The organism is Candidatus Zymogenus saltonus (genome assembly GCA_016929395.1).
In the GTDB taxonomy this organism is placed as follows: Bacteria; Desulfobacterota; Zymogenia; order Zymogenales; family Zymogenaceae; genus Zymogenus; species Zymogenus saltonus.
In genome coordinates this window covers 1-49,034 of record JAFGIX010000014.1, presented here as the reverse complement: position 1 = coordinate 49,034, position 49,034 = coordinate 1, and the positions used below count along the sequence as shown (strand labels likewise).

Below are 49,034 nucleotides of genomic sequence, written 5' to 3'. Positions count from 1 at the left end.
ATAACAGGCCAAGAAAGTGTCTTGATTTTAAGACGCCTATAGAAGTATTCTTTAATCAACCTGTTGCACTAAAGAGTTGAACCCGCACATCCATAATCTTGTTTTTGGATAAATATCACCTTGGTTTTTGTCTTAATCGTAACAATATTAAAATAGGAGAAGCGTTATGAGCAATGAAGTAGTCGCCGAAATATTTAAAAAAATAGCCGCGGAGCTCATAGACGAGCTCAAGGAAGAAATCGGGAACATATCGGCCGAGGACAAAAAGGCCATTATGGAATTCCTGAGAACCGAGGCGAAGAAGAGGTTCGGATTCGATATCCCGAAATTGAGCGACGACGACGATGAGAAGTCGTTTTTAGGCTCCCTCATGTCTTCGGACCTCGTAAAGGGCGTCGCCGGTGACCTGATAGATATCCCCGATGAGGAGAAGGACGACCTCAAGGACATCATCAGGAAGCAGATTCTGAAGAGGGCGCTGAAATAGTAAGGTTGTAAGACTGTCCCCCGAAAAATCGTTAGTAACCGGATATTCTGATGGGAGAAGAAAATAGTCGCGGCGATCGTATGGGCATACCCGAAAGACGCTACGATATCGACTGGATAAGGGTCCTCGCGGTTTACCTCCTCATACCGTTCCACACGGCCGTTGCATTTTCTCACCATGGGATATCGTATATCAAAAACGATCAAACAGCCCTATTTTTAAGTACCTTCGTCGGTTTTGTGCACCAGTGGCACATGCCGCTTCTCTTTCTTGTGTCGGGGGCGGCTTCCTGGTATTCGCTGAAATCGAGGGGCGGGGGGCGGTACCTGGTCGACCGGGTCAAACGCCTCCTTGTTCCCCTCGTCTTCGGAACCCTCGTAATTGTCCCGCCGATGATCTACTTTCAGAGGCTTCAGGAGGGGAGGTTTTCGGGGTCGCTCCTCGGATTCTACCCGACTTTCTTCAACGGCGTCTACCCTGAGGGCAATTTCAGCTGGGGACACCTCTGGTTTCTGGCCTATCTCTTCACATTCTCCCTCATTGCCCTGTCCCTTTTTCTGTATCTCAGGGGGGATCGGGGGAAAAACTACCTCGACAGGGTGGCCGGTTTTTGCGAGAGGCGATGGGGGATATTCATCTTTGCGGTTCCCTTTATTCTTGTCGAGGTATTTTTGCGCGCCTGGTGGCCCGGCTTCCAGAACCTCGTAAACGATTGGGCCAATTTCATGTTATACATAACGGCCTTTATCTACGGCTACATATTGGCCTCGGACGAGCGCTTTGCCAAGTCGATAGACCGTTATAAGGTCGCAGCCCTCTTCATGGGAGTAGTGACCCAGATAATAGTTTTGACCATCTATTCCATGAATATCCCATGGACTATGGACGACGCGGGTCTGTGGGTTTTCTTCATGGCCGTAAAGGGTTTGAACTGCTGGCTCTGGCTGATGGCCATCCTTGGTCTCGGGCACAGGTTCTTGAGCTTCACAAATAAATACTTGAGTTATTTCAACGAGTCGGCGCTGCCGGTCTATATCATCCACATGCTGGTGGTCGTCGCCTTCGGCTACTTCGTGGTGAAGACGGGTTTGGGTGTGACAACAAAATATTTAATCATCACAGGAGTGTCTCTAATTCTGACGACGCTCCTTTACGACATATGCGTAAAGAGGACAAGGATGACCCGCTTCCTATTCGGGATGAGGCCGATAAAGGGGGCCGAGTCTTAAACGATATTTACGACAAGGGGTCATGCTGCCGCCCCGCCCAGCCATAGTGTTCAATGGCTTCCTAACGGCTCGCTAATAACTTAACGGCGTTTTAAAACGTCAATTCAATGTCCGTCTGCGGGAGATCATTAGGAAGTCTTTATCCGAAACTCCGATGGGCGGTGTAAATATCAACGGCCCCTTAGATGAACCGGAGGCCCCCCAATCGCCACGAGATGACAACGTACCGTTCTTAATCAGGCCCCGAAAAGTCACGGAGGCTCACGTTGATGTTCCCGGCTCGGCCTAGTTCTTCTCCTTTACGCCGAGCTCCTCCATGAACTCCTTTGCCGTGCCCTTTGTCTCCACCGCCGCCATCGCCCAGTCCTGGATGTTGTTGTAGACGGTTGGGGAGGGCTCCCTCCTTACCATCGCCAGGGCCTCCACCGGGCATTCGGAGACGCAGAGCCCGCAGCCGATGCATTTATCCGGGTCTATTTCAGCAGAATCATTTATAGATATAGCCTTCATGGGGCATCTATCCTCGCAGGCGCCGCAGGCGGTGCATTTGTCCGAATCCACGCTCGCGACGAAGGCCCCCACAGGGCGAAGGTCGTAGCGGCCGTGCTTGGTAGCCACGGTGAGCTGCCCGCAGCAGCAGGGGCAGCAGTTGCAGAGCATCGAGACGTTCTCGTTGTTGTTGTCCACGCAGGAGATGAGGCCGGCCTCATGGGCCCTTTTCAGGATCGCCTTTGCCTCCTCCTTTTCGATGAGCCGGGCCATCCCCCTCTCCGCAAGAAACTTCGCCCCGTAGCCGAGTCCCATGCAGACGTCCTTCGGGGAGTCGCAGTTGTTCACGACCGTCCTGCAGGCGCACTCCCCCACGCAGATATATTTAGCCTCGTCTATGTACTTGTAGACGAGTTCAGTGGGGAGGACATCCTTTTTCGAGGTTATCTCCTCCTCTACCGCGAGTATCCTCCCCATCGGGATGGGGAAGGTTGTTTTGGCGTCTTCGTAGTCCCACCCCTCGTCGTGGTACTTCTTCCAGAGGGATTTCAGCCTGTGGTAGTCGATGTCGAGGCTCCCCTTCATGATGGGGAACTCGAAGATGCCCGGAACCACGCCGAAGAGCATGAACATCGGCGTCCCCTTGTATTCGAAGGCGTAGACTATACCCTTGTCCGCCATCCCGTTCAGGCGCTCTTTTGCCTGCTCGATGTCCATTGACGATCCCTTCGCTATATCCTCCAGCGTGGCGGGCATGAATGGGATAGATAGGGCGAGATCGGCCTCATCCGGCGTGAATATGATGGAAAGTATCTCCAGAAAGTCTTCGCCCTTCGGCGCACCCACCGGAGTGACCGAGAGCTTGTCCCTCAGCTTCTCGTAAACGCTTATATTATCCATCTTGCTCCTTTTTATTCATCGATTGAATCTTATTTATAGAAAAACACTAATATTTATCCACAATATCGGTTGACGTGTCAAGGCAAAAACGGATTTTCGTATCCGTTTTTCAATTTATCTCGCATTCGGGATAAAGATACTTGAACCTCGGCCAAATCTCTGATAAAAGTACGGGCTGTAAACTTTATCTTTAAATCAACGGGGAGCGGTATGGTAAAAGGAGATGATAAAAAGAGGGCGGGCGTCGTCCTGATTGTAGGATTTTTAGGGGCGGGGAAGACCACGCTCTTAAGACATCTGCTGTCATGCGAAAGGGATATGTCCGACACGGTCGTCATCGTCAACGAGTTCGGCGAAGTGGGGATAGACGGCTCCCTCCTCGAGGGAGTGGGGGAGGTCGTGGAGCTTACCAGCGGTTGCATCTGCTGCACTCTGGCCCTTGGGATAAGAAAAACCTTGAGGGATGTCATCGACAATTTTTCTCCTAAGTGGATATTCATCGAGGCCTCCGGCGTCGCTGATCCGAAAAACATTATCCCGATAGTGGGGGAGTTCATCGACGGTGGGGATGTGGATTCCCTTAAGATTGTCACGGTGGTGGAGGCTGACCTTTGGAGTGCCAGGGACATTTTGGGGGCGCTCTTTTTCAACCAGCTCAAGAGCGCCGACCTCGTGGTCTTAAACAAGGTCGACCTGATCGATGAGGACCGGCTTGAAAAGGCGGTGAAGGAGATAAGGGAGGCGTCCGGTGGTTCGCCGGTGGTTCCGGCGGTTCGGGCCAGGGTCGACCTTGAAGTCATCAAGGAGGGGGTAAAGGGGGGGAAGGGCTTAACGCAGCACAAGGGGTATGAAGAAGGGACGAAGGCCCAGGACTTTATCTCCTTCTCCTTTGTGGAGTCAAGGCCGCTGAACGAGTCCCGCCTCGAGAAGCTCCTTAATTCCCTACCATTCGGGATGTTTCGGATAAAGGGGGCCGTTAGCTTCTCCGACAGGACGGCCTTTTTAAGTTACGTCGGCTGGAAGATGGAGCTGACCGAGATAGAGTTGACAGATATAACCAGTTCGACACACGGCGACGAGAAGATCACCCGGCTCGCATTTGTGGGCTGGGGAGTTGATAAGGATGAAATAATCGGGCGGTTTAAGGCCTGTCTTGATTGAGGCCCAATTGCTTTTAGCCGTCACGTTTTTCCAAAGGTGGATTTGCAAAATCCCTTGCCTTGTCAAACAGCCCGCGTACCGGGAACAACGAAAGCTTGAATTGAGGAGGTGAAGGGGCAGAATCGTCACGTTGTCGACCTTGATCTTCCAGAATCCGGCCAATTAAGTGCGGCGTATTTCAGCCGTTGACTTTTTTTAAAAGCCACGCCATATTTTCCCCAAGGTCTTTCATGTATTGTATCCCGTCGATGTCGTTTTCCACCTCCCCCTCGGTAAATCCGAAGCCGACGTTCCAGGCGCTCGATCCGACGACTATCATATTGCTTATCAGAAAAAAGAGGTTTATCGTTGCCAGAGCGTGGATTGCGCCGGTGCGTCTCGTGGCGACGATTCCCGCTCCCACCTTTCTCTTGAACATGGCGTCATTTGCCATCGCCACCATTCCCGATCTGTCTATCAACGCCTTCATCTCTGCGGTAACGTCCGAAAAATAGGTGGGGGAGCCGAGGATAATCCCATCGGCCTCGGCCATCTTGGCGACGCACTCGTTCAGGAAATCGTTTTTTACGGCGCACTTCCCGTCTTTGTTGGCAAAGCACTTCAGACACGCCATGCACCCCCCCATCTTTTTTCCCCGAAGCTCGATAAGCTCCGTCTCTATCCCCTCGTCTTCGAGGACTTTAAAGACGTGCTTGATAAGGGCATTGGTGTTTCCATCTTTTCTGGGGCTTCCGTTTACGGCCACAACTTTCATCGCTAATCCTTTCTCTTGACAGCAGTTTTTTCATCGTCCACCCTTATCTTCCTGAACTCCCTGACGGCCAGAAGGGAGATGAAATTTATAACGTATGGGAAGAACCTCTGAATCCGCCAGAGGACTTTGGCGTGGGGCGTGATCACAATGATCGGCTTGTTCTTTTTAACCCCTTTCAATATGTCCCTTGCGGCCTTGTCGACGTTCATCCTTTTAATCCTGACCTGGGCCAGCGCCTCCTTTCGGTCCGCCTTCAGCATCTCGCTCTTGTAGAGGATATTGGTCTCGATTACGCCGGGGCAGACGGCGCTCACCTTTACGCCGAGGTCGCGCGCCTCGGCCCTGAGAGAGGTGGATAATCCAACTACAGCGTGCTTCGTGACGGCATAAGGGGTGTTGATGGGGGTCGGGGCGAGGCCCGCAAGGGATGCGGTGTTGACGATGTGACCGAAACCCTGATCGATCATTATCCGATAGGCGGCAAGCGTGCCGTGTATGACTCCCCAGAGGTTGACGTCGATGATCTTCTTCCAGTGGTCGGGCTTGAGGTCACGCACCTCCCCCCCGACGCCGATTCCGGCGTTGTTGAAGATGTAGTCTATCCTTCCATGTTCTCTTGCGGTCTTTTTTATCAGGGCCTCGACCGCCTTTCCGTCGGTAACGTCGAGGATTACGGCTTCGGCCGTTCCCCCTTCCTTTTTAATCGATGAGGCGGTATCCCTTGCGCCCTCGCCGTCCTTGTCTACGCAGACAACGTTTGCTCCCGACCTCCCAAGCTCAAGGGAGACCGCCTTTCCGATGCCGGAGGCGGCGCCGGTGACGACGGCGACCTTATTTTCAAAAAGGCCTTTATAATGTTCCACGATTGACTCCCTTTAAAAGATATGGGATTTATCTGAAACAGGAATAAATCCCCGGCGGTGGATTGAAATTGATCAATTCAAAAAAGCATTGAATCGGCCGGCGATCCTTAATTACCAACGTTTGAGTCTGCCGGCAAAGCCGATACAATCTAAGGCGGTCAGCTCCGGCCCACAAAACTCCTCACCAGAATGATTATCCCGATAGAAATCAAGAGAAACGGCCACAATAAGCCGAAAAGCTCTCCCAACCCTATCGAGAGGAGGATGAATCCGATCACAAAAGTGGTTATCACCCGCCTGCGGAAGGCGGGAACGAGCGCCCGAACAACCGCCTGAATGAGCACGATTATACCTGCCCCGGCAAAGAAGACAAACCAGCCGTCCCACCAGTAAAAGTTGGCGACGTAATCGGTGCTCTCCGCCAGAAGAACCAGACCCGCCCAAATAAAGATCGCCGCCCAGCCGACCGCGTGAAGCCTGTCGCTTTGCCGCCACCGTTTCCCCCAGTCTTCTTTTACCCACCACTGACTCCTCATCTTTCCCCTCACTTCACCGTTCTCGTTTTGTCCCTCCCCGTTCATGATTTGACTCCCTTATTAAAACATTGAGCATCTTTATCGATATTCAAACGACCTATCTATAATTGTATAATGAATTTCCTTGAATGCAAGGAAATTTGTGAGGCCCGCCGCCGCGCCTAAAAGACAGTTGGATTACGGCAAAAAACGCCCCGTTTTGGTTGCGGGGCGATTACCGTTACTAAAATGAGAATATCGGCCTAATGCCCGGCGAGCTTCATGCACAGCTTAAAGGCCTTACTTTTCATCTCCTCCCTATTTGGAATGGATGTCTTCTCCTCCGATCCGCCCACGTTGAGGACGTAGTCGGCCTTGAAGCCGGCGAGCCTCAGGACGAGTCTCAGCATCTTGTAGAAATTGCGGTAGACGCCCATGACCCGGTTCAGAGGGAAGGGGGCGATCATGCTGGTGATGTACATCCCCGGCTTTGTCGGCTTGAGCTTGTAGACGGGGATTCCCACCATGCCGCCGTCAAGCGACTTGTCGTAGGCGAGGGGCGACATCCGGTGCATGAACTTCACCATGTGGGCGTTCATGTTCCCACAGTAGACCAGGCAGGCTACGATCAGTCCGTCGGCGAAGACGACCTTTTTGAGGAGCCCCCTCATGTCGTCCTTCTGGACGCACCTTCCAAACGTCTCCTCGTTGTATTTCGAGAACTTCAAGCAGCCGAGGCACGCCTTGATATCCTTTTCCATCAAGAAGATGTGATCCGTTTTGGTCCCCGCCTCCCTGCACCCCTTCAGGACCTCTTCGACCATACGGTTGGTGTTTCCCTTTCTCCTGTAGCTGCTGTTCAGGGACACGATCCTGCTCTTTTCTTTCATCTAATATCTTCTCTCATCTCCTTCTCTCATTTCATATCTCCTCGTCGGAGAGAATAACAATCGACTCCCTCGTAAAAAGGGCCGCGGTGACACCCATCCCCTCGACCCTTTTCCCCTTGAGGTAGACCTCCCGTACGCCGCAGGAGGGGCTTCTCTCCTTGAGTATTGCGTGGGTGATTCCCCTCTCCCTTATCGCGCTAAGCGATCTCTCCGCCCCCTTGATGAACTCTCTTGTCCTCTCCTTTTTGTCGGCGTCGATGATCTTCGCACTGCCTAAGAGGACGTCCTCTCCCGTCCCCCCGATGAAGGAGGACGGCGCCCTCGGCGTGGTAAGCCCTCCCAGCTCCTCGGGGCACATGGCGATGTACTCCTTGTCGGAGAGAAACTCGGTAACCCTTTTGGAGTAGGAGTTGTTGCCGTCGTATCGGCAGTTTTCTCCAACGAGGCAGGCGCTTACGAAATACATCTCGTTTGCTGCTTTTGGAATGTGCCTTATCCTATCATTATGTATGTAACTCCCTCGGAAAGCGGGGAACCGGAAACATACTGACATTCCCTTGGGAAATGGAAACCGATGGTCTGCTCTTTGCGCCGGGTGTTACCGACAAGCTCCTACTTGTCAGTGGAACACTAAGCCACCCCTTAAGCTGCAAAAACAGTACGGGCGAATCCCACAGGGGCACGTTATTAATCAAAGATCGACGCCGGGGGATTTATCTCGGCGAAGTCGTTAATATCGCCGAGGTCCTTAATGACCACCTTCCTGCCGACAATCTTAACCGCCCCTTTAGCGATGTACTGAATCGCCTGGGGGTAGATCTTGTGCTCCTGGGCCAATATCCTTTTCTTCAGCGTCTCCACGGTGTCGTCCTGTTTCAGGGGCACGACCGCCTGAATTATAATGGGGCCGGTGTCCACGTCCGCGTCCACAAAGTGGACAGTGCAGCCGGTGAACTTGACACCGTAGTCGAAGGCGTCCTGCTGACCCTGGGTCCCGGCGAACGATGGGAGGAGGGCGGGGTGGATGTTGATGATCCTGTTCGGGAATCTCGCGAGAAAGTTGTTGGTGAGGACGCGCATAAAGCCGGCGAGACAGATCAGGTCTATCTCGTAGTCGCTTATCGATTTTAAAACCGTATCCTCAAATTCCTTTCGGGAGGCGTAATCCCTGTGATTTACCACGATCGCCGGGATGTTGTGTTTTTTGGCCCGCTCGATCCCGTAGGCGTCCGGCTCGTTGGAGAGGACAAGCACGACCTCGGCGTTCACCCTCCCGCTCTCGCAGTTGTCGATGATCGACTGGAGGTTTGTCCCGCTTCCGGAGATAAATACGGCTATTTTCAACATATACCCTCCTTGGTTCCCACATCCGTTTCGGCGCTTGACAGGCCAGTCTGAAAAAACACCCTTAGCCGATCATTTCACGATTATAGAGGCGTTGGCGTCAAAGGGATTCATCCTTTTCGCCAGGGAGAATAAATAGGGGTAATTGTCATGAAGGTGCTTCATATAGAGCACCCATTCCTTGATGACCGATCTGTAAGCCCTCTTGATGTCGAGGGTGAGGTGCGCAAAGTCGCTCTCGGGGAGGCTTACAAAATCCTCCCTGAAGTATAGCTCCTCCTGGAGATGCGTGACTGCCCAGAGGAGATCGGTGAAAGAGTCGTGCTCCAGGAGGTTCGGGTTTTCCAGGAGCCGCAGGAGAAAAACCCTCCGCTCGAAGAGAAACGACCTGAGGTTTTCAAGGTTGTAGTCCCTGCTCTCGATCTCGGGCTCGTATGAGTCCACGAGCTTGCTTAAGAGGGAGACCTCGCTGTTAGACCAATGGTTGGTCTCGAGTATCTTGCCCCTTATGGCGCCGATATTTTTATCCGCATCCGAGAAGGCCTTTACCAGCTCTTCCCCTATCTCGCTGAAAAAGGCCCCGATGACAATGTTCAGCTTCGTCATCAGCTTGCGCTTCTCCCTGACCTGAAGGAGCCTGTGAATTATGAGCGTCACGATTAGGACCTCGATGGGCATAATGGCGATATCGCCTATCATGTAGATGCCGATATGGTGAAGATCGTGAAAGATGAGATAGTGTATCAGGTACATGATGACCGAGCTTAAAATCAGCGATACGACAAGCGTAATCTCGAACCTGTACTTCTTTATTTTCATCGTGCTTCCTTTAGAATCTCCGTCAAAACCGCCTTCAAGCTGTTATATAAATCCTTCAATAAAAATCCTTCAATGAAAATCTCTATAGACCATTTGTGAACTCTTTTTAAGGAACCGCAGGCCGACCCCGGCTATCTGAAGAGAACCCTCCCGCCCTCCTTGGCTTCGCCCTTTTTCCTCTCTATCCCGCCGATGACAGAGGGTGACTCGCCACTTTTTTTCAGGATGGAGACCGCCTTATCCACCTCATCGGACGGAACGATTAGGGCAAGCCCTATGCCGTTGTTGAAGGTTCTCATCATCTCCAGCTCTTCGATCTTCCCCGCCTCCTTGATAAACCGGAATATCGGGGGGACATCCCAGCTCTTCGTGTCGATAACGGCGGATAGTCCCTCCGGCAGGAGCCTCTCGATGTTGTCCACGAGGCCGCCTCCGGTGATGTGGGAGATAGCGTGGATTTTTACCTCCCCCAAAAAAAGGGACTTTGCCATCTTCACGTAGATTCGCGTGGGGGTCAGGAGCTCCTCCCCGATGCTCTTTTTCAGTTCTTCCACATGGTTGTCAAGCTTCATCTTCAGCGTGTCGAACACGATCTTTCTCACCAGGGAAAACCCGTTGCTGTGGAGGCCTGAGGAGGTAACGCCGACAATCGCATCACCCGCCTCGATCTTGGAGCCGTCTATGACCGAATCCCTCTCCGCCAGACCCACCGAGAATCCGCACAGGTCGTATTTCCCCTCCGGGTAGAACCCGGGCATCTCGGCCGTCTCCCCGCCTATCAGGGCGCACTCGGCGTCTATGCACCCCTTGGCGATTCCGGAGATGACATCCGCAAGCACTCCATCGTCGATGGAGCCGGTGGCTATGTAGTCGAGGAAGAAGATTGGGAGGGCGCCGGTGACAATGATGTCGTTTGCCACCATCGCGACGAGGTCTATCCCCACTGTTCTGTGTATCCCCATCATCTGGGCGATAATAAGCTTCGTCCCCACGCCGTCGGTGGAAGAGACGAGGACCGGGTCTTTCATGCCGGCGATGTCGGGGCGAAAGAATCCCCCGAACCCACCTATCTCCCCCATAACCCCCTCCGTCCTTGTCGAATCGATGTCTTCCTTGATCTTCTTGACGAAGAGGTTCGCCTTGTTTATGTCAACGCCCGAGTCTTTGTAAGTGATTCCCATCTCTCATCCCCGTTTCTAATGGATAGTTGAAAATTACCAGAAGTTCGCGCTCATGTCAATATCGTTCTCAATATATAATTCAATATATGGTTGCCTCGTGAGCCTCTTTCTGATAAAATCTTAAACCTGTTACGGATTTTCACTTTTACGAATTGTCAATATTGGAATAGGGCTGGTATATGAAGACGATCGATATGAGAAGCGATACGATAACTAAGCCGACCGAGGGGATGAGAAAGGCCATCTACGAGGCGGAGGTGGGAGACGACGTATTCGGAGAGGACCCCACGGTAAACAGGCTTCAGGAGGTGGTCGCCGAGATGCTCGGAAAGGAGAGGGCGCTCTACGTCTGCTCGGGCACCATGGGAAACCTCCTCTCCGTTAAAGCGAACACCAATCCCGGAGACGAGGTCATCCTCGACTCCCAGAGCCACATCTTCTACTACGAGGCGGCCGGGGCCGCAGCCATATGCGGGGTGCAGCTGAACCTCGTGGACGGGAATAGGGGCGCCATAACGAGGGAGCAGGTCGAGGCGAAGATCAGGCAGAGGGGAAATCCACACTTCCCGATAACCTCCCTCGTCTGTATCGAGAACACCCACAACAGGTGGAGCGGCGCTGTAATCCCCATCGACGAGATAAGGAGGATAAGGGAGCTCGCCGACGAGAAGGGCATTAGGATGCACATGGACGGCGCGAGGCTCCTGAACGCCCAGGTGGCCTCCGGGATCCCTGCAAAGGAGTATTCAAAATACTTCGACACCGTGACTGTCTGTTTTTCCAAGGGGCTGGGGGCGCCGATGGGCTCGATTATAGCGGGGGACACAGAGACGATGGATCGGGTCCACAGGGCGAGGAAGATGGTCGGGGGAGGGCAGAGGCAGGTGGGGATCGCCGCGGCGGCTGCCCTCTATGCCCTCGAAAACAACGTGGATCGCCTGAAGGACGACCACGACAACGCCAAGCGGATGGCCGTAGCCCTCTCCGATATGCCGGGGGTGAATATCGATCCGGACGAGGTCGAGACGAACATCGTCTACTTCGACGTGACTCAATCCCCCATGAAAGCGATCGAAGTGGTCATCGAGATGTCAAAGCTGGGCGTCCTGATGCTCCCCCTGGACGAAAACAGGGTCAGGGCGGTCACCCACCTCGGAATAGACAACGGGGATATCGATATGGCGATAGAGGCCTTCTCCGAGGTCTTCAAGTAGTGGCCATGATCTCCATCAACGACACCACCGAATACCACCTTAGCGACGCCGCGAGCCTCGGCTGGGAGCAGACAATAAGCGAGTGCCTCAAGGATACAGATTCGCCCTATATGCTGGCGCTTAAAACAAAGCGGATGTACGGCGATACGATCTCCGATCTTTTCAAGGCAAACAATCTCATAAGGTCCGGAGACCGCATCCTGGAGGTGGGGGGCGGCTACGGCAGGCTCGCCGAGAGGTTGCTAACGAACTTCCCAGATATCTCCATCACAATGGCCGACGTAAGCCCCGTCTTTCTGAACAGGCAGAGGGAGCTTCTGCAAAGGTTCGGGGGGAGGGTAGATTTCGTTAACTCAGACGCATTCGAGTTTCTTGGAAGTGCCGGGGATTTCGACCTGATTATCGCAAACGAAATCCTGGGCGACCTACCGGCCGTCGTCGATATTAGGAAGTCCGATCTTATTGAGTTAGCCAAGCCGGGGAGAGCGCCAGACGGGGTCGATGAGAGCGGTGCGGAATGTCTCTCCAGGGCGCTTGACTATATCAACGACCTCGGGATCGACATCGACTCAGCCCCGGACACCATCAACCTTAACACAGGGGCGTTGAGGTTCATCTCTGCGGCGATGGAGAGGGCGCCGGCCCTCTGGGTCTCCGAGCACTCCTCCGACTTCGAGATACCTAAGTCCATGTCGGAGATGTTTCGGGATGACCGCGCCGACAGGTGGCCCAAGAAGATAATCCTATTCAATCACAACGAGGTGTCGGTATCTTTCGACCATATGAAAAGGGGCGTCGACGGGCTGGGATACAAGCACGACGGGGGGAGCCTGATGGAGCTTCTGGGCGTTCGCGACGATAATGAGATCCGCTACATCCTCCTCTCCGGATCGATCGTGAGCGAGACCCACGAGATAATCGGGGAGTTCTTAAACCATGTAAAGGAGTACCAATGGCTACTGGTAAAGAGGTGATCCCGAGGCCGGCGGCGACGGTGGTGCTGGTTCGCAGCCTTAACGGGGAGAGGGAGGTCTTCCTGACAAAAAGGCCCGACACAATGGATTTCCTCGGGGGTTTTTACGTCTTCCCAGGGGGAAGGGTGGACGGGGTGGACAGAAGCCGTGAGGCGCGGGAGAGGGTTATCGGGTTTGAAGAGAGAGACTTCACCCCGCAGGTCAAATACGAGGAGGTGGGGGAGATTTTAGATGCCGGGGATTCGGTAAGCCCGGTCGACTTTTACACCGCCGGGATAAGGGAGCTCTTCGAGGAGTCCGGGGTGCTCCTCTTATGTGACGGCAAGGGGGAGATCGTCTCGGGCGACGTATACGAGGAGATGAGAAAATCGTCTATCGACTTAAGCTCGGAGCACTTTTTGGAGCAGGTAGTCGATAGGGGCTTCTATTACGCCGCCTTCAGCCTGAGCTTTCTCCAGCTCTTCATTACGCCACCCCTCGCACATCAGCGCTTCTACACGATCTTTTTTACGGCAATCCTGCCCGAGGGGCAGAGGGCGGGGATAGAGACGGGAGAGGTTTCGGAGTCTTTCTGGATATCGCCCAAGAAGGCCCTCGAAAGGGGAGAGTCGGGGGAGTTCCCGATGATATACCCCACGATGCTGGCGTTGATATCCGTCTTGGATGTTTAGTTCGAGAGTTTTTTCTTTATTGATTATTGGATAGCGGACAATTCATCTTGACAAAAAAAACCTTCCATGCTATTTAAAAATCGGTCGGGCGGGGTCGCCCTAATAAATTGACAAGAAGGTTGGGTGGCCAAAGGGGGGGAGGGATGGGTGGGGGTCGGTTTTTGACTGTTTTGGATAATCGACAAGAAATTGAGCGAAAGATATTGGGATGATTAAGCTTTAAGGAGAAGCGAGGTAGTTGTAGATGATTATAGTAGCAGAGAGGATTAACGCGACAAGAAAGAGTATCCGCCAAGCCCTCGAGAACAAGGACGAGGCACTGATCGCGAAGGAAGCAAAGGACCAGTTCGAGGCGGGCGCCGACTTCATCGATTTGAACGCCGGAGCGAACCTGGAGACGGAAGTTCAGGACCTCCATTGGATGGTGGATATTGTGGAGAGCGTCGTGGAGGACGCAAGGATATCCCTTGACAGCTCCAGCAGCGAGGTGATCCTGAAGAGTGTAAACAAGGTTAAAAACACTCCTATGATCAACTCCGTATCCCTGGAGTCGAAGAAGTTCGAGGAGATGAGGCCGGCCATAGAAGCCAGGGAGTCCGATATAATCGCGTTGAGCCTCGACGACAGGGGCCTTCCGAAAAACTCCGCTCAGGCCTTTGACAACGCCGAGCGAATCGTCGAGGCGCTGGAGAAGCTCGGCGTCAAGAGGGAGAGGATATTCGTCGATCCGCTGCTCGAGGCGATAAGCGTCGACAACAACAACGGCCTCAAGGCCCTGGACACCATAAGAAAGATCCATGAGAATATCGAGGGTGTCAACATCATCTGCGGGCTGTCCAACATCTCCTACGGTCTGCCGGAGAGGTATCTCGTTAACAGGACCTTCCTCGCCGTCGCCATAAGTCACGGCCTCAACGCCGCCATAGCAGACCCCCTCGACCAAAGGCTGATGACCACGGCCGTCGTTGCGGAGATGCTCGTCGGCAAGGACAGACACTCGAGAAAATACCTGACAAAGTTCCGCAATAAGGAGATTTTTGTTTAGACAGATAAAAAGATCGGAAGTCGTTTTTTTTACACAACAAAATCCGTCATGTGGTAAAATCGCCTGACCGTAAAGTATGGATTATTTAGAAATAGTGGATTAAGTTTAAAGGAGTAAATAAATTATGTCAGAATCCTTACGGAAGATAAAAGAGGCCATTGTGGAGCTGGATTTGGATTCGATAAAGGATCTGGTAAAGGCTGGCCTTGAAGACGGCCTCGAACCATGGGAGATCATAAAGAACGGGATGGGCGAAGGGATGGAGGAGGTCGGCAAGAGGTTCGACGAGGGGGAATATTACCTGGCCGACCTAATCCTGTCGGGGGAGGTGATGAAGGAGGGGATGACGGTTTTGGAGGACAAGGTAGATTCCGGGGCGATGGGACAAAAGGGAACGGTCGTGATCGCCACCGTAAAAGGAGACATTCACGATATAGGAAAGAACATCGTGGCGATGCTGCTGTCCGCCGCCGATTTCAAGGTAATAGATATAGGCGTGGATGTCAACGAGGCCGATATCGTAAAGGCCGTCAAGGAGAACAACGCGGACGCCCTGGGCCTCTCGGTCCTCCTCACGACCATGATAGGAGGAATAAGAGACACCGTGGACGCACTGAAGGAGGCGGGATTGAGGGACAAGGTGAAGATAGCCATCGGGGGTGCGTGTACCTCCGACAAGCTCGCAAAGGAGATGGAGGTCGACGCCTACGGAGAGGACGCTGTCAAGTCCGTCAAGATATTCGAGCAGTTGATAGCCTCATAAGGGGTTGGAGTGGTGGGGGTTTGTAAGGTTTTATTAGGGAAAGGGTGAATGGATGACTGTATGATTGGGAGGAGGAGCGGACGAGGAATAAGTGGGTGGAAAGTGTGATAGGATATTACTTAGTGTGGCCGGGTGCTTCGATCCCGCTGGGGGAAGGAGGATCGGGAGGGGGGATCGGGGGGGATCGGGAAGTGGGATCAGGAGGTGGAGGCTCGGTGGGGAAGGTTGGGGTGTTGAACGTATGAGGAGAGAAGGGGTGAGGTAGGGATATTTTTGGTGGGACGGCGGCCTTTTTGTGAGGAGTGGGAGATCGGCGGGGCCGGGCCTTTGGGTCTCAAGCAGGTCGAAGGTTTTCCGGGACTGCATATTAAAAATCGGGGTGGATGGGATAAGGTGTCGGCGGTAATTATATTGGACAGGTGAAAGGGCGGAACGGCGTTGAGGCCGTCTCAGACGGCCCGGTTTTTTCTGTATAAAAAATAGGCTGACCGCCTTCGGGGACGATACTTTTAAAGTTGGGGGAAATTGTCACTTATATCTTTTGGATATAAGGGCGGTTTCCCTTTTTTAAATCTTTTGCCGGAAGGGCCACGTAAAAAAAGCTTGGGTAAAAGTTGAGGGGGGGGTCGGAGGGGGGCGGGGCGTCAGTTCCTTAAGACGTCGATTACGACCCGATCAGGATTTTTGAGGCTGAAGACGTTGTACTCGGCAGCAATGTCCAGATCGAGAACCACGCGGACGATCTTCTCCCTGTTTTGCGACCAGCGAATCCTTTCCACGAGGCCGTCGCCGATGGTGATCGGGGAATCGAGCCCGGGCGATAGCCTCGTGTCGAAAAGGTCGATATATATCCGCGGTCCGACCCCCACATCGTTATCCTCTGGTAGGGAGGCCCCCTTGTATGTAATGCCCGAATCGGTGTCCACAACGATCCTTGTGTGATCGGTGTCGGAGAAGAAGCGGATCGTCATGACCTCAGCGATGGGTTGGGGCTGGGGCAGCGCCTGGGGGGGAGGCGGGAGGTCCGCCGTGGATCTGTTCGGCCGGCTTTCGTGCGGCGCCCCGCTTGCCGTCTCGGTTTTGACTGGTGGATTTTCGTCGACTACGACCTCCTTTCTCTCATTCGGGGGCTCGGCCGACGCCAGCTTTACATTTTCATTGGATTCCCACCCGGTGGGGAGCGAGGGGTCGTTTTCGGCGACGAAATCACCGCCGGTGCCGCTGTCTATTACGGAACTCTCCTCTATAGCTGAATCCTCGTCCCCTGAGGTTTCAGGCAACTCGACCTTTGCCACATCCATCTTGGGAGGCTCCTCTTTATCGGGAGGCGCTTGGTGCTTTACCGTCTTTGTCTTTACAGGCTCCTCGATCTTCGGAGGGGGTGTCTCCACCTTGGCTACCTCCGTCTTGTCCGGTTTTTGGGGAGGCGTAGAATCCTCCTTCTTGGCAAGGTATTTATTGACTCTCTTTTTCGGCTTCTCCTCTTTATCGTCCTTTGCCAGGGCCTTGTCCCGCCCGGGAAAACCATTCGGATCTGGCTTTACGGTGCTGACCCTGATGAGGTTGTTTTTCTCCTTCTGCTCTTTTATCTCGTTGATATTCTTTTGGGCGTCCGCACAGAGGGGGTGTTTTGGGTACTCCCTCAAAAACCGCTTGAAGGTCTTTTCCGATTTGTAGAGCTCTCCCAGGGTTATCGAGTAGTTGAACATCTCCCTGTATATAACCCCCTCGGTGAAGAGGGCCTTGGCCCCTTCCTCGGTGTCGGGATAATTCCGGACAACGGATTCAAATTGCTTAATAACGTCAAGCCAGAGCGATTTGTAGGATTTCCTCTTTTCCGATTTCTGAAGGTCCTCGTAACTCTTTTGGGCGTAGGCCAGCTTATCCTTTGCGGCGTCGGCCCCGGCCCCTGAGACAAATACAAAAAGGAGGGAGAAAAAGGAACAGAATACGAAGAATCGCTTCAGGGAGGATTTCAATTCGCTATTTCTATTTTTATTCCCGACACCCATAATTTTTCTGTCCGGGATGGTAAATTTGGAAGACAATCGAAGTATCTATAATTTAAAACATCTATAGTGCTATAATATCTAAAGTGCCACAATATCTACAATGCTATAATATTACTACTTTTACTGATATTTTGATATAATTATAGATAATTTAGCCATAATTATACGATATTGTTGTAAATCTGTCAAGTTTTTTTTGCGGCACTTGCTTTTATTATGGATATTATGGTATTATTTGATCATGAAGCGACTTATAGTCCTGTTGATATTCTCCATTTTGCTTGTGCCGGAGGCGCGGCCGTATGACGAAAATCGTGATATCATAATGGTTTCCAAGGAGTTCGTCGCCTACGGTCAAAGCTGTACCGATTGTACGATGGTTTTGAAAGGGGTCTTCTATAATACAACCGGAAAGACAAGGTGTTTCGATTTTGAGGTGACTTTTAAAAAGGGGGCCGTCCCCTTTGCAAGCGTAAAATTCAGCGAAAAGGCGCCGCCCTACGGGATTGTTAAGGTAGAGAAGGTCTTTGAGGTCGATTACCTGGGGTGTAAAGAGGGGCATGGATGCGGGGCGGACCGAATGGACCTGGTAATAACCAATGTGGCGATTTGTCCTTAATGATGTTGATGTAAGATACGCGAATTTTTGGAGGTGCGTTTTATGAAGAAGATTGACAAAATAATTGTGCCGATTGATTTTTCGGAGACCTCGGATCTGCTAATGGAGTATGCGGTAACCTTTGTGGAGAAATTCGGAGCAAAGCTGTATATCATACATATAGTCGAGGATTTCAGCAGGTACTCATACATCGCGGTCCCCCATGTCTCCTTGGACAGGGTGATGGAGGAGATCCTTAAGGTCGCCGAAATGGAGCTGAAGGACTATTGCAGTAAAAAATTAGAGGGGAAGACCGATTATGAATTAATCCTCTCAAGGGGGGATGCATATAAGGAGATCTTGAGGTTTTCGGAGGAGAAGGACGCGGACCTGATACTGATTGGGTCCCACGGGCAGTCCGGGCTCGAGAGGGTATTATTCGGGAGCACCGCCGAGAGGGTAATCCGAAACGCCAAGTGCCCAATTATGATGATCAATATTTATCACATGAGTGATGTTGGGTGATATTGAATTACAAGTGGATAATGAAACAGGGTAAAAAATTGTAAGTATTGGAGGAGTAGATAGGAACGACATTTCTTATATTATTCTTTTCTTTGATAATATTAGCCCTCGCCTTTGAGTTCACCTGTGGATTCAACGATTCCGGGGGGATCGTCGCCACGATGGTCTTTACCGGGGCCCTCGAGCCGAGGTGGGCCCTTATCTTGGCCGCTTTTTTCGAGTTCACGGGGGCCATTTTTTTGGGCACTGCGGTTGCAGAGACCTTCACCCAGGGGATAATCAAGGCGGTGGAGCTTGATATAAACGTGGTATGGGCGGCGCTTTTGAGCGCCTTAGGCTGGAACGTCCTTGCCGGTTACCGCGGGGTGCCGTCAAGTTCCACCCACGCAATTATCGGCGGATTAATGGGCGCGGTATTGATTTCCATAGGTTACGAGGCGGTGATTTGGTGGAAGATAATCGAGGTGCTTCTGGTTCTGATATTTTCTCCCATCCTCGGAATAGTCTTCGGTTTTCTTTTGACAAAGATGACGCACAAGCTGTTCGGCTCGTTTTCTCCCAAAACGGTGAGGAGGAACTTTCTCAGGTATCAGATTGCGAGCTCCGCGGCGCTCTCTTTGAGTCACGGCACAAACGACGCCCAGAAGACCATGGGAGTTATCACGCTGGCCCTTATAATTCTCTATCATCAAAACCCCGAAGCGATGAGATTTTTCTACGACGGGGGGAGCGGTTCCTATATTCCCATATGGGTAAAGATAAGCTGTGCCTCGGCGATCTCCCTGGGAGTGCTCACCGGGGGTTTTCGGATAATGAAGACACTGGGGGGCGGAATATATAAGATTCGCTCCGTTCACGGATTTTCGGCCCAGACGTCGTCGGCCGTCATTATATATCTTTCCGCCCTTCTGGGATTCCCCGTCAGCACGACCCAGGTGGTGTCGTCATCGATCGTGGGGGCGGGGACGGCGGAGAGGGCCAACGCCGTCAGGTGGGAGGTGGTAGGAAACATCCTCGCAACGTGGCTCATTACGGTGCCGTCGACCGTGGTAATCGGCGCCGGAATATATTTATTAATAGATACCATATGTGAGCACTTATGAAACTGTTTAAAAGCAAACCGGATTTTTACGGACATCTGTTGAGACAGGCGGAGAACTCCCTTGAGGGGCTAAATGCCCTGAAACACTATGCGGAAGATCAATGCGAAAAATGTGTCAACAGGGTCAAGGGCCTCGAGAAGAAGGGGGACGAGGAGAGGAGGGTCTTGATAGAGGAGCTTAACAACACCTTTGTGACGCCTTTCGACCGCGAGGACATTTTCCAGCTCTCCCGGGCCCTCGATGACGTGATGGACTATGCCAATTCTACGGTCGTGGAGCTGGAGATATATGATCTCAAGGCCAACGATGACGTCAAAAAAATGGTAAACATCTTGATAGGGGCAGGAGAGGAACTGAAGAAATCGATGAAGTATCTCGAGGAGTACCCGAAGATCGCCAACGATCACGCGGTTAAGGCAAAGAAGTACGAAAACAAGATGGAGGCGGCGTATCGTCAGGCGCTTTCCGATCTTTTCAGTGGAACGGACCCAATATTTATGTTGAAGATGAGGGAGATTTACAGACACCTCTCGAACTGTGCAGACAGGGCGGACGAGGCGGCCAATATAGTCCTAGGCATCGTGATGAAGTCCACTTGATTTTTAATTAAGAACTGAGTGGAATCAAATTCCCTTGCGGGGCTTTTTAAAGGGCGTTGAAACGTTAATCTATATCGAGGACTTAAAAGGATGGGAGGAAGCGAATCTTTCTATATCGGCGTGGATGTTGACAAGTGCACCAGGTGCGGCGCCTGCGTGGAGACGTGCCCGGCCCATATCTTCTATATGGAGTCGGAGGAGATTTTAACCCGTTACCGTGACCACTGTATCCTGTGCGGGCACTGTATCTGCGTATGTCCCGTGGATGCGGTTATCCATTCCGGCCTTGAGACATCGGAGTTCGTCGAGATCAAAAAGGGGATGGAGATCGACAGGGACACTCTGTATCAGTTCTTGCGCTCACGGAGGAGCTGCCGCTCCTTTAGGGACAAGGCGGTTCCAAAGGAGGAGCTGGAGACTCTTATCGATACGGCGAGGTTTGCCCCAACCGCCCACAACTGGCAAAATTTCGAGTTCATCGTGGTCAGCGATAAAGAAAGGGTAATGAGGCTGTCTAAGATCACCTCTGAGTTCTACGGTAAAATGGCCGATGCCCTCGAGGGTAATCGGGAAAGCCTTCCCGAATATCTCAAGGGGCTTCTGCATGGGGCGAGGCTCAACTATGAGTTCTCCCGGGCGGGCAAAGACCGCATTTTCCGCGGGGCGCCGGCCGTCATCGTCGTCCACGCCGATCCGACAAATCCCTCGGCCGCGGAAAACTGCCACTACGCCGTGTCATACATCGTTATGATGGCCAAGGGCATGGGCCTTGGCGCCACGATCATCGGATATTTCGTGGGGGCGGCTCCACACTCCCCAGAAATAGTGAAGGAGATAGGAGTCCCGGAGGGAAACCAGGTCTTCGGGTGCGTGGCGGTAGGATACCAGAAGAGTAAATATCTTAAAATGCCGGCTAGAAATCGGGCTAAGGTGGAGTGGCTCTGAAGTCCCGATGAAATCGGGGTGTGAAATTGCTTCTTGACTTTAATCCTTTTTGTATTTGACGAAACTATTAGATATTGTGCCGAATGTTTTCCGAGGAAGAAGGCCTATGAATCTGTAGATGGGGGGATATCATCGGCTTTCATAAATGTGTCAATTGGTGTAATCCCTTATTTTACTTTCAAACAATCTCAACAATATCCCAAAAACGCTTGTCTTTTAAGCGGCTCTTTTGGTAATATAGTAAACCTTTTGTGGCCGAAGTTAGAACGGAACTCAGGAGCCAAAAATGAAAATTATGGACGATCTTTTCGCCTATCCCTGGACTGATATGTTCGAGAACAACTGCAACAGCTATTACATCGGCGGCGACGCCAAGATGTTGATCGACCCCGGGCTGACTCGGTTTTTCCCGGAGCTGTTAAAGAGGCTTTCCAAGGATGGAATTGAGTCGGCGGATATTGAGAATGTATTTCTGACCCATTCCCACCCGGATCACTTCGAGGCGGTCGAGGCCTTTTTGGAGGTGGACGGGGTAAACATCGTGATGAGCCGGGCGGAGGCGGATTTTTTGGAGAATGTGGGCTTGAAGTTCTACCCCGCCTTCGGGCTTGATATCCCCCAATACAGGATAGACCGGTTTATTGAAGACGGGACTGTCAAAATAGGTGGGGTCCAATTCGAGGCTTACATAACCCCGGGGCACTCCCCTGGCTCGGTCTGCCTATACTGGCCGGAGAAGAAGGTCCTTGTCTCCGGCGACCTGATTTTCTACATGAACGTCGGCAGGACGGATTTCCCCGGGGGAAACAGCGCTCTCTTGAAGGAGAGCATCGAGCGGGTCTCGAAGCTCGACGTCGAGTATCTCCTTCCCGGGCATATGCAGGTGGTTGCGGGGAAAGGAGAGATTGAGCGGAACTTCGAGATGGTAAAAAAGTCGGTCTTCCCCTATCTGTGATGCAATTTTAAACTCCAATGATACCTTAAGTCGAATCATTTTGTATTTAGCGTTTATTATAGTGACGATATTTTTTGGCCGATATTCCGATATTATAGAGACAGGTGTTTCTCAAAACGAATTAAGGCCGCATCGATTTTCAACAGCGATCTGAATGTAGATTTCAGGAGATAAGTTAGAGAAGTCGGTTATTAATGATAGTAACTGATAGAGGTTCGTATTAGATTAGATTAGATTAGATTAGATTTAGAGGATCACTTTCATGGAAAATAGAGTTATAGTTGCTTTTCTTAAGTTGTAATAATGATCTTCTGCACTTACCCCAGAGTTCAAGACAAGTTAGCCTTTACAAAAATTTTGATAGAAATCTATTTTTTAAAGTCATTTGGTACAATAGATAAACTCTTTACGTTAGTATATGAAGGATTAAGAAACTCAAATGTCTTTGGATCGGTATGTGGAGTTTTTACAATATTTAATTTTCGATAGTCCGAAACTTCAACTTTGTGAATATGTGGTTTTCCCATTTCATATCCGTTTATCCATATTTTTAAAATATAGTCTCCGGGTGGGACTTCGTAAAAGTAATACATCCCTTTTGAGTCTGTATACACAGGAGAAGAACAATCCTCACCTTTACTATTACATAGTGTTACAGGTATATTCTCGATGGGTTTTGTATTTCCTTCAGTAGTTACATCAATAATCGATCCACGAACTATATCGTTATTGCTATAAGTTGTTTTTGGAGTTTTCTCAATCGATGTTGGGGGTGGATTTGGATTGTATTTTTCTTTTAGTTTTCTTTGGATAATTGGACTACTACTACTATTAATCGTGATAGTTTTACTTATTTCATCAAATTTTACTTCTTCTACGGTTTCGTGTTCATAATCTGTACTTACACCAGGCTTCCTTTTGTCAAGACATATTTCTATGGTTTCATAACCTTCCATCTCTATAGTCAATTTTGTTGGCGATATAACTCCACTTGTTTTTGCCGGTAATGGCACACCTGTAATAATGAAGTTACCAACTTTGCCCGGATCAACTTTTAAAATTTCTGGACTAATGGTATAATTAACCATTGATTCATCGCCATCTTCCTCAAGCTTGACCCAACCTCTAATTTTCCATAAATCATATATCTCGGATTCAGATTTTGTATTTAACAAGTAGGCGACCAACATACCGCTTAGAGAAATGAATAGTAAAAAGTATGCTGCAAATGCTCCCTTTAATTGGAGCGATAGACCCTTAAAAGGCCCCTTTGCGGATGCCTTTGAAGGAAGAAATTTATAAAGTATATACGCAGGGACAATTGGCAAGAGTATGCTCATAAACGAAAAGACGGCTCCGACTATTATTTTTTCCCACATTGGCTCCATTTCTAATACCTCCTTTTATAGTCCTTTTAGTATGCAAGTATTATCTTCTTGTATTAGTTGCCTAAACATAACTGTATCTTCATTCAAATTAAAAAAAGCACCAACGTGGAGAAGGTAGATCCCACCGGCGCCCTTGTTTTATGATGCACTAAGGATAATTGCAAAGTGATGAAGTTCCAAATTACATCATAAAAGATGAAATCCTGGAATTCCTGCCTCTCTGTTTTTTAAAAAATCAACTATATGTGGGGAAATATAGCATGTTGCAGTGTATATGTCAAGTATTATATAACGAATGGCTAATAAATTATATAATAAGAAATCATCCATTATATATAATGACTATATTGTTATAAATAATGCATATAAAGTACATATGTTAATTATTGGCAGGACGACGAACAAAGTCCGAAGACCGACTACACAAATCACTATGTTCACCCATCTATCTGTACCCTTACCCCCGATCAAAACAGCCCGCAGCCAGTGTCACTCCCGCACGATCCTGCTTATCCCACCCCAGCAGCCTATCCATATATCGCCGTTACCGTCGATCGCCAGGGAGGTCACCCGGTCGTCAACTATTCCTTCGTCGGTGCCGATGAACCTAAAGCTCTTACCGTCGTATATGCCCACGCCGCCGCCCCATGAGCCGAACCAGAGCCTCCCCTCCCAGTCGATCATCAAAGACGTTATAGTGTTGGATAAAAGGCCGTTTTTTACCGTAAACCTCTCCTTTACCTTCCCTTCCTTGAGCATGACGATTCCCATAGATGTCCCGATCCAGACCTCCCCGTCTTTGCCGAAGGCGATCGAAGATATGAGGTTGCTCAAAAGCCCGTCCTTTTCATCTATCACCACCCACCTCCCCGAGTCGATGATGCCCACTCCCATGCTGTAGGTTCCGAACCATAACAGTCCCGCTGGGTCTTTGACTATCCTGTTTATGATGGGGGATGCTATGTCGTCCCCGATCCCTATCTTTACCCACTTATTGCCGTCGAATTTTCCGATGCCGTTTTTTGTGCCAATCCAGATTGTGCCGTCGTCGGCCTCGATTACGTCAAAGACCGTGTTGCTCGGCAGGCCGTCCTTATCCCTGTAGGTCTTCCACTTGCCGTCGTACATCGTAAGGCCCTCTTTCGTGCCGAACCAGAGCCTCCCCTTGCTGTCCACCGTCATCGAGGTTACGAGGTTGTGGGCAAGCCCGTCTGCCGTTGTGTATTTCTTCCAGCCGTCCTTGTAGCTGAGAGCTCCCCCCTCCGTGCAGACCCAGACGCATCCATCAAAAGAGTAAATGTTGGTGACGGCGTTCTGGTCTTTGTTTCTGCTTACAGTGTTTACTATGTTGTAGTATTGCTGCGCGCCGGCACCGCCCAAATCGCCGCCGGGCAGGAGTAACAGCGTAAATAGGGGGAGGAAAAACAGGATCAACGCTCCAGTTTTTATTTTCATTGATCGCTCCGGATTTAAATTTGTTGGAAATAGTAACAGATTTTACTGTGATTAGTCAAGGGGATGCAATGTAAAAAAATAATGAGGTTTTATGAGCGTGGATGGTATTTCTTGTGGACGGTCTTCAGCCTGCTCCTGTCGACGTGAGTGTATATCTCGGTGGTGGAGATGTCGGCGTGGCCGAGCATCGCCTGAACAGACCTGAGGTCCGCGCCCCCGGCGAGGAGATGCGTCGCAAAGGAGTGACGAATCGTGTGGGGGCTTATCTCTTTTTTGATCGCGGCGAAATCTGCGTACTTTTTTATCAGCCTCCAGAAGTACTGCCGGGATAGGCTCCCCCCCCTCCTGTTCAGGAAGATGTAGTCCTCCCGCCTCCTCCCCAAGCTCGGCCTCACCTCGCTTACGTAGCGCTCGAGCCAGAAGAGAGCTTCTCCCCCTATGGGAACGAGACGCTCCTTTTTACCCTTACCCTTTGCCACGAGATAGCCGTATTCGAGGTTGACATCGTTTAACTTCAGGCCCAGAAGCTCCGAGACCCTGAGTCCCGAGGCGTATAATATCTCCAGCATAGCCTTGTCCCTGATCCCGGAGGGGATGTCGATATTGGGGGCCGAGAGGAGCCTCTCCACCTCGGTCTGCGTCAGATATTCGGGGAGCTTCTTCGTAAATCCGGGGGACTCCATAAGCTCCAGGGGGTGGGAGTCCATTATCCCCTCGACAAGGAGAAACCTGAAAAATGTCCTCAGGGTGCTTAAAGTGCGAGCCCTGCTCCTCGTCGATATACCCTCGTCGTCGAGAGTCTTGAGAAACGAGATGACGGTGTCTTCGCCTACCTCTTCGATATTGTCGATTTGTACCCGTGAAAGGTGCTCGGCGAACTTGGCGAGATCGGTGCCGTAGGCGGAGACGGTGTTTACGGAGAGGCCCCGCTCTACCCTGATATTGTTCATGAACCTGTCGATCAGGCCGTCTGTATCGGCGGTCATTACCAGTTCTCCTTCGCCTTGTCTATCTCGTTGATGTATTTCTCAAATCCCTTGTATATTCCGTATGCGATCTTCTTGAGGTAACTCTCGCTCTTGAGGCGCTTCTCCTCCCTGACGTTGGAGATGTAGGAGCACTCCACTAATATCGAGGGCATCTGCGCCCCCACCAGGACCCAGAACGGCCCTTGCATGATACCGTCATCCTTTATGTCGGTGTAACCGTCCTTAAGAGATAAAACCATCCCGTCCTGAACGAACTTCGCTAGTAGGCTCGACTCGTTCCTCTTGGCGCTGACCATCAGGTCTGTGAGGATATAGTCAAGCTCAGTCAGCCTCTCGATCGTCGTGTCGTTCTCCCTTGCGGCGACCGCAAGGGCCTTTCTGTCCGACGTAACGGCGAGGTAGTAGGTGGAGACGCCGAAGACACTCCTGTCCCTGCTTGCGTTGTTGTGGATGGAGATGAACAGGTCGGCGTTCGACTTGTTTGCCAGGGCGGTCCTGTCCTTCAGCGTCAGGTACTTGTCCGTCTCCCTTGTCATTATCACCTTAAGCCCCAGCCTGCTCTTCAGGTATTCCCTCAGGTAATTGGCTATCTTGTAGTTGGCCGTCTTCTCGTAGTATCGGGTCGGCCCTACCGCGCCCGGGTCCCTGCCGCCGTGCCCGGCGTCAATAACGACTACCTTTATATCGGTCTTGGGGGTCTTTTTCGGAGGAGTTACATCTATCTCTTCTTTTGTATTAGTAACGTCCTCCCCTTTGTCATCCTCCTTCGACAATATATCCACTACGATCCTGTCAGGGGATTTCAGGGGGAAGATCTTGTAATCGGAAGGACCTTTTATATCCATGACGATGCGCAGTAACCCCGGGTCCGTGCCCCCCGTCCTGATTTCCGTCACAAGGCCGTCCTTCAAGACGATCTTCTCCTTGAGGTTTTTTCCCCTCGCCCCCTTCTTTATGTCGACGTAGATGCGGTTCGGGAGGTTATTCTGGGGGTCGTCCTTCAGATGGCCGTAGGTGTACTCGGCGTTCTCTGAGAGGTCAAACACGACCCTCGTCTTCTCCCCGTCGAACGAGGTGCGGATGTCGGTTACGGTCGTGCCGTTGTGGGTTTTTATATCCGGTTTAACCTCCTCCTTTTTCACGTCCCTGGGGGCCCCTTCGTCGATCGCTTTCTCCCCGGCGTATTTCGCGAGGGATTTAAGGCGCTCCGCGGCTGTAAGCATCATGTCCCCTTTCGGATACTCGTCTACGACCCTCTGGTAGTTTTTAAAGGCGTAATCCGGAGACTTGAGCCCAAAATGATATATCTCGGCGATCTTGAAGCGGGCGTCGTCGGCGAGCCTGCTGTCAGGATATTCCTGTGTAAGCTTGTCATATATCTCTATCGCCCGGTAGAGATCCATAGAATTTTTCGATTGACCGTAAAGCTCCTCGTAAAGCCTCCCCACCATATATAGGGAATCGTCTCCCCTCTCCGACTCGGGATATTCGAGATACACCGAAAGGAACGTGTCAATGACGTCTATCCAGCTGTCCCTGAGCTTCACCTTCGATTCCGAGACCCTCATCAAGACGTATTTCTTCTTTGCGGCCTTGTATACCGTCTCCGCCTTGGAGGAGCCGGTCCCAGCCGCATAGATGTTTGGTGATGAGAGGAGGGCGAAGGCGAGGATAAAAGCGCCGATCTTTCTAAAATTTTCCCGTAACATGATTACAAAATATAATATTTTATATAGAACTATTTTGCAGTATTTATGTCTAATTGAATTTAATTATTTATAATTACACCTAAATATACCTTAATTATAGCTCTTTGAGGGAATAATTATACGACATTTAAAAGAAATAATCAAGTTTTTTTTCTTAATTTTGACTTTTTTACGGAAATATGCTAATTTTCTTACATGAAAAGGCAATATCCGCCCCGGCCCGTATTGGGTGTCGGCACGATAGTCATCTACGGGAAGAAGGTTCTCCTGATAAAGAGGGGAAAACAGCCGGGGTTCGGGATCTGGACGTTCCCAGGGGGGAAGGTAAAGATCGGGGAGGGCGCCGAGGACGCCGCGATCAGGGAGACCAGGGAGGAGACCGGCCTCGATGTTAAGATAGATGCCCTCGTCGATGTGATAGATGTCATATTGAGGGAGGAGGGGGGCAGTATAAAATATCACTATTTTTTGCTCGGCTACCTGGTGAGGCCGACCGGTGGAGAGCTGAAGGCCCAGAGCGACGCGTTGGACGCCCGTTTCTTTTCCGTTGAGGAGCTTGGATCCCTGAACCTTGTCGAAAAAACGAAAAAGTTAATCCTCAAAACAATGAACATGGTCAATGAGAGGACTGAATTTTAGGCCCGAATTTTACATGAATTTTGCCTGAATTTTAATATTATAATTCTCATTTTTGTGGAACCATTCCATATTTCCAAAGTCATATTTTCTGAGGGATGTGAGTGATAAAAAACGGGGAGGATACATTCGATGAAAAGTCTCTGATAGCTCTGGCGCAGGGGGGGGATCACGAGGCGTTTAATATCATCGTCAAAAAATACAAGGACCGGGTTTTCAACACGGCGATACGCTTTATCGGGAACTTCGCCATCGCCGAGGAACTGACCCAGGACGTCTTCGTCACCGTGTTCAGGAAGATTGGGACCTTTCAGGGCAAATCGAAGTTCTCGACGTGGCTCTACCGTATTACCGTGAACCACGCAAAAAACCGCATTGGCTATCTGTCGAGGAGGGGCTACTACAGAAACGACGAGCTCCATGACTACATAACGGGCGACGAGACGGTGGACATCATCCCCAGGACACAAAACCCGGGGGACTACACCGAGGACAGAGAGCTTATAGGGATACTCTTTGAGAAGCTCGCAAAGCTCAAGATAAAGGACAGGGAGATCATCATCCTGAAGGATTTAGAGGGGCTGAACTACGAGGAGATAGGGGAGGTTCTGAACATCAATATAGGCACCGTAAAGTCGAGACTCTCTCGGGCGAGGGAGCGCCTCAAGGAAGAGCTGATCGAGTACCTGTAAGGTTGCCGGTCGATTGTGCGGTGGGGGGGTCGGTCAATTATGTGTGTGGGGAGGGTGCCGGTCGATTGTAGGGGGGGGTGGTTGATTGTGTGGTGGGAAAGGGGTCGGTCAATTGTTTGTGGGGGGTGGCTGGTTGATTATGTGGTGGGTAGGGTGGGGTGGCAACGATATTTGATTGCTGGAAGTATGATAAATTGGCGGATTAAATTTGGGGGGGGGTCGGTTTGATTTGGGTGGGGTATCAAAGTAATATCAATGGGTTGGAGTTCTAAAAAACCCGATACTTTTTTGAAGTCTGTTTAAAGGCAGTCCAATAACGGGTCAAATTCAAGATGACTGGCGAAAAGAAGAAAGCTCAAAGGCTGATCGGCCTATTAAAGGACGGCGAGCTCACCGAAAAGGAGAGATCGTTCGCAGGGGAGCAGATCGAGCTTTATCCCGACTTGAAGGACGAGTCGAGAAAATACGAGCTTTTAGGCGATATGCTGGATAAGGCGAGGAAGGTCGAGATCCCCGCCTCCCCTCACCTCGAAGATGCGGTATTTAAGAGAATTAGGTCAGGGGAAGGGAAGGGGGGATGGCGCAGGTTTTTTGAAGGAATCCTCTCGGCCCCAAGGAAGTACTCCTTCGAGATCGTCGGGGCGACGGCCGTGGCCGTCCTGGTCATCTTCGCCGTCTTTCGCTTTCTGCCCGGGTCCACGGCCACAAAAAATATCGCGGTCAGGGAAACGCTGGAGGTGGGTAAGGCCGCTCCTTTTGTTTCCGAAAAGCCGGCCGAATCGGGCATCGAGGGTCTCGCGTCCTCCCCGGAGCCGGCCAAAACCGAGGAGGCCGCCGACGAGGCGTCCGAAAAGGCGTTTGAAGAGGATATGGCTGTCGAACCTCTTCCCGTTCACGAGGAGCCGGAGGACGTAACGATCACGATTGCGAAGGAAAAACACACGGACAAGGCGACCGGCACGGCGGCCACGCCCGATCTGGAGAAAGCGCCTACCTACAGTGACAAGGTGGCTGTAAAATCGCACGAAGCGGGGTCTAAACCAAAGGGCTTGGCGGGTGGTTTTAAGAAGAGTGATTACCTGAGTGATGAAGAGAAGGGTATGAAAACCCTTATCTTTAGGGCGACCGATGAGGGCGGACACCCAATAAACTTGATAATATATACAGATAATCCCGATAAGGTGAGATACGATATAGAGAACAAGGCGATGGAGCTGGGAATGGAGGATAAGGATGAAAGCAGATTCGGGGAGAGTTATCTCCCCAGGGAAAGAACGGAAAAGGATACAAAAGTCTACGTCTTGAGAAGGGGCCGGAACAATATTTATATTCCCCAGGAGAGGGTAAGGGAGTTCCTTACCTATATAGAATTAAACTACCCCCCCACTAAATCCCAGATTAAGGAGCTGGACATCGACGAGAGGAAATCCCTCCTTAACATCGAGTTCTCGATACCGGAGGATAAGGAATAGGGGATCGACGGTTTTCTTTTCAACCCTTTTCAACTCCGGTCGGAATGAATATCAAGCCCCCTTTATAAAAATGCTGTTTAAAAATCAGATATTTCCGTCTCGTAATAAAGGTAATTGAAGTTGTAATCGATCCCCTGTCGTTCTTATCAAAACGGCGGCATCATGGATAACCGCCGTTAAAAAAACTATTTCTGTCTGCCCCCCATCCCTCAATAAAAATCAATGCCAATGCCGGCCCTAAAGCTCCCTCGCCATGATAAGGGCGTCCTCCTTGGTATCGGTGTAGTATCCCCGCCTTATGCCGATCAATTCAAAGCCGTTCTTCCTGTAAAGGGCGTGAGCGGCGGAGTTGCTTATTCTGGCCTCCAGGTATACGTACTCTCCACTCAGCCGCCTTGCTATATTGAGGGAATACTGCAGGATGTAGCTTCCGATCCCGCTCTTTCTGTATTTCTCCTTAACGGCGATGCTCATTATGTGTGCTTCGCCCGCACTTATCCAGAAGTTGATATACCCTATGATTTCCCGGTTGAATTCGAGGACGAGAATATGAGAGAAATCGAGCTCCATCTCCCTCTTGAACAGGGCGATGCTCCAAGGGGTCGGAAACGAGTTCTCCTCGATCTCCATTACCTGGTCGAGGTCACTCACGTCCATGGACCTCATGACAGAACCGGTGATGATACTGGGGACTCCCCACTCCTTTATTTCTCTTTTATCAACGGACATATTCTTCTCCGCCGTCTGTTGGCAGGTAATATAAAATCGGCAGTGGAGATTGCGAAATTCAGTCGGTCGATAGATGTTGAGACCTATCTTCAGATTGTGCGGGGAAAACCGATCAGCAATACTATTCTATTCAGGGGCGCCTTTGCCCGAACGCCGCAGACTCAATTTTAGTCTATTGCGAGATTTTGTCAAGATGTCTCTTGAGGGCTTTTTTATAAATTTCACGGGATCATTCTAAAGAGAAATATTAAACTCCACGGGGTAAGAGGTCAGGAAATGATGAGCCACAGACTAAAATATTTCTCCTCAATCTGATGTATACTTAGTGGCCGATTGAATCGATAGGAGAAAATCAGCCTTTCTTCACCCTCTTTCCCCTGTAGCATCGCAGGGGCCCAAGCTCCAGATAGAATAGGCAGAGGTTGCAGTGGATGCATCGGGAGGGCTCTGTCCTTCCCTCCTCAATCTGTTTCGGGAAGCCCGGCTCGATAATAAGCGACCTGCAGAGGGATACGTAGTCGGAGTCGCCCCTCTCGACGATTCCCCTAATTTTTGCGGGATCGACGTTTCCACCCACGGCGAACACGGGTATTTTTACGCTGCTTTTTATCGCGCGGGCCGCATCTAAATTGTACTCCTCGCTGAAGGGGTGGGTCTTAATGATCTTCTTCCCAAAGTGCCTCATTATAAAGCGCATCACCGGCTGCTTTTTAAAGCTACCCAGGTCGTCGATAATCGCCTCTATCGGGATATCCCCCCTCAATGACGAGAGGCCGTCCTCACCTATGCCGCAGCTCACCTCGATCCCGTCAATTCCCATATCCTTCATCATGCGGGCCTGGACTGCGGCCTCATCTATGTCAAGGCCCCCCTTCATCATGTCGTAGCCGTTCATCTTTACGAGGATCGGGTAGCCGTCTCCCACGAGCTCCCTCACTCGTCCGTATATCTTGGTAAGGAAGCGCATCCGGTTCTCAACCGATCCGCCCCACCTGTCCCTCCTCCTGTTTGTGTAAGGACAGAGGAACTGGCTTATCAGGTAGCCGTGGGCGCAGTGGAGCTGTACCGCGTCGAATCCCCCCTCCTTGGCGCGTCTCGCGGCTTTTGCAAAGTCCTCGATGACCCTCTCGATATCCTCTTCCGTCATCTCCCTCGGGGTGGTAAAGCTTGTCATGTCCCTTACCGGGGAGGGGGCGATCGGCTGGGTCCCGATGAGCTTTTTCGTGGTCTGCCTTCCCGCGTGGGCGATCTGCATCGCTATCTTCGAGCCGTTTTCGTGGACGTGATCTGCAAGCTCACGGAATTTTTCGATGTGGTCGTCAGAATAGATGCAGTTCATCCTGGGGGTGGTTCGCCCGTCTGCCGAGACAGCGGAAAGCCCGGTAATGATAAGGCCGACTCCCCCCTTGGCGAGCCGCCCGTAGAGCTTGAAGAGGTTCTCGGTAGGAAATCCGTCTCTGTCTGCCATCTCCTCGTTAGTTGCGGAGCGCACAAACCTGTTTTTGAGCTCGAGCCCCTTTATCTTCGTCTTGTCGAATAGTTTCGCCATAAATCACTCTTCGGTTATTAACCGCTTCCCTTCAAGAAATCTATGCACATATCCACGCCGACCCTGGGGTCAAGGGACCAGCCGTCGGCGCCGACGTATTTCCTGACGTCGTCCGTCGTCGGGCCGCCTCCTATGATGACGTATCTCCCCTCTCTCATGTTTTTTTCCTCCAATATCTCGACGACCTCCTTCATCGAGGCGAAGGTCGGAGTGATGAGGGCCGACATGGCGACTATCTTGGCGTCCACCTCCACCACCTTGTCGGCAAAGGCCTTCGGTTCGACGTCGACGCCCACGTCGTGAACGGTAAAGCCGGCCACCTTGAAGAGCGTCGCTACGATGTTCTTTCCGATGTCGTGGATGTCCCCCTTGGTGGTTCCGATGACCACGCTTCCCAGGGAGTCGGACTCGTCTCTTGCTGGCAACTGCGGCTCGATGAGGTCCATCGCCTCCTTGAATATCTCGGCGGAGAGGATCAGCTCGCCAAGGAAGTATTCCCCTGAGCTGTAGCGCTCCCCCACGGCGTTCATGCCGAGCCTAAGCTCGTTTAGTACCGAGAAGGGATCCTCGCCGCCGGCGACCGCCTTTTTGACAAGATCTCCCACCTCGTCGAAATCGAGCTCTCCCAGCGCCCTGGAGATGGCCCCCTCAGGCATCGCCTTGACCTTGACTGACCTTTTCGCCTCGACAGTCTTGGCCTTACCGGCGGCCTTGGTGTCCTTCCCCTTGTAACTCTTCCCGGTCTCGACCATGGCCCTCAGGTTCTCCGGCTTTACGTCAACGGGGCACTCGCATCCCGTTGTCAGCATGAAGCCGCCGCCCCTTCCAACCTCATCGATTAGCCTCTTGCAGTACGCCTCGACCTCCTCGGGAGAGCCGATCGAAAGGAGCGCCGCCGGCACGTCGCCGCTGATGCAGACACGGCCTCCCAAAATCTCCTTTGCGCGGAAGATGTCGGTGGTGCCGTCGAGGTCGCAGACGCACTTGCCCTTGGGGAACTTCTTGAAATACGGGATGTTAAGGCTCCAGTCAGTGTCGAGGTGGAGCCAGGGGAGTATATCCTCTGCGATGAAGGAGTCGATGTATTTCATCAGAAAGGGGAGCTCGAAGCGTTCGAAGACCTCCGTGCGGTAATAGAAGCCGGAGCCCCTCTCGAGGACTATAAAAGCGGTATTCTGGTTGTTGTTCCTGCAGACCTGTATGGCGTTTGCGATGAGGTCGTCCGCGGTGGCTTTCATCGCCGCCTCGACCTTGTCCGGAACGTCATGGAGGTCCTTGGTGAACTCGGTCAATGTCCGTGAGAGGGAAAAGGCCATGACGACCGAGTCCACGGCGACCCCCAGGGCGATCGGGACGCCGTTTTCCTCACAGATCTTCATGTCTTCCACGTATAGCTGGTTTGAGAACATCTGCATGTTGGTGAATTTTTCGAGGGATTTCCCGCTCATCTTCTCGTAATGCTCGTCCCAGAAGGCGTTCCACCCCAGCGCGGCCAGCTTGTCGTAGTCGTCTCTTGAAAAAAGCTCCCTCTCGTCTATCTGGTAGAGGTCGTCCTCCCCAAGCTGTCTTCCGGGGATCAGGTTTCTCACGGGGGCCGAGAGATTTCTGCCGGGGAGCATTGGGTAGTAGTAGTTCGGCTTCGAGGCGATGTCGTACCCGAACTCCCTGAAGCACCAGATCATGGCCTCTCTTGCGGCGTCGTGGTTGCGCCACGCCTCCCCCTGGGTTATCCCGTAGAGCCTCGCCGCCGCGGTGACGATTATAGGAAATACGGGGTGTCTGTCGACCGGTTCGAGGGCCACCGCCGCTTTCAGCCTCTCCACGGCCTCCATGTTTTCGGTGATTGCCATTTTGTCTCTTTCCTCCAGTCCCTCTCTCGTTTAATATCTCGTTTGATAATTGAAAGACGGTATATCAGATATCGACCGTCGGATTAAGGGAAAAGCTCCCTAAAAACAGCGCCTTCTATTTTCCCCCCTTTTTCTCCTTCAAAAGCTCCAGCGTCTTGATATGGGAAGCCCTTGTTATCGGAAACCAGATCAGGATGGGAAGGCTTATAAACGTTATCAGGGCGGGGATCGGCCCGAAAAAGAGCTTTATTCCGAGAAGCGCCTTAGGCGTCTGTACCTGGTCCGGGACGTACTTGATGATATCGAGGACCCACCCGCCTACAAAAAGGGAGATCGCCGTGGCTACCTTATCGGTCAATCCCTTGACGCCGTAGAAGATACCCTCCCTGCGTTCTCCCGTAATCAGCTCGTCATACTCCACCACGTCAGGGATGATCGACCAGGGCATTACCCACTGGGCGGAAAATCCGAATCCGGCGACAAAGATAATGGCGTAGAGGGCGATATAATCCCCCGGCTTGAGGAAGTAGGTCATCGACATGGCTGAAAAGGCGATAAACAATCCAAGGGCGTAGGTCGGGCCCTTCTTCCCCCACCTGTCGGAGAGCCACTTCCAGAAGAAGAGGAAGACGCCTATAGTTACCAGAAGGCCGACTACTACCAATGGAATCTGTTTTTCTATATTCATCTGGTAGGTGAGATAGTAGGCCATGTAGCTCATGACAAGGCCGAAGGCCACGGAGGTGAACAGACCCTGGATCATAAGGAGGAGGTAGGGCTTGTTCTTAAAAGTTACAAAGATAGACTTTATGACGGGAAGCTCGGAAGGGGGTCCCTCCAGCTCGGAACGCTGCTTTACGCCCAGGGCGGTGACAAAGAGCATAAGGACCGAAAATCCTCCGAACATGAGGCCCATCATTCCCCAGCCGATTTTCTCGGTCATAAAGAGGGAGGCGACAAAGGGAGGAAAGCCGGCTCCCGTCATGTAGCCTACCGTTCCCCCGATCATCCTGAAGGTGGTAAGGCTGGTACGTTCGTCGTAGTCCCGGGTCAGCTCCGGAGTCATGGCGTAGTAGGAGACTCCCACTACTGTTATCATCGTGAAGTAGAAAAAGCAGACAGCCATGATCCAGGCTATGGTCGGGACGCTTACGGGCAGCGTGATGTCGCCCGGGGTCAGCGATTCGGGCATAATCCAGAGGAAGGCAAACGCGATGCCCAGGGGTATGGAACCGTAGTATAGATAGACCTTCCTCCTGCCGAACCTCGACTTTGTCCTGTCCGATATCCAGCCGAAAAGGGGATCGCTCACGGCGTCCCAGAGCTTACCCAGAAGGAGGGCGGTTCCCACGACGCCAGCGTTGACCTTTGGTATCTCCGTGAAGTAAAACAGTAGAAAAAATCCAACAGCGGCGACGCAGATAGAAATTCCCACATCGCCGAAAAGATAAAAGACCTTAGTCCCAATGTTCAACCTGTCTCTCTCGTAGGTTTCGTTCACATTGACCTCCTTTAGGTTAAATCTGCGGATGTCGCCATATCGGTTGTCTCGTGATACAGCTCTTCCATCCTCGGATATATTTCCTTATAGACCTTGTATATTTTATTGTATGTGGCCATTGTCTCCGGATTCGGCTCGAAGCGGTCGGTTGTGTGGACCATCCTCTCGATCGCCTCTTCGACCGAAGAGACGAGGCCGGCGCCGTGGGCGGCGCATATCGCCGCTCCCAGGGCCGCCGCCTCCGAGACCTTCATTCTTACCGTGGGGATTCCGAGGACGTTGGCCGTGATGGTAAGGACCATGTTGCTGTTGGAGCCGCCGCCGGAGACCCTGATCTCGTCGATCTTGACCCCTGACACCTCGTTGATCGCGTCATATCCGGCCCTCGTCTCCAGGGCGAGTCCCTCGAGGATCGCCCTGTAGATGTGCGCCCTGCCGTGGGAGATCGTAAAGCCTATTATGGCGCCCCTCGCCCTGTCCCTGTGAAACGGCGGCGACCAGTAGGGCTGGACGATAAGCCCCAGCGACCCTGGCGGGATGTCCTTTATCGCTTCGTCCAGGATCTCCTCGGGGGACCTTCCGCTCTTCTTCGACATCTCGGATTCGAGGTGGGCGAGCTCGTTCTTGAACCACGTCACGGTGACGAATCCAGCCCCAACGCCCGCCTCCATTATGTAGTAGTTCGGGACAGCCGCAGGCCAGGAGATGAACCTGATCTCTTTATCCTTGACGTATTTTTTCGAGGGGATGTCGAAGTCTACTGTAGAGCCGAGGACGAGCGCGGCGCTCCTCTCGTTGACCACCCCCATGCCGACGAGAGCGGACTGGACGTCGCCCCCGCCCACCACCACCGGAATCCCCTCTGGGATGGTTGTGGCCGCGGATGCGGATTTGGTTATATGCCCGATAACACTTCCCGCCGGCACCACCTCCGGGAGCTGCTTCGGGGTAATCCCGAAGATGTCGTGAATTCCCTTTTGGGGATAGAACTTGAGCTTGTTGTAGTCGAAGGGGAACATCCCCACCATCGTCCCAACCGACTCCTTGACCTCGCCCGTCAGCCTGAAGGTCAGAAAGCTCGCCACCTGCATGAATATGTGGGTCTTCTCGTAGATCTCCGGCTCGTAATTCTTTATCCAGACGAACTTCGAGTGCTCCCTCACGTATTCGATGGCGCTGTACATCCTAATCGCCTTGAAGAAGAGCCCCCAGAAACCTCCCAGCTTTTTAAGGCCTTCGGTTGTGCGGTTGTCGTTGTAGACGATGGCGGGACGGATCGGATTTCCGTCTCTGTCCGTCGCTATCTCGGTTCCTCTCTGGGAGGTGACCCCCACGGCCTTGATCCGCTTTGCGTTGTCTTTGCCGACGGCGGAGATCGCTTCCTTGACGGCCTTGCACATCTTCTCCCAGTAGTCCTCGGGGTCGTGCTCGATCCACTGGGGCTGGGGGGATTCGTTGGGGGTGTGGGAGAGCCTCGACAGGGCGAGCTCGTTCCCGTCGAGGTCGAAGATTGCGGCCTTGACGTTCTGCGTCCCGCTGTCTATGGCGAGGATAAGGTCGCCCCTTTCATCGCTTCCTTTCATCTTGGATAATTCCTTAAAAAATCGTTAAAACTGTCATATTAAATGTGAAGTGTTCTATGAAGAGTGGGCCTCAAAAAGACGGCCCAGTCCAATATGGGAACTCTGGTGAACAATACAAAAAAACCCACAATCACCAAGTATTGCAGACCGAAAAAGAACGACCGACCATCCCTTCAAATCCTCACTACTTTTTGAGGAAGAAGCGGTTCTTCTCGGCTATCCGCACGTATTCTTTGACTTCGCTGTCGGTCCGCTTTTCGTCCCAGCCCAGGAAGCTCGCCATCTCGGCCGCCACGCCTTTCCCCATAGATTCGTGCTTGTCCCTCTCGTACAGGGAGAGGTTCGACCTCCTCAATAAAAAGTCCTTCAGCCTCGTTATCATCTCGTACTTCAGACAGTATTGGAGCTCCGCCCTGATGTTAGGCTGGCTCGCAATTATGGCGTCTCCCAGGGATGGCTCCCTCTTTACGGAGTCGATGATCTCAAGGCCTCCCTTTCCGTAGTTATCGAAGAGGTGGGTCATCGTCTTCTCGTCAAGGCCGACGCCGATATTCTTTACGGCGTTATCCCACTCGTCTTTCGTCATGGACATCATGAAGCGGGACTTCGATCTATTTTTGTTATAGCTTTTTAACTGGATCCCGCCCCTTTCCGCCATGTATACGAGGAGCTTTTCGGCCATCGTCCTGAATATGGTGAGCTTTCCGCCGGCGATCATAAAGAAGCCGGGGCTTACCTCCTCGAAGTGCTCTTCCCTGGAGGTCTTGTCCTCGTCGACTCCCTCCTCGCGAACCAGGGGCCTCGTCCCCGCGTATGTCCCGATGATGTCTTCCTCCTCGAAGCTTGCCTCGGGAAAGCTGTGGTTTACAATACCCTTGAAATACTCGAACTCCTCCCTCTCGGTGTAACACTCGTCGAGGTTGCCCTTGTAGTCGGTATCCGTTGTGCCGATGAAGGTATAGTCGCCGTGGGCCAGGACGAAGCAGCTCCTCCCGTCCTCGGGGCTTTTTGTGTAGAGGCCGCCCATGTTGCCGATCGACTCCCTCTTGACGACTATGTGTACCCCCTTGGCGGGCCTTATTATGGGGCTTCGATCCTTGGGCATAAGCTCGTCGGTCCATGAGCCGGTGGCGCTGACGACGCTCTTGGCCCTGATAACGAGGGAATTACGGTTAAGGGCGTCTTCGGCCTCGACGCCTACACACCTCCCGTCTTTTTTGACCAGCTTTGTCGCCTTGACGTAGTTTACGGCGGTGCCCCCCAGAAGGACGCCCTCCTTTAATATCTCGCAGGTGAGCCTGGCGTCATTTATGATGCACTCGTAGAGCAGGGAGGCGGAATGGACTCCCGGGATCTTGATGTTCGGCTGGAGCTTATTGATGTCCTCGATAGAAAGATGGCGGTAGCTCCTGTAGTTTCCCCAGCCGGACAGGAGGTCGTACAGCCTTAAGAATCCCCCCATGAAGATCGACTCGGCTGTGCTGTAGTTAGCCATGACGATAGGAATCGGCCTCACCATGTTCGGGAAGGCCCCCCTCATCCAGTCCCTCTCGCGCGCCTCCTCGCTTACGAGGCCGAAGGCCCCATGAAGGATGTAGCGGACGCCGCCATGGGCGAGGCGGGTGCTCTTCGAGGATGTGCCGAAGGCGAAGTCCTCCTTTTCTATCAGCGCCGCCCTGATTCCCCTCAGTCCCAGCGCCCTCAATATTCCACCGCCGGTAATCCCGCCGCCGACGATCAAAACGTCGTATTCGGTTTCGGAAAGCTCCTTGATATAGGAGTCCCTCTCCCTTGCAGTCCAGATTTTTTCGGGAAATTCTGTTTCTGTTTTCATTTTAAAATCCTGTCAAGAAATATTGGTAGGTCAACTATCTCAATCTTCGGCTTTTCCGATACCTTTTTTGAAAAATTCTCAAGGATCACGTCCCTGCACGTGGGGCAGCCGGTGATCAACAGGTCCGCCCTGCTCATTGAGCCTATCGACACGATCCTCTCGGCCATCTTGGCCGCAACGTCGGGATGAGTGTACGAAAGCCCCATGCCGTATCCGCAGCAGGGCGCCCTGTCCCTTGAGAAGGGGAGTTCCACGAATTCGAGGTTTTCGACCATATTGATGATCTGTCTCGGCGCCTCGAATATCCTCAGCTCCCTGCCGAGGCCGCAGGGGTCGTGGTAGGTGACCCTCAACCCTTTTTCGGAGGAGAGCTTCGGGCCGCTCTCCCTTAAGACCTTAAGGAGATACTCGGGGAGGCTTATGATATTCGTCCCCTTAAGCTCGACGCCTATGGATGAATAGACGAGGTTTGTCATCCTCAGGTCGTCGGCGGTAAGGATAACAAGCGTCTCGGGGGAGAGATCGCCCACTTTTTTAGACAGCTTCTCGGCCCGGGAAACGGCGTCTTTTGTAAACCCGAGGTAGTAGAGGATGCCCCCTGTGTCCGGGTCTTCGTCCATCACCGAGAAGTCAACCCCCAGCTTTTCGAGGAGGGAGAACAGGGCCTTTATCGTCTCGCCCCCCTCGGCCCTGACCATGTCTCCAAGGTAAATGACCGTCTTTGCCGACCTCTCCGCCTTTTTTGATGCGAGGAGGTCCTTGGTCTGTTTGGGCGTCTTGCCGTAGAGCTTCCCGTTGATGAGCTTTTCCCTGATCTCTTTTACCCTCTGCGGGAGGAGGCCCTCGTCGAGCTCCCTCCTCGCGTTCAGCATCACCTCCCCGGTGTCCTGGCCGGTCTCGCACGCCTCCCGGCACGCCCTGCAGATGGCGCAGCGGAAGAAGTAGTCGACGACCTCCGGCGTAAGCTCCCTCTTCTCGTTTATGATCCCCTCGGCGAAGAAGGCGCGGTTGCTGGGTGAGTCGGATTCCTTTCTGGTGGCCGCCGCCACGGAGCAGTAGTCCCTACACATCCTGAAGCATACGGAGCAGAGCCTCGTCATCTCTATCATGTCTTCTGTCATATTTTATCTCTTGATGTTAGACGGTAATGGTTAAATGGTAAAAGGTTAAATGTGTAAATGTAATCGTCATGGCTTTTTTAACGGCGCGGCCCAGCGCCCAACGCACTGTTCCCATTCTGGATTCCCGCTTACGCGGGAATGACAGGCGCTTCTGGATTCCAGCCTCCCAAGGCGATTCTCCCTATGCTGTCATTCCCAACTTGATTGGGAATCCAGATTGATATTGTTGTCGAACCTTGTTATCGCTCGATACCCCACTGACAAGCTGTCGCTTGTCAGTGCCACCCAACGCGCTGACCTCCCCTCTGGATTCCCGCTTCCTAAAGGAATACTCCCTATGCTGTCATTCCCAACTTGATCGGGAATCCGGACTGATATTAGAGGGCCAAGTAATCGCGTGTTTCCTGTATTGACCCGATTGCTTCTTCCATTTATTGCGGACAAGGGGCTTAAGCCCCTTGCCTGAAGAGCCCCTTGTCTCGGAATAGGCCTTTGTCCATCACTCCTCGCAATGACAATATTATCACAGTCCCAGCTTGCCCGGATTCATAATATCATTCGGGTCGAGCGCCCGCTTTATACTTTTGAAGGTCTCCATGCCGTGTTTGCCCAGCTCCAGCTTCATAAACCTCCCCAGATTGAGGCCGATTCCGTGGTGGTGGTTGATCGTCCCCCCCAGCGAGTGGGTAAGCTCGATCCCCCTTCGCCATACCTCGTTGTAAGCCTTTACCGCCCCCGGCCCCTTTTTTATCTCCGATACAAACGTGGGGTAGATCATCCCCCCTGTCGGGTAGAAGTGGGAGAAGTGGGCGGCCAGGAACATGTTCATTCCCTCCACTATCTTTTTGAGTCCCCTCTGGACCTTGAAGAGGTAGTCGAAGGTGCCGGCGGAGTCTATGCAGCCGGAGATCCTTATGTGTCCCGGAGTCGGCTTTGCGAAGAGGGGGTGGGTGCTCGACGGAAAGGCGATGGAGAAGCGCTTCTCCTCCCACCACTCCCTTGCCGGCCCCTCGCCCAGATCTTCGGCGTTCAGCTCCATCGCTATTTTCATCGCCTCCTTCCGCTCCAGGTCGCACAGCTCCTCAAAGCCGTCGAACATGAGCGTCATTTGGCTTCCGCTCTCGCGGTGGTGGAAGTAGACGGTCTCGAGCTCGTCGGAGATTCGCATCGCGGCGGGCCAGAGGCCCCGCCTCATTATGAGCCTCGAGGCGTTGAGGGCCGCCTCCAGGTCGGCGAATAGGAGGGCCTGAAACTTTCTCGCCTCGGGCAAGGGCCTGATCTTAAAGGTCGCCTCGGTTATGACGCCCAGGGTCCCCTCGGCCCCCATAAACAGGTAGTTGAAGTTCGGCCCGGCAGCCGAGTTCGGAACCGCCTTTGTGCGCATCACGTCTCCCGTGGGGAGCACCACCTCCATCCCCAGCACCATCTCGGTGATCTTGCCGTACTTGGTGGAGAGGACGCCGGCGCTCCTGGCCGACAGGAATCCCCCGATGCCGCTGACGTGGAAGGACTGGGGGTAGTGATTGAGCGTGTATCCCTCGTTGTTCAGGACGGCCTCAAGCTCCGCGCCGATCAGGCCGGTCTGGGTCGTGACGGTGTGGTTTCCGGTATCTATATCTATGACCTTTTTGAGGCTCTTGACGTCCATGACGATGCCGCCGAAGATCGGAAGCGTGCTTCCGCTCCCCTGGGCGCCCCCGCACTGGGGCGTTACCGGCACACGGTGGACGTTGGCGATCCTGATTACCTCCGACACCTCGGAGGTCGTCTCTGGATGGACAACGAAATCGGCGAGGGGAGGGGGACAGTCTTCGTCTTGAAGGGGACAGTTGTAGGGGACGATGAGGTCCCTGGAGTAGGACTCTCGATCTATCAGGGACGTAGAGACCTTTTCCGGCCCCAGGGCTTCGATCAGTTCATTCTCGACAACCGCTTCTTGAAAAGAGTAATCTCTCATTTTTTCTGCTTTGTCCTTTAGGTAGGCGCATTTCACCACTTTGAAAAGTGTTTTCAGGGCTAAAGGGGATTGTATGTGGAAATTGATTTAGGTGTCAAGGCTTTTTTTGAATTATTGAAGTTTTGTTCTCATATCGGTTACGGCGACATTATTGTCTTGATTTTGCCCATGCTCTGCGATATTTATTTACCTTAGTCGATACATCAAGCAAAGATATAGGTATAGCAGGTCTTGGATTCAATATCGGAGGTTGTGAGATGTCTGTAGTGAAGTGGGAGGTAGACGGAACCGTAGGAGTCATAGTTATGGACAACGGCGAGAACAGGATGAACCGGAAATACGTTGACGGGATGCTCAAGGCGTTTGACGAGATAGAGGCGGACCCCGAGATAAAGGGGGTGGTCATCACATCGTCCGACCAGAAGAGCTGGTCCCAGGGCATAGACCTCGAGTGGATGATGGGCAGGCTCGCGGAGAACGATATGCAGGGCATAAAGGATTTTCTGTACGGCCTTAACGCCCTCTTCAAGAGGGTGCTCCTCTTTCCGGCGCCTGTCATCGCCGCGATAAACGGGCACGCCGCCGCCGGGGGGGCGATTCTCTCCTGCGCCTGCGACTTCAGGTTCATGAGGGGGGACAGGGGGTACTTTTTCTTCCCTGAGATAGATATAGGGATCCCCTTTCTGCCGGGGATGATCGCATTCAGCAAGAAGGCCTTTCCGTATCACAAGTTCGAAGAGGCGATGCTGACCGGAAGGCGCTTTACGGCCGAAGAGCTTGAAAGGTACAACGTGATAATGAAGGCGTGCCCGGACAGGGACTCGGTTTTAGTTGAGGCGATTGCCTATGCCAAGACGTTCAACAAGGGGAGGGGCATCTTCGGCGTAATGAAGGAGAGGATGAACGCGGCGATGGCCGCGGTAATAGACAACGAGGACCCGGAGTATATCGAGTCGGGCAAGCTAATGGTTGAGGGGTAGGTCAGAATTTGATTGACGCCCGAGACTCCCATAAAACCTGAACCTAAATATACAAATGAAAAGGGGTGGACAAGGCCGCCCCTGCCACCCCTTTTTCGTTTTATTTCTGTCGCTTTAGATTTTAAACTTTCGCTTTCCTCTCTCCTCCCCGTTTATTCCCACATATCAGTATCCGATATCTCAATATCTCCATCTCTCCCTCGTCCCGGACATCCGTTTACTCAATCCCCAGTGCCTTGATTAAATTGACAACCAATCCAAGAAAGCCGAGACGACGGTGTATCTATAAGGCGAACATCTTGGAGAGCCTCTTCTGCTGCTCCTCCGCCTCCTTGACCATCCTGTTAATAAGCTCGGCAACGGTGGGGATGTCTCTCACGAGGCCCGTGGTCTGCCCGACGGTGAGGACTCCCTTCTTGTTGTCGCCGTCCTCGGTGGCCCTCCTTATGGCGTCGAAGCCGTTTGCCATGTAGCCCAGCTGTATCGCCGTCTTGTAGCCGGAGGCCAGAACGCCCAGTAAAAGCTTCATGTATGGAAGGTGGAGCTGCTTTGCAATGATCTTTGAGTTGACAAGCGCCCCGAATGGTCTGAATCCCCTCTTTATCGTCTTTCTTGCGGCCTCGGTATCAAGCACCCGGCAGCCCATCCCGTCGAACTTGTCGGAATAGATGGTATCTTCAACGCCCTTCTCCAGGGAGAGCTCCTTGAAGAAGTCGTGGAGTCCGCTCTCCTCTGTGGTCATAAATCGCGTCCCCATGGCGATGCCGTCGGCCCCGAGGGCCAGTGCGGCGGCAAGTCCCCTGCCGTCCGCAAAGCCTCCCGCCGCGATGATGGGGATATCCACCACGTCTGCGATGCTGGGGACGAGGACGAGGCTCGTAACGTCACCGCCGTGGGCGGCCGCCTCGTGGCCCGTGACCACTACGGCGTCCGTGCCGTAATCCTGCGCCCGCTTTGCGTGGCGCTGGTTTACCACGGTGGCGATTACCTTGCCGCCGTATTCGTGGGCGGCCTTTACTATCCAGTCCCCCTTGCCGAGGGCGAAGTTGATTACGGGCACCTTCTCCTCCAGGAGGATGGCGGCGTTCTGGGCCGCCCCCGGGAAGAGGAGAGTGGCGTTTGCGCCGAACGGCTTGTCGGTTAGCTCTCTTATCCTCTTGACGGCGGCCCTCGTCTGCTCGCCGTCGAGGGGGCCGGTTGCAAGTACGCCCAGGCCCCCGGCGTTTGAAACCGCGGCCACCATCTCGGGTACGCTTACCCAGCTCATGCCGGATAACATGATGGGATGCTTGATCCCCAAAATCTCTGTCATGCGTGTCTTCACGAACTGCCTCCTTTTCTATATGATTATTTCAGCTTCAGTGTTTTTCTTTGAGCGGGACAATCTCTGCCTACGGGTTTCACGAGAGAATCTCTTTCTAAAAACAGGGTAAATAGTACATAACTGAGACCGTAATGTCAATGGAGATGTTATAGTTGTATCGAGTTTTTCCAAGTGGGATGTTTAATAGAATATCCTTGATTTTTTGTCGGGCGTAAGATAGTTTAGGAAGCTGAATTAATCTTCATGGTTTTTTCAACGGCGCGGCACGGCGCAAAGTCCACCTCTCTTTATGTTGTCATTCCCAACTTGATTGGGAATCCAGAAAGATATTTTACCACTACATACGTGGGGACAGGCTGGATTCCCGCTTTCGCGGGAATGACAAATAGTCTCCTTGATTCTCATTTGCCATGGAGGAGCTATGGAAACCGATCCACTGTTTATGCCGATAGAGATAAAGGGCGTCGAGATAAAAAACAGGATATATATGCCGGCCATGCACCTCAACATGGTCGAGGACTACAAGATCACAGACAGGATAATCGATTTCTACGCCGAGCGGGCAAAGGGGGGAGCGGGGGCGATCGTGACCGGGTACGCCACGGTGAACATTACTGCGGGAAACCGGATGATCATCGGCGCCCACAGGGACGAGTTCATCCCGGGGCTAACAAAGCTTGCCGATGCAATCAAGGGAAACGGGGCAGTGGCGGGGCTTCAGATCAACCACTCCGGCAGATACAATATATCGTTTTTGATCGAAGGGAACAGGCCGGCCGTGGCGCCGTCCGCGGTGAGGTCGAGGTTCACGAGGGAGATGCCGAGGGCGTTGGAGCCTGAGGAGGTTAAAGAGACGATCGCCGACTTCGCAAGGGCGGCGGCGAGGACAAAAGAGGCGGGATTCGACTTCGTCGAGGTCTTGAGCGGTGCAGGCTACCTGATAAGCGAGTTCCTCTCCGAGATAACCAACAAGAGGGAGGACGAGTGGGGAGGCGACTTCGAGAACAGGATGCGCTTCGGCATCGAGATAGCGAGGGCGGTACGCGCCGCCGTCGGGGACGACTACCCGGTGCTGTTCAGGATAAACGGAAACGACTTCATGGAAGGTGGGATAGGAAGGGAGAGGACAAAGATATACGCGAAGAGGCTTGTCGAAAACGGCGTCGACGCCCTCTGTATAAACATGGGCTGGCACGAGACGAGGGTGCCTACGATAGTGACCGAGGTGCCCAGGGGGGCATTCAACTACCTGACCGCGGGGATAAAGAGGGAGGTCGACGTCCCGGTGGTAGCTAGCCACAGGATAAACGACCCGGGACTCGCCAGGGAGATGCTGCTTGATGGGATTTGCGACATGGTGGCGATGGGAAGGGCACTGATCTCGGATCCGTATCTTCCCCGGAAGGTCAAGGGCGGAAAAGAGGAGAGCATCGTCCACTGCATCGGTTGCGCCCAGGGATGTTTTGACCACCTCTTCGAGATGAGGGCGGTGGAGTGCCTCGTAAATCCGCTCGCTGGGCACGAAAAAGAGAGGGCGATCGAGGAGACTAAGGAGCCGAAGAGGATCATGGTCGTCGGTGGAGGGGCGGCGGGGATGGCGGCGGCAGCGGTTGCCTCGATGCGCGGCCACGGCATCTCCCTATTCGAGAAGGGGGAAAGGCTCGGCGGGCAGCTGAACATCGCCGGGATACCGCCGGGGAGGGGGGAATTTCTCGCCCTGTCCCATGACCTCGCGGGGGAGGTAAAGAGGAGCGGTGTCTCGGTAAGTCTCAACGTTGATGTGGACGAAGAAATAGTCAAAAGGGAAAAGCCCGACCTCGTCATCCTTGCCACGGGGGCGAGGCCGATGATGCTTAATATTCCGGGTGCCGACCTTCCCAATGTCGCACAGGCGTGGGACGTCCTTGAAGATCGGGCAAGGACGGGAAGGAGGGTCCTTGTCATCGGCGGGGGCGCCGTCGGCACGGAGACGGCCCTATTCCTCGCGGGGAAGGGGACGCCGTCGCCCGAGGCGCTGAGGTTTCTCCTTATAAAAGGTGCTGAGCCGCCGGAGGACTTGAGAAAGATCGCTGTTAAGGGGATAAAGGAGGTCATGCTGATAGAGATGTTGGACAGGGTAGGGAGCGATATCGGAAAGTCGACCCGGTGGGGGATCCTCCAGGAGCTGGAGAGGGCGGGCGTGAACGTGATGACGGGGACGAAGGCCGTCGAGATTACCGAGACTTCCGTCAACGTGAACGTTTCCGGTGAGCTTAAGGAGATCCCCGCCGACACGGTGGTGATCGCCGCGGGGTCGGTCTCCCATAACCCCCTCGAGGAGAAGATCAAAAAAATGGGGATTCCGGTCAAGGTTATCGGGGACGCAGGGGGAGTCGCCAAGGCGTTCGAGGCCGTCCACAACGGCTTCGAGCTGGGGCGGAAGATATAATATATATTTAACGGTGGCTTCCGACTATGGAACAAGATAAAAAGCGAAAAAGGGCGATAGTCTTTATCCTGATCGCGGCGGTTCTCTGGAGCCTCGGGGGGCTTTTGATCAAGATCATCGATTGGAACCCGATGGCGATCGCCGGGATGAGAAGTGGAATAGCGGGTCTGATGGCGTTGGGCGCGCTGTTTGTCCTCGGGAGACGACCCAGCTTTACCCTGTCATTTTCCCAGGTAGGCGGGGCGCTGGTCTATTGTGCGACCGTGATCCTCTTCGTCACGTCAAACAAGCTGACCACCGCCGCAAACGCCATCCTGTTACAATATACGGCGCCCATCTACGTCGCAATGTTCGGGAGGTGGTTTTTGGGGGAAAGGACGACCCGCTTCGACTGGCTTATCATCGCCGTGGTCTTGGGCGGGATGGCACTCTTCTTCTTAGATTCGCTGACGCCGGGGAGCTTTTGGGGAAACGTCCTGGCGATAATAAGCGGGGTCGCCTTCGGCTGGTTCGTGCTGTTTATGAGAAAGCAGAAAAAGGAGTCGACCTTCGAGTCGATCATCCTCGGAAACGGCCTGACGCTTCTCATCTGCCTCCCCTTCATGTTCAAGTCAATGCCCGATTCAAAGAGCTGGGTTGGCCTTATCCTCTTGGGGGTATTTCAGCTGGGGCTTTCGTACATCCTCTACGCAGCGGCGATTAAGCACATGACGGCGATAGACTCGATTCTGATCCCGACCATCGAGCCGCTTCTGAATCCCCTATGGGTTTTTTTAATGCTTAAGGAGAGGCCAGGCCCCTGGGCCCTTGTCGGCGGGGCTGTGATCCTCGTCTCGATTACGGCAAGGGGGCTTATGGTTGCGAGGAGACGCCCCACTGTCCACCGCCCGCCGCCGGAGATGCCGGTCATCAATGGGGAGGGCGGGGAGGATTAGGCGTTAAGCTCCCGCTCAAGGATCACTTCTAAGTAATGTTTTGTTGTACCGTAAAGTGGTACAAAGATTTGTACAAGTCTTCATCCTTCCTCGGCATGTTTATATATTACTTCTTCATAGGAATATGCTTCTCTCTTTAAACTAAAAACCCCCTCGCCCAGACTAATGAACTTGTATTCGTACCTCTGCTTCATTTTTTTTCTCCTTTGATAGGAAATCTATTTCAATAATTATGTTGTTATATAAACACAAACGTAAAAGACGAAGGCAAAAGATGATTTTATGGGATTAGTTAAGGATACATCCATTCTCATTTTTTCCAGAAGCGAAAGATTATCGCGAGGCCGAAGCCGATGCACAAGAGGTTGATGAAGCCGTTGGTAATAAGCTCCGCCGGGGAGACGAAATAGAAGCCGTTCTGAAGATTGAAGCTCATATCCAGCGTCCCAAGGAAGACGAGCGCCCCGGCTGACACGAGGGAGAGGGTTACCCCCGCCGGCCTCTTTTTGATGAGGAGCATTCCCGATGCGATGAGGGCGAGCGACAGGATGATGTCGGGCGGCGGGAAGGAGTGCTCAAAGGCGAAGTAGCAGTCGGGCGCAGGTTCAGGCGCCAGGCCCACGGTGAAAAAGCCGACCCAGAAGAGGATGATGCCGGCCCCGGTTAATATTTCGAGGATCGGGGTGACATTGGAGTTTTTGTCCCTTTTCATTTTGTTTTTCCTTTAATATTTCCACTCTTTGGCTTTTTTTCTCTCTTCTCAAGTTCATCTATATCCTTTAATTGTAAAAGTCAAGCACCTTCCGTACAGTATGTCCTCTCGGGGCCGCCGATTTAGGCGGCTTCCTTTGGTATCTCGTTTCTTT

Annotated in this window: 45 protein-coding genes; 21 read left to right on the top strand and 24 right to left on the bottom strand. The window is 52.5% G+C overall.

The annotated features are described in order from the left end of the window. Window positions 1–166: 166 nt before the first annotated feature. Both JW984_03100 and JW984_03095 read left to right on the top strand, forming a co-directional pair. Complete coding sequence (locus tag JW984_03100; GenBank protein MBN1572166.1) at window positions 167–487, top strand: hypothetical protein; 321 nt, start codon at window positions 167–169, stop codon at window positions 485–487. Between the two features lie 50 nt (window positions 488–537). Beyond that, the gene (locus tag JW984_03095; protein MBN1572165.1) at window positions 538–1,716 is read left to right on the top strand and encodes an acyltransferase; all 1,179 of its coding nucleotides are present in this window, start codon (window positions 538–540) and stop codon (window positions 1,714–1,716) included. Between the two features lie 285 nt (window positions 1,717–2,001). Here the strand turns inward: JW984_03095 and JW984_03090 are convergent, their stop codons facing one another. After that, window positions 2,002–3,105 (bottom strand): 4Fe-4S binding protein, encoded by a 1,104-nt coding sequence (locus tag JW984_03090; GenBank protein ID MBN1572164.1) that lies wholly within the window; start codon window positions 3,103–3,105, stop codon window positions 2,002–2,004. A 210-nt stretch (window positions 3,106–3,315) separates the two neighbouring features. Between JW984_03090 and JW984_03085 the strand changes: the two genes are divergently transcribed. Next, window positions 3,316–4,266 (top strand): GTP-binding protein, encoded by a 951-nt coding sequence (locus JW984_03085; protein ID MBN1572163.1) that lies wholly within the window; start codon window positions 3,316–3,318, stop codon window positions 4,264–4,266. A gap of 178 nt (window positions 4,267–4,444) precedes the next feature. Here the strand turns inward: JW984_03085 and JW984_03080 are convergent, their stop codons facing one another. The 8 genes from JW984_03080 to JW984_03045 all read right to left on the bottom strand — a co-directional run bounded on the left by JW984_03080 (window position 4,445) and on the right by JW984_03045 (window position 10,632). Continuing rightward, window positions 4,445–5,020 carry a flavodoxin family protein gene (locus JW984_03080; protein MBN1572162.1) on the bottom strand — a complete coding sequence of 192 codons (576 nt, stop codon included), beginning with the start codon at window positions 5,018–5,020 and terminating at the stop codon, window positions 4,445–4,447. Window positions 5,021–5,022: 2 nt separating this feature from the next. Next, window positions 5,023–5,883 (bottom strand): SDR family NAD(P)-dependent oxidoreductase, encoded by an 861-nt coding sequence (locus JW984_03075; GenBank protein MBN1572161.1) that lies wholly within the window; start codon window positions 5,881–5,883, stop codon window positions 5,023–5,025. A 158-nt stretch (window positions 5,884–6,041) separates the two neighbouring features. Continuing rightward, window positions 6,042–6,464 (bottom strand): hypothetical protein, encoded by a 423-nt coding sequence (locus JW984_03070; protein MBN1572160.1) that lies wholly within the window; start codon window positions 6,462–6,464, stop codon window positions 6,042–6,044. Window positions 6,465–6,661: 197 nt separating this feature from the next. Beyond that, window positions 6,662–7,288, bottom strand: coding sequence for a flavodoxin family protein (locus JW984_03065; protein MBN1572159.1), 627 nt, complete (start codon window positions 7,286–7,288; stop codon window positions 6,662–6,664). Between the two features lie 31 nt (window positions 7,289–7,319). Further along, window positions 7,320–7,754 carry a DUF523 domain-containing protein gene (locus tag JW984_03060; protein ID MBN1572158.1) on the bottom strand — a complete coding sequence of 145 codons (435 nt, stop codon included), beginning with the start codon at window positions 7,752–7,754 and terminating at the stop codon, window positions 7,320–7,322. 221 nt (window positions 7,755–7,975) lie between these two features. Beyond that, window positions 7,976–8,635, bottom strand: a complete 660-nt coding sequence (locus JW984_03055; GenBank protein MBN1572157.1) for a phosphoribosylglycinamide formyltransferase — start codon at window positions 8,633–8,635, stop codon at window positions 7,976–7,978. Window positions 8,636–8,704: 69 nt separating this feature from the next. Beyond that, entirely contained in the window at window positions 8,705–9,445 is a 741-nt protein-coding gene (locus JW984_03050) for a hypothetical protein (GenBank protein ID MBN1572156.1), read from the bottom strand. Between the two features lie 137 nt (window positions 9,446–9,582). Continuing rightward, window positions 9,583–10,632, bottom strand: coding sequence for a phosphoribosylformylglycinamidine cyclo-ligase (locus tag JW984_03045; GenBank protein ID MBN1572155.1), 1,050 nt, complete (start codon window positions 10,630–10,632; stop codon window positions 9,583–9,585). 179 nt (window positions 10,633–10,811) lie between these two features. Between JW984_03045 and JW984_03040 the strand changes: the two genes are divergently transcribed. From JW984_03040 to JW984_03015, 6 genes are all read left to right on the top strand, one after another. Continuing rightward, window positions 10,812–11,846: an aminotransferase class I/II-fold pyridoxal phosphate-dependent enzyme gene (locus tag JW984_03040; GenBank protein MBN1572154.1), complete on the top strand. Its 1,035-nt coding sequence runs from the start codon at window positions 10,812–10,814 to the stop codon at window positions 11,844–11,846. After that, window positions 11,846–12,820 carry a class I SAM-dependent methyltransferase gene (locus tag JW984_03035; protein MBN1572153.1) on the top strand — a complete coding sequence of 325 codons (975 nt, stop codon included), beginning with the start codon at window positions 11,846–11,848 and terminating at the stop codon, window positions 12,818–12,820. Before JW984_03040 ends, JW984_03035 begins: the two co-directional genes overlap by 1 nt. Continuing rightward, window positions 12,799–13,491: an NUDIX domain-containing protein gene (locus JW984_03030; protein MBN1572152.1), complete on the top strand. Its 693-nt coding sequence runs from the start codon at window positions 12,799–12,801 to the stop codon at window positions 13,489–13,491. The genes JW984_03035 and JW984_03030 overlap by 22 nt, the downstream gene beginning before the upstream one ends. A gap of 244 nt (window positions 13,492–13,735) precedes the next feature. Further along, window positions 13,736–14,536 carry a dihydropteroate synthase gene (locus JW984_03025; GenBank protein ID MBN1572151.1) on the top strand — a complete coding sequence of 267 codons (801 nt, stop codon included), beginning with the start codon at window positions 13,736–13,738 and terminating at the stop codon, window positions 14,534–14,536. 124 nt (window positions 14,537–14,660) lie between these two features. Continuing rightward, a complete protein-coding gene (locus JW984_03020; GenBank protein ID MBN1572150.1) occupies window positions 14,661–15,299 on the top strand; it encodes a cobalamin-dependent protein in 639 nt (212 codons plus the stop codon). Between the two features lie 91 nt (window positions 15,300–15,390). After that, a complete protein-coding gene (locus JW984_03015) occupies window positions 15,391–15,564 on the top strand; it encodes a hypothetical protein (protein MBN1572149.1) in 174 nt (57 codons plus the stop codon). A 379-nt stretch (window positions 15,565–15,943) separates the two neighbouring features. Here JW984_03015 and JW984_03010 read toward each other — a convergent pair whose 3' ends face one another. Beyond that, window positions 15,944–17,278: an AMIN domain-containing protein gene (locus JW984_03010; protein ID MBN1572148.1), complete on the bottom strand. Its 1,335-nt coding sequence runs from the start codon at window positions 17,276–17,278 to the stop codon at window positions 15,944–15,946. A gap of 274 nt (window positions 17,279–17,552) precedes the next feature. Here JW984_03010 and JW984_03005 point away from each other — a divergent pair, with 274 nt between their 5' ends. From JW984_03005 to JW984_02980, 6 genes are all read left to right on the top strand, one after another. After that, window positions 17,553–17,930 (top strand): hypothetical protein, encoded by a 378-nt coding sequence (locus JW984_03005; protein MBN1572147.1) that lies wholly within the window; start codon window positions 17,553–17,555, stop codon window positions 17,928–17,930. Between the two features lie 42 nt (window positions 17,931–17,972). Next, complete coding sequence (locus JW984_03000; protein MBN1572146.1) at window positions 17,973–18,434, top strand: universal stress protein; 462 nt, start codon at window positions 17,973–17,975, stop codon at window positions 18,432–18,434. 92 nt (window positions 18,435–18,526) lie between these two features. Beyond that, a complete protein-coding gene (locus JW984_02995) occupies window positions 18,527–19,537 on the top strand; it encodes an inorganic phosphate transporter (protein ID MBN1572145.1) in 1,011 nt (336 codons plus the stop codon). Then, window positions 19,534–20,136, top strand: a complete 603-nt coding sequence (locus JW984_02990; protein MBN1572144.1) for a DUF47 family protein — start codon at window positions 19,534–19,536, stop codon at window positions 20,134–20,136. The genes JW984_02995 and JW984_02990 overlap by 4 nt, the downstream gene beginning before the upstream one ends. A gap of 90 nt (window positions 20,137–20,226) precedes the next feature. Next, complete coding sequence (locus JW984_02985) at window positions 20,227–21,081, top strand: nitroreductase family protein (protein MBN1572143.1); 855 nt, start codon at window positions 20,227–20,229, stop codon at window positions 21,079–21,081. Window positions 21,082–21,367: 286 nt separating this feature from the next. Next, window positions 21,368–22,036 carry an MBL fold metallo-hydrolase gene (locus tag JW984_02980; protein ID MBN1572142.1) on the top strand — a complete coding sequence of 223 codons (669 nt, stop codon included), beginning with the start codon at window positions 21,368–21,370 and terminating at the stop codon, window positions 22,034–22,036. A gap of 368 nt (window positions 22,037–22,404) precedes the next feature. Here JW984_02980 and JW984_02975 read toward each other — a convergent pair whose 3' ends face one another. From JW984_02975 to JW984_02960, 4 genes are all read right to left on the bottom strand, one after another. Next, a complete protein-coding gene (locus tag JW984_02975) occupies window positions 22,405–23,424 on the bottom strand; it encodes a carboxypeptidase regulatory-like domain-containing protein (GenBank protein MBN1572141.1) in 1,020 nt (339 codons plus the stop codon). A gap of 489 nt (window positions 23,425–23,913) precedes the next feature. Next, the gene (locus JW984_02970) at window positions 23,914–24,879 is read right to left on the bottom strand and encodes a hypothetical protein (GenBank protein ID MBN1572140.1); all 966 of its coding nucleotides are present in this window, start codon (window positions 24,877–24,879) and stop codon (window positions 23,914–23,916) included. 89 nt (window positions 24,880–24,968) lie between these two features. Next, entirely contained in the window at window positions 24,969–25,865 is an 897-nt protein-coding gene (gene xerD / locus JW984_02965; protein ID MBN1572139.1) for a site-specific tyrosine recombinase XerD, read from the bottom strand. Further along, a complete protein-coding gene (locus tag JW984_02960) occupies window positions 25,865–27,577 on the bottom strand; it encodes an N-acetylmuramoyl-L-alanine amidase (GenBank protein ID MBN1572138.1) in 1,713 nt (570 codons plus the stop codon). Before JW984_02960 ends, xerD begins: the two co-directional genes overlap by 1 nt. A gap of 195 nt (window positions 27,578–27,772) precedes the next feature. On the opposite strand from JW984_02960, the gene JW984_02955 reads away from it, so the two are divergent. The 3 genes from JW984_02955 to JW984_02945 all read left to right on the top strand — a co-directional run bounded on the left by JW984_02955 (window position 27,773) and on the right by JW984_02945 (window position 30,377). After that, entirely contained in the window at window positions 27,773–28,216 is a 444-nt protein-coding gene (locus JW984_02955) for an NUDIX hydrolase (GenBank protein MBN1572137.1), read from the top strand. A gap of 101 nt (window positions 28,217–28,317) precedes the next feature. Beyond that, a complete protein-coding gene (locus tag JW984_02950; protein MBN1572136.1) occupies window positions 28,318–28,905 on the top strand; it encodes a sigma-70 family RNA polymerase sigma factor in 588 nt (195 codons plus the stop codon). Window positions 28,906–29,237: 332 nt separating this feature from the next. After that, complete coding sequence (locus tag JW984_02945) at window positions 29,238–30,377, top strand: hypothetical protein (protein MBN1572135.1); 1,140 nt, start codon at window positions 29,238–29,240, stop codon at window positions 30,375–30,377. A 237-nt stretch (window positions 30,378–30,614) separates the two neighbouring features. On the opposite strand, the gene rimI is transcribed toward JW984_02945, so the two are convergent. From rimI to JW984_02905, 8 genes are all read right to left on the bottom strand, one after another. After that, window positions 30,615–31,106, bottom strand: coding sequence for a ribosomal protein S18-alanine N-acetyltransferase (gene rimI / locus JW984_02940; GenBank protein MBN1572134.1), 492 nt, complete (start codon window positions 31,104–31,106; stop codon window positions 30,615–30,617). A gap of 352 nt (window positions 31,107–31,458) precedes the next feature. Then, window positions 31,459–32,655 carry an NADH:flavin oxidoreductase gene (locus tag JW984_02935; protein ID MBN1572133.1) on the bottom strand — a complete coding sequence of 399 codons (1,197 nt, stop codon included), beginning with the start codon at window positions 32,653–32,655 and terminating at the stop codon, window positions 31,459–31,461. Window positions 32,656–32,672: 17 nt separating this feature from the next. After that, window positions 32,673–34,505 carry a cobalamin-dependent protein gene (locus tag JW984_02930; protein ID MBN1572132.1) on the bottom strand — a complete coding sequence of 611 codons (1,833 nt, stop codon included), beginning with the start codon at window positions 34,503–34,505 and terminating at the stop codon, window positions 32,673–32,675. Window positions 34,506–34,620: 115 nt separating this feature from the next. Beyond that, window positions 34,621–36,006, bottom strand: a complete 1,386-nt coding sequence (locus JW984_02925; GenBank protein MBN1572131.1) for an MFS transporter — start codon at window positions 36,004–36,006, stop codon at window positions 34,621–34,623. Between the two features lie 11 nt (window positions 36,007–36,017). Next, on the bottom strand, window positions 36,018–37,589 hold the full coding sequence (locus JW984_02920) for an FGGY-family carbohydrate kinase (GenBank protein MBN1572130.1): 1,572 nt from the start codon (window positions 37,587–37,589) through the stop codon (window positions 36,018–36,020). Window positions 37,590–37,773: 184 nt separating this feature from the next. Then, window positions 37,774–39,423 carry a glycerol-3-phosphate dehydrogenase/oxidase gene (locus tag JW984_02915; GenBank protein MBN1572129.1) on the bottom strand — a complete coding sequence of 550 codons (1,650 nt, stop codon included), beginning with the start codon at window positions 39,421–39,423 and terminating at the stop codon, window positions 37,774–37,776. Then, on the bottom strand, window positions 39,420–40,544 hold the full coding sequence (locus tag JW984_02910) for a (Fe-S)-binding protein (protein MBN1572128.1): 1,125 nt from the start codon (window positions 40,542–40,544) through the stop codon (window positions 39,420–39,422). Before JW984_02910 ends, JW984_02915 begins: the two co-directional genes overlap by 4 nt. Window positions 40,545–41,067: 523 nt before the next feature. Then, a complete protein-coding gene (locus tag JW984_02905; protein MBN1572127.1) occupies window positions 41,068–42,501 on the bottom strand; it encodes an FAD-binding oxidoreductase in 1,434 nt (477 codons plus the stop codon). Window positions 42,502–42,758: 257 nt separating this feature from the next. Here JW984_02905 and JW984_02900 point away from each other — a divergent pair, with 257 nt between their 5' ends. Then, on the top strand, window positions 42,759–43,481 hold the full coding sequence (locus JW984_02900) for an enoyl-CoA hydratase/isomerase family protein (GenBank protein MBN1572126.1): 723 nt from the start codon (window positions 42,759–42,761) through the stop codon (window positions 43,479–43,481). A 283-nt stretch (window positions 43,482–43,764) separates the two neighbouring features. Here JW984_02900 and JW984_02895 read toward each other — a convergent pair whose 3' ends face one another. After that, on the bottom strand, window positions 43,765–44,805 hold the full coding sequence (locus JW984_02895; protein ID MBN1572125.1) for a nitronate monooxygenase: 1,041 nt from the start codon (window positions 44,803–44,805) through the stop codon (window positions 43,765–43,767). Window positions 44,806–45,226: 421 nt separating this feature from the next. Here JW984_02895 and JW984_02890 point away from each other — a divergent pair, with 421 nt between their 5' ends. Further along, window positions 45,227–47,233 carry an FAD-dependent oxidoreductase gene (locus JW984_02890; GenBank protein ID MBN1572124.1) on the top strand — a complete coding sequence of 669 codons (2,007 nt, stop codon included), beginning with the start codon at window positions 45,227–45,229 and terminating at the stop codon, window positions 47,231–47,233. Window positions 47,234–47,259: 26 nt separating this feature from the next. Then, window positions 47,260–48,168 carry a DMT family transporter gene (locus JW984_02885; protein ID MBN1572123.1) on the top strand — a complete coding sequence of 303 codons (909 nt, stop codon included), beginning with the start codon at window positions 47,260–47,262 and terminating at the stop codon, window positions 48,166–48,168. Window positions 48,169–48,478: 310 nt separating this feature from the next. On the opposite strand, the gene JW984_02880 is transcribed toward JW984_02885, so the two are convergent. Beyond that, the gene (locus JW984_02880; GenBank protein MBN1572122.1) at window positions 48,479–48,880 is read right to left on the bottom strand and encodes a hypothetical protein; all 402 of its coding nucleotides are present in this window, start codon (window positions 48,878–48,880) and stop codon (window positions 48,479–48,481) included. Window positions 48,881–49,034 lie beyond the last annotated feature (154 nt).

Excerpts from the sequence above, each read along its gene's own strand:
- JW984_03100 (MBN1572166.1), top strand. The coding sequence starts at position 167 with ATGAGCAATGAAGTAGTCGCCGAAATATTTAAAAAAATAGCCGCGGAG.
- JW984_03095 (MBN1572165.1), top strand. The coding sequence starts at position 538 with ATGGGAGAAGAAAATAGTCGCGGCGATCGTATGGGCATACCCGAAAGA.
- JW984_03090 (MBN1572164.1), bottom strand. The coding sequence starts at position 3,105 with ATGGATAATATAAGCGTTTACGAGAAGCTGAGGGACAAGCTCTCGGTC.
- JW984_03085 (MBN1572163.1), top strand. The coding sequence starts at position 3,316 with ATGGTAAAAGGAGATGATAAAAAGAGGGCGGGCGTCGTCCTGATTGTA.
- JW984_03080 (MBN1572162.1), bottom strand. The coding sequence starts at position 5,020 with ATGAAAGTTGTGGCCGTAAACGGAAGCCCCAGAAAAGATGGAAACACC.
- JW984_03070 (MBN1572160.1), bottom strand. The coding sequence starts at position 6,464 with ATGAACGGGGAGGGACAAAACGAGAACGGTGAAGTGAGGGGAAAGATG.
- JW984_03065 (MBN1572159.1), bottom strand. The coding sequence starts at position 7,288 with ATGAAAGAAAAGAGCAGGATCGTGTCCCTGAACAGCAGCTACAGGAGA.
- JW984_03060 (MBN1572158.1), bottom strand. The coding sequence starts at position 7,754 with ATGTATTTCGTAAGCGCCTGCCTCGTTGGAGAAAACTGCCGATACGAC.
- JW984_03055 (MBN1572157.1), bottom strand. The coding sequence starts at position 8,635 with ATGTTGAAAATAGCCGTATTTATCTCCGGAAGCGGGACAAACCTCCAG.
- JW984_03045 (MBN1572155.1), bottom strand. The coding sequence starts at position 10,632 with ATGGGAATCACTTACAAAGACTCGGGCGTTGACATAAACAAGGCGAAC.
- JW984_03040 (MBN1572154.1), top strand. The coding sequence starts at position 10,812 with ATGAAGACGATCGATATGAGAAGCGATACGATAACTAAGCCGACCGAG.
- JW984_03030 (MBN1572152.1), top strand. The coding sequence starts at position 12,799 with ATGGCTACTGGTAAAGAGGTGATCCCGAGGCCGGCGGCGACGGTGGTG.
- JW984_03025 (MBN1572151.1), top strand. The coding sequence starts at position 13,736 with ATGATTATAGTAGCAGAGAGGATTAACGCGACAAGAAAGAGTATCCGC.
- JW984_03020 (MBN1572150.1), top strand. The coding sequence starts at position 14,661 with ATGTCAGAATCCTTACGGAAGATAAAAGAGGCCATTGTGGAGCTGGAT.
- JW984_03005 (MBN1572147.1), top strand. The coding sequence starts at position 17,553 with ATGAAGCGACTTATAGTCCTGTTGATATTCTCCATTTTGCTTGTGCCG.
- JW984_03000 (MBN1572146.1), top strand. The coding sequence starts at position 17,973 with ATGAAGAAGATTGACAAAATAATTGTGCCGATTGATTTTTCGGAGACC.
- JW984_02990 (MBN1572144.1), top strand. The coding sequence starts at position 19,534 with ATGAAACTGTTTAAAAGCAAACCGGATTTTTACGGACATCTGTTGAGA.
- JW984_02985 (MBN1572143.1), top strand. The coding sequence starts at position 20,227 with ATGGGAGGAAGCGAATCTTTCTATATCGGCGTGGATGTTGACAAGTGC.
- JW984_02980 (MBN1572142.1), top strand. The coding sequence starts at position 21,368 with ATGAAAATTATGGACGATCTTTTCGCCTATCCCTGGACTGATATGTTC.
- JW984_02975 (MBN1572141.1), bottom strand. The coding sequence starts at position 23,424 with ATGGAGCCAATGTGGGAAAAAATAATAGTCGGAGCCGTCTTTTCGTTT.
- JW984_02970 (MBN1572140.1), bottom strand. The coding sequence starts at position 24,879 with ATGAAAATAAAAACTGGAGCGTTGATCCTGTTTTTCCTCCCCCTATTT.
- xerD (MBN1572139.1), bottom strand. The coding sequence starts at position 25,865 with ATGACCGCCGATACAGACGGCCTGATCGACAGGTTCATGAACAATATC.
- JW984_02960 (MBN1572138.1), bottom strand. The coding sequence starts at position 27,577 with ATGTTACGGGAAAATTTTAGAAAGATCGGCGCTTTTATCCTCGCCTTC.
- JW984_02955 (MBN1572137.1), top strand. The coding sequence starts at position 27,773 with ATGAAAAGGCAATATCCGCCCCGGCCCGTATTGGGTGTCGGCACGATA.
- JW984_02945 (MBN1572135.1), top strand. The coding sequence starts at position 29,238 with ATGACTGGCGAAAAGAAGAAAGCTCAAAGGCTGATCGGCCTATTAAAG.
- rimI (MBN1572134.1), bottom strand. The coding sequence starts at position 31,106 with ATGTCCGTTGATAAAAGAGAAATAAAGGAGTGGGGAGTCCCCAGTATC.
- JW984_02935 (MBN1572133.1), bottom strand. The coding sequence starts at position 32,655 with ATGGCGAAACTATTCGACAAGACGAAGATAAAGGGGCTCGAGCTCAAA.
- JW984_02930 (MBN1572132.1), bottom strand. The coding sequence starts at position 34,505 with ATGGCAATCACCGAAAACATGGAGGCCGTGGAGAGGCTGAAAGCGGCG.
- JW984_02920 (MBN1572130.1), bottom strand. The coding sequence starts at position 37,589 with ATGAAAGGAAGCGATGAAAGGGGCGACCTTATCCTCGCCATAGACAGC.
- JW984_02915 (MBN1572129.1), bottom strand. The coding sequence starts at position 39,423 with ATGAAAACAGAAACAGAATTTCCCGAAAAAATCTGGACTGCAAGGGAG.
- JW984_02910 (MBN1572128.1), bottom strand. The coding sequence starts at position 40,544 with ATGACAGAAGACATGATAGAGATGACGAGGCTCTGCTCCGTATGCTTC.
- JW984_02905 (MBN1572127.1), bottom strand. The coding sequence starts at position 42,501 with ATGAGAGATTACTCTTTTCAAGAAGCGGTTGTCGAGAATGAACTGATC.
- JW984_02900 (MBN1572126.1), top strand. The coding sequence starts at position 42,759 with ATGTCTGTAGTGAAGTGGGAGGTAGACGGAACCGTAGGAGTCATAGTT.
- JW984_02890 (MBN1572124.1), top strand. The coding sequence starts at position 45,227 with ATGGAAACCGATCCACTGTTTATGCCGATAGAGATAAAGGGCGTCGAG.
- JW984_02885 (MBN1572123.1), top strand. The coding sequence starts at position 47,260 with ATGGAACAAGATAAAAAGCGAAAAAGGGCGATAGTCTTTATCCTGATC.
- JW984_02880 (MBN1572122.1), bottom strand. The coding sequence starts at position 48,880 with ATGAAAAGGGACAAAAACTCCAATGTCACCCCGATCCTCGAAATATTA.